This is a genomic window from Streptococcus sp. ZY171113, assembly GCF_057748235.1.
Window position 1 is genome coordinate 2,067,378 of the sequence record NZ_CM173243.1, and the last position, 52,623, is coordinate 2,120,000.

General features: G+C 48.2%; 50 protein-coding genes and 1 pseudogene (2 of these 51 running past the window's edge). 9 read left to right on the top strand and 42 right to left on the bottom strand.

Annotated features, from left to right (window positions below):
- From lacA to AC3ARB_RS09855, 10 genes are all read right to left on the bottom strand, one after another.
- Window positions 1-139: the 5' portion of a galactose-6-phosphate isomerase subunit LacA gene (gene lacA / locus AC3ARB_RS09810; protein WP_168549468.1), read on the bottom strand. Its footprint begins 290 nt before the window's first position; only the first 139 of its 429 coding nucleotides appear in the window; it begins with the start codon at window positions 137-139; its stop codon lies off the left edge, out of view.
- Window positions 140-332: 193 nt separating this feature from the next.
- The gene (locus tag AC3ARB_RS09815) at window positions 333-1,088 is read right to left on the bottom strand and encodes a DeoR/GlpR family DNA-binding transcription regulator (protein WP_488320376.1); all 756 of its coding nucleotides are present in this window, start codon (window positions 1,086-1,088) and stop codon (window positions 333-335) included.
- Between the two features lie 264 nt (window positions 1,089-1,352).
- On the bottom strand, window positions 1,353-2,705 hold the full coding sequence (gene rlmD / locus AC3ARB_RS09820; RefSeq protein ID WP_488320377.1) for a 23S rRNA (uracil(1939)-C(5))-methyltransferase RlmD: 1,353 nt from the start codon (window positions 2,703-2,705) through the stop codon (window positions 1,353-1,355).
- A gap of 160 nt (window positions 2,706-2,865) precedes the next feature.
- Complete coding sequence (gene rpsR, locus AC3ARB_RS09825; RefSeq protein ID WP_488320378.1) at window positions 2,866-3,111, bottom strand: 30S ribosomal protein S18; 246 nt, start codon at window positions 3,109-3,111, stop codon at window positions 2,866-2,868.
- A gap of 21 nt (window positions 3,112-3,132) precedes the next feature.
- Window positions 3,133-3,624 (bottom strand): single-stranded DNA-binding protein, encoded by a 492-nt coding sequence (locus tag AC3ARB_RS09830; protein WP_488320379.1) that lies wholly within the window; start codon window positions 3,622-3,624, stop codon window positions 3,133-3,135.
- Window positions 3,625-3,639: 15 nt separating this feature from the next.
- The gene (gene rpsF / locus AC3ARB_RS09835; RefSeq protein WP_488320380.1) at window positions 3,640-3,930 is read right to left on the bottom strand and encodes a 30S ribosomal protein S6; all 291 of its coding nucleotides are present in this window, start codon (window positions 3,928-3,930) and stop codon (window positions 3,640-3,642) included.
- Between the two features lie 199 nt (window positions 3,931-4,129).
- Window positions 4,130-5,269 carry an ABC transporter ATP-binding protein gene (locus AC3ARB_RS09840; RefSeq protein ID WP_488320381.1) on the bottom strand — a complete coding sequence of 380 codons (1,140 nt, stop codon included), beginning with the start codon at window positions 5,267-5,269 and terminating at the stop codon, window positions 4,130-4,132.
- Window positions 5,270-5,289: 20 nt separating this feature from the next.
- Complete coding sequence (locus tag AC3ARB_RS09845; protein WP_488320382.1) at window positions 5,290-6,126, bottom strand: sugar ABC transporter permease; 837 nt, start codon at window positions 6,124-6,126, stop codon at window positions 5,290-5,292.
- Complete coding sequence (locus tag AC3ARB_RS09850) at window positions 6,126-7,487, bottom strand: carbohydrate ABC transporter permease (protein ID WP_488320383.1); 1,362 nt, start codon at window positions 7,485-7,487, stop codon at window positions 6,126-6,128. The genes AC3ARB_RS09845 and AC3ARB_RS09850 overlap by 1 nt, the downstream gene beginning before the upstream one ends.
- A 191-nt stretch (window positions 7,488-7,678) precedes the next feature.
- The gene (locus tag AC3ARB_RS09855) at window positions 7,679-8,944 is read right to left on the bottom strand and encodes an extracellular solute-binding protein (RefSeq protein ID WP_488320384.1); all 1,266 of its coding nucleotides are present in this window, start codon (window positions 8,942-8,944) and stop codon (window positions 7,679-7,681) included.
- A gap of 232 nt (window positions 8,945-9,176) precedes the next feature.
- On the opposite strand from AC3ARB_RS09855, the gene AC3ARB_RS09860 reads away from it, so the two are divergent.
- The 5 genes from AC3ARB_RS09860 to mutY all read left to right on the top strand — a co-directional run bounded on the left by AC3ARB_RS09860 (window position 9,177) and on the right by mutY (window position 17,169).
- Window positions 9,177-10,790 (top strand): glycoside hydrolase family 13 protein, encoded by a 1,614-nt coding sequence (locus AC3ARB_RS09860; protein ID WP_488320385.1) that lies wholly within the window; start codon window positions 9,177-9,179, stop codon window positions 10,788-10,790.
- Between the two features lie 99 nt (window positions 10,791-10,889).
- Window positions 10,890-11,906 (top strand): LacI family DNA-binding transcriptional regulator, encoded by a 1,017-nt coding sequence (locus AC3ARB_RS09865; RefSeq protein WP_488320386.1) that lies wholly within the window; start codon window positions 10,890-10,892, stop codon window positions 11,904-11,906.
- Between the two features lie 238 nt (window positions 11,907-12,144).
- Window positions 12,145-13,653 (top strand): 4-alpha-glucanotransferase, encoded by a 1,509-nt coding sequence (malQ, locus tag AC3ARB_RS09870; protein ID WP_488320387.1) that lies wholly within the window; start codon window positions 12,145-12,147, stop codon window positions 13,651-13,653.
- Entirely contained in the window at window positions 13,646-15,904 is a 2,259-nt protein-coding gene (gene glgP, locus AC3ARB_RS09875; protein WP_488320388.1) for a glycogen/starch/alpha-glucan family phosphorylase, read from the top strand. Before malQ ends, glgP begins: the two co-directional genes overlap by 8 nt.
- Before the next feature lie 104 nt (window positions 15,905-16,008).
- Window positions 16,009-17,169 (top strand): A/G-specific adenine glycosylase, encoded by a 1,161-nt coding sequence (gene mutY / locus AC3ARB_RS09880; RefSeq protein ID WP_488320389.1) that lies wholly within the window; start codon window positions 16,009-16,011, stop codon window positions 17,167-17,169.
- A 28-nt stretch (window positions 17,170-17,197) separates the two neighbouring features.
- Here mutY and trxA read toward each other — a convergent pair whose 3' ends face one another.
- Both trxA and AC3ARB_RS09890 read right to left on the bottom strand, forming a co-directional pair.
- Entirely contained in the window at window positions 17,198-17,512 is a 315-nt protein-coding gene (gene trxA, locus AC3ARB_RS09885) for a thioredoxin (protein ID WP_488320390.1), read from the bottom strand.
- Window positions 17,513-17,586: 74 nt separating this feature from the next.
- Window positions 17,587-18,009: an Lrp/AsnC family transcriptional regulator gene (locus tag AC3ARB_RS09890; protein WP_488320391.1), complete on the bottom strand. Its 423-nt coding sequence runs from the start codon at window positions 18,007-18,009 to the stop codon at window positions 17,587-17,589.
- A 111-nt stretch (window positions 18,010-18,120) separates the two neighbouring features.
- Here AC3ARB_RS09890 and AC3ARB_RS09895 point away from each other — a divergent pair, with 111 nt between their 5' ends.
- Window positions 18,121-18,900 (top strand): MBL fold metallo-hydrolase, encoded by a 780-nt coding sequence (locus AC3ARB_RS09895; RefSeq protein ID WP_488320392.1) that lies wholly within the window; start codon window positions 18,121-18,123, stop codon window positions 18,898-18,900.
- Between the two features lie 80 nt (window positions 18,901-18,980).
- On the opposite strand, the gene AC3ARB_RS09900 is transcribed toward AC3ARB_RS09895, so the two are convergent.
- From AC3ARB_RS09900 to AC3ARB_RS09945, 10 genes are all read right to left on the bottom strand, one after another.
- Window positions 18,981-21,311, bottom strand: a complete 2,331-nt coding sequence (locus AC3ARB_RS09900; RefSeq protein ID WP_488320393.1) for an endonuclease MutS2 — start codon at window positions 21,309-21,311, stop codon at window positions 18,981-18,983.
- Window positions 21,312-21,985: 674 nt separating this feature from the next.
- On the bottom strand, window positions 21,986-22,531 hold the full coding sequence (locus tag AC3ARB_RS09905) for a CvpA family protein (RefSeq protein WP_488320394.1): 546 nt from the start codon (window positions 22,529-22,531) through the stop codon (window positions 21,986-21,988).
- A 1-nt stretch (window position 22,532) separates the two neighbouring features.
- On the bottom strand, window positions 22,533-22,838 hold the full coding sequence (locus AC3ARB_RS09910) for a hypothetical protein (RefSeq protein ID WP_488320395.1): 306 nt from the start codon (window positions 22,836-22,838) through the stop codon (window positions 22,533-22,535).
- A gap of 6 nt (window positions 22,839-22,844) precedes the next feature.
- Entirely contained in the window at window positions 22,845-24,122 is a 1,278-nt protein-coding gene (gene hisS / locus AC3ARB_RS09915; protein ID WP_488320396.1) for a histidine--tRNA ligase, read from the bottom strand.
- Between the two features lie 58 nt (window positions 24,123-24,180).
- Window positions 24,181-25,044 carry a hypothetical protein gene (locus tag AC3ARB_RS09920; protein ID WP_488320397.1) on the bottom strand — a complete coding sequence of 288 codons (864 nt, stop codon included), beginning with the start codon at window positions 25,042-25,044 and terminating at the stop codon, window positions 24,181-24,183.
- A 99-nt stretch (window positions 25,045-25,143) separates the two neighbouring features.
- On the bottom strand, window positions 25,144-26,241 hold the full coding sequence (locus AC3ARB_RS09925) for an iron-containing alcohol dehydrogenase family protein (protein WP_488320398.1): 1,098 nt from the start codon (window positions 26,239-26,241) through the stop codon (window positions 25,144-25,146).
- A gap of 168 nt (window positions 26,242-26,409) precedes the next feature.
- The gene (locus AC3ARB_RS09930; RefSeq protein ID WP_488320399.1) at window positions 26,410-27,105 is read right to left on the bottom strand and encodes a hypothetical protein; all 696 of its coding nucleotides are present in this window, start codon (window positions 27,103-27,105) and stop codon (window positions 26,410-26,412) included.
- A 101-nt stretch (window positions 27,106-27,206) separates the two neighbouring features.
- Window positions 27,207-28,493, bottom strand: a complete 1,287-nt coding sequence (locus AC3ARB_RS09935) for an adenylosuccinate synthase (protein WP_488320400.1) — start codon at window positions 28,491-28,493, stop codon at window positions 27,207-27,209.
- A 187-nt stretch (window positions 28,494-28,680) separates the two neighbouring features.
- Entirely contained in the window at window positions 28,681-29,592 is a 912-nt protein-coding gene (locus AC3ARB_RS09940; RefSeq protein WP_488320401.1) for a hypothetical protein, read from the bottom strand.
- Between the two features lie 16 nt (window positions 29,593-29,608).
- A complete protein-coding gene (locus tag AC3ARB_RS09945; protein ID WP_488320402.1) occupies window positions 29,609-30,406 on the bottom strand; it encodes a hypothetical protein in 798 nt (265 codons plus the stop codon).
- A gap of 96 nt (window positions 30,407-30,502) precedes the next feature.
- Between AC3ARB_RS09945 and AC3ARB_RS09950 the strand changes: the two genes are divergently transcribed.
- Genes AC3ARB_RS09950 through AC3ARB_RS09960 form a run of 3 tightly spaced genes read left to right on the top strand, consistent with a single transcriptional unit; the run spans window position 30,503 to window position 33,525 of the window.
- Entirely contained in the window at window positions 30,503-31,318 is an 816-nt protein-coding gene (locus AC3ARB_RS09950) for a hypothetical protein (protein WP_488320403.1), read from the top strand.
- Window positions 31,308-32,294: a hypothetical protein gene (locus AC3ARB_RS09955; RefSeq protein ID WP_488320404.1), complete on the top strand. Its 987-nt coding sequence runs from the start codon at window positions 31,308-31,310 to the stop codon at window positions 32,292-32,294. The genes AC3ARB_RS09950 and AC3ARB_RS09955 overlap by 11 nt, the downstream gene beginning before the upstream one ends.
- Entirely contained in the window at window positions 32,281-33,525 is a 1,245-nt protein-coding gene (locus AC3ARB_RS09960) for a toxic anion resistance protein (RefSeq protein ID WP_488320405.1), read from the top strand. Before AC3ARB_RS09955 ends, AC3ARB_RS09960 begins: the two co-directional genes overlap by 14 nt.
- A gap of 170 nt (window positions 33,526-33,695) precedes the next feature.
- On the opposite strand, the gene AC3ARB_RS09965 is transcribed toward AC3ARB_RS09960, so the two are convergent.
- The 20 genes and pseudogenes from AC3ARB_RS09965 to pnp all read right to left on the bottom strand — a co-directional run.
- Window positions 33,696-34,970 carry a S41 family peptidase gene (locus AC3ARB_RS09965; protein ID WP_488320406.1) on the bottom strand — a complete coding sequence of 425 codons (1,275 nt, stop codon included), beginning with the start codon at window positions 34,968-34,970 and terminating at the stop codon, window positions 33,696-33,698.
- Window positions 34,971-35,040: 70 nt separating this feature from the next.
- The gene (locus AC3ARB_RS09970; RefSeq protein ID WP_488320407.1) at window positions 35,041-35,886 is read right to left on the bottom strand and encodes an Rgg/GadR/MutR family transcriptional regulator; all 846 of its coding nucleotides are present in this window, start codon (window positions 35,884-35,886) and stop codon (window positions 35,041-35,043) included.
- Between the two features lie 52 nt (window positions 35,887-35,938).
- Window positions 35,939-37,600, bottom strand: coding sequence for a DAK2 domain-containing protein (locus AC3ARB_RS09975; protein ID WP_488320408.1), 1,662 nt, complete (start codon window positions 37,598-37,600; stop codon window positions 35,939-35,941).
- Entirely contained in the window at window positions 37,601-37,966 is a 366-nt protein-coding gene (locus AC3ARB_RS09980; RefSeq protein WP_488320409.1) for an Asp23/Gls24 family envelope stress response protein, read from the bottom strand. It abuts the gene before it with no gap.
- 153 nt (window positions 37,967-38,119) lie between these two features.
- Complete coding sequence (rpmB, locus tag AC3ARB_RS09985; protein ID WP_001140949.1) at window positions 38,120-38,308, bottom strand: 50S ribosomal protein L28; 189 nt, start codon at window positions 38,306-38,308, stop codon at window positions 38,120-38,122.
- A 94-nt stretch (window positions 38,309-38,402) separates the two neighbouring features.
- Window positions 38,403-38,522 (bottom strand): annotated as a pseudogene (locus tag AC3ARB_RS09990) (Mini-ribonuclease 3); the annotation flags it as partial.
- Window positions 38,523-38,556: 34 nt separating this feature from the next.
- A complete protein-coding gene (locus tag AC3ARB_RS09995; RefSeq protein WP_488320410.1) occupies window positions 38,557-40,440 on the bottom strand; it encodes a GmrSD restriction endonuclease domain-containing protein in 1,884 nt (627 codons plus the stop codon).
- A complete protein-coding gene (locus AC3ARB_RS10000) occupies window positions 40,433-41,731 on the bottom strand; it encodes a DUF262 domain-containing protein (RefSeq protein WP_488320411.1) in 1,299 nt (432 codons plus the stop codon). Before AC3ARB_RS10000 ends, AC3ARB_RS09995 begins: the two co-directional genes overlap by 8 nt.
- Before the next feature lie 24 nt (window positions 41,732-41,755).
- Complete coding sequence (locus tag AC3ARB_RS10005) at window positions 41,756-41,953, bottom strand: hypothetical protein (protein ID WP_488320412.1); 198 nt, start codon at window positions 41,951-41,953, stop codon at window positions 41,756-41,758.
- Window positions 41,954-42,024: 71 nt separating this feature from the next.
- The gene (locus AC3ARB_RS10010) at window positions 42,025-42,693 is read right to left on the bottom strand and encodes a 3'-5' exonuclease (RefSeq protein WP_488320413.1); all 669 of its coding nucleotides are present in this window, start codon (window positions 42,691-42,693) and stop codon (window positions 42,025-42,027) included.
- 63 nt (window positions 42,694-42,756) lie between these two features.
- Window positions 42,757-43,713: a helix-turn-helix transcriptional regulator gene (locus AC3ARB_RS10015; RefSeq protein WP_488320414.1), complete on the bottom strand. Its 957-nt coding sequence runs from the start codon at window positions 43,711-43,713 to the stop codon at window positions 42,757-42,759.
- 31 nt (window positions 43,714-43,744) lie between these two features.
- Window positions 43,745-45,622, bottom strand: a complete 1,878-nt coding sequence (locus AC3ARB_RS10020; RefSeq protein ID WP_488320415.1) for an AAA family ATPase — start codon at window positions 45,620-45,622, stop codon at window positions 43,745-43,747.
- Between the two features lie 145 nt (window positions 45,623-45,767).
- Window positions 45,768-46,172 (bottom strand): Mini-ribonuclease 3, encoded by a 405-nt coding sequence (locus AC3ARB_RS10025; RefSeq protein WP_488320416.1) that lies wholly within the window; start codon window positions 46,170-46,172, stop codon window positions 45,768-45,770.
- A 53-nt stretch (window positions 46,173-46,225) separates the two neighbouring features.
- Entirely contained in the window at window positions 46,226-47,569 is a 1,344-nt protein-coding gene (gene cysS, locus AC3ARB_RS10030) for a cysteine--tRNA ligase (protein ID WP_488320417.1), read from the bottom strand.
- A 36-nt stretch (window positions 47,570-47,605) separates the two neighbouring features.
- Complete coding sequence (locus AC3ARB_RS10035) at window positions 47,606-48,133, bottom strand: dihydrofolate reductase family protein (protein WP_488320418.1); 528 nt, start codon at window positions 48,131-48,133, stop codon at window positions 47,606-47,608.
- Window positions 48,134-48,172: 39 nt separating this feature from the next.
- The gene (locus tag AC3ARB_RS10040; protein ID WP_488320419.1) at window positions 48,173-48,340 is read right to left on the bottom strand and encodes a hypothetical protein; all 168 of its coding nucleotides are present in this window, start codon (window positions 48,338-48,340) and stop codon (window positions 48,173-48,175) included.
- Between the two features lie 17 nt (window positions 48,341-48,357).
- Complete coding sequence (locus tag AC3ARB_RS10045; RefSeq protein WP_488320420.1) at window positions 48,358-49,122, bottom strand: nucleoside phosphorylase; 765 nt, start codon at window positions 49,120-49,122, stop codon at window positions 48,358-48,360.
- Window positions 49,123-49,143: 21 nt separating this feature from the next.
- Complete coding sequence (gene cysE, locus AC3ARB_RS10050) at window positions 49,144-49,767, bottom strand: serine O-acetyltransferase (RefSeq protein ID WP_488320421.1); 624 nt, start codon at window positions 49,765-49,767, stop codon at window positions 49,144-49,146.
- Window positions 49,768-49,999: 232 nt separating this feature from the next.
- Entirely contained in the window at window positions 50,000-50,743 is a 744-nt protein-coding gene (locus AC3ARB_RS10055) for an SseB family protein (protein ID WP_488320422.1), read from the bottom strand.
- Between the two features lie 120 nt (window positions 50,744-50,863).
- Window positions 50,864-52,623, bottom strand: partial view of a polyribonucleotide nucleotidyltransferase gene (gene pnp, locus AC3ARB_RS10060; RefSeq protein WP_488320423.1) — the 3' portion only. Its footprint extends 364 nt past the window's final position; the window shows 1,760 of its 2,124 coding nt (coding positions 365-2,124); the start codon falls outside the window, past its right edge — the gene reads right to left on this strand; it ends in the stop codon at window positions 50,864-50,866.

Here is a 52,623-nt window from a genome sequence, read left to right on the forward strand (position 1 = left end):
CAGCAAGAGTCGTATCGACAAAATCTCTTACCTCGCCTTGACTAACATCAATAACCTCTAATTGATTTTCTTTAAGATAGTCAACAATAATATCTTTCAACTTTAGTCCAGCTTGATCTGCACCAATGACAATTGCCATAATGTACTCCTTATAGTTAATATGTAGAAAAACGGTTACAACCTTTTTACAACTATGATTATATACCAAAAAAAACATTTTGTCAACAATTTTTGTTCAAAAAATGTCTTAAAAATGTTATTTTTTTATTTTTTTGATTTTTTGAATCAAAAAAACCAACAATTTGTGAGGTTTTTGTTGGTTTTTTGTTATATTAAGAAATGACTTCTGTAAAATCTTGAATTTTTTGCAGTTGTTCTGGTCTCATACAATCTGTAATGACAGCCGTTAATTCTCCCAAATGACAAAACGTTGTAAAATCCTCTTTTCCAATCTTAGTTGTATCAACTAGTAAGTACTTTTCCAGAGAATTTTTTAGTGCTAGCTGTTGTGTAAAGGCTTCTGCAAAGGAAGAAGTCATCACGTCTCCTTCTTTCACACCATTACCACTGAAAAACATTTTACTGAATTTCATCTTTTCTAAAATGGTATTAGTAATCTCACCCACAAATGATTCCGTTACTTGTCGCATCTCGCCACCTAAGAGATAAACCTTAAAGGTTTCCGTCTTTTTCTCATAAAGGTGCTTGAAAACAGGGTAGCAATTGGTCACAACAGATAAGGCAGTGTTCTGAATCTCCGTTGCTAGCAATTCGACAGTTGTGCCTGGACCCAGAAAGATGGTATCCCCATCCTCGATCAAAGCCGCTGCTTTCTTTGCTATTTCAGACTTCTCTGCAATATTTATATCGTGTTTTTCCTGATGTGAACTCTCTTTCACTGCAAAAGCATTATTGCTACGAGCACCGCCATGTATTTTGGTCAACAGTCCTTGTTCTTCTAACTCAGACAAATCACGTCGAGCCGTCATATCTGTAATGTTGAATCGTTCAACTAACTCAGCTATCCTAACCGTTCCCTTTTCTTGCACAAGTTGCGCTATTTCTTCGTGTCTTCTATATTTTTTCATGTCAACTATCCTCAAATTTGTTACTAACATTATAACATTTTTCAAACATTTTTTGTTGCTTTTGCTAAAAAATATTCCATGACACAAAAGACAGTTCAATAGCGTCCAAGAAAAGGAAGCGTCAGCTTGATCCCTAAAAACTAGAGGGCAAAGGAACTACTTCCGCACCAACTTCACAACCGCTTCTGTCCTTGCCGTATGTGGGAGTGTCCCAGTCCAGTGGACTGGGACAGCCTGAGCCCTAGAAACTAAAAGGCGAAGGGACTACCTACGGACCAACTTCACAACCGCCTCGGTCCTTGCCGTATGCGGAAACATATCCACGCTCTGGATATAAACCACCTCGTAAACGTCCGTCAGTCTGACCAGATCCCGTGCCAGGGTGGACACGTTACATGAAACGTAGACCATTTTTTCAGGGGCGTAGCGGACAACGGTGTCCAGGAGCTTGTCGTCTAGGCCCGTGCGTGGTGGGTCCACCACCAGGGCCGTTGCCCGATAGCCGTCGGCGTACCAGCGGGGGATGATGTCCTCCGCCTTACCCGCTTCGTAGTGGGCATTGTCAAAGCCCATGGCCGCCGCGTTTTTCCTAGCGTCAGCGATGGCCTCTGGGATGATGTCCATGCCGCGAATCGAGCGGACCTTACCAGCAAAGGCAAAGCCAATGGTCCCCACGCCGCAGTAGGCGTCAATCAAGTCATCCTCACTGGTCACGTCCAGAGCCTTGACCGCCTCGCCATAGAGAACCGCCGTCTGTTTGGGGTTGAGCTGGTAGAAAGCTCTTGGGGAAAGGGCAAAGCTGTAATCCAGGACGCTCTCTGCAATCGTGTCCTGGCCCCAGATAATCTCCGTCTTGTCCCCGTAAATCTCGCTGGACTTGCTGGTGTTGAGGTTAACCGCCACCGTCTTAATCTGAGGAAAGGCCGCCGTCAGCTCCTTAACCACCCCAGCCAATCGCAGGTCACGACTGGTGATAAAGACCAGCTGGACCTGGTCGGAACCTTCCGCCTTTCGGACCATGACCGTTCGGACACCTGCAATCTTACGCTCGTTGTAGATGGGCACCTTGTGCTTATCGAGGAGTTTGACCGTGGCGTTGATGATTTGCTGGGTCAATTTATCCTGAACCAAGCAGTCCTGAATGTCCACCAGGCGGTGGGAATTTTCCGCAAAGAGGCCAGCCTTGACCGAACCACCAAAGGAGCGGGTCTGGAACTGCAACTTGGCCCGGTAGTGGACAGGTTCTTCCATGCCGATGGTCGGCCGAATCTCGTACCCCTCATAGCCAGCTGGCTGGAATTTTTTCAGGGCCTGCCGCAGCAAATCCGTCTTGAAATCCAACTGCTTATCGTACCGCAAATGCATGAGCTGGCAACCGCCACAGGCCTCGTAGATGGCACAGGCTGGGTCCACTCGGAACTTGCTAGGCTTGTTGATGTTGAGAATCCTAGCTTCGACAAAATTCCGCTGGACAGCCGTCACCTGGCAATAAACTTCTTCACCTTTTAAGGCTCCAGGCACAAAGACCAGGGTCTGCTTGTAAAAACCGATGCCCTCGCCGTTAATCCCCATCCGCTTGATTTTCAGAGGAATCCGTTGTTTGACCGTTAATCCCATATGTTCACCTCGCTGATTGTTTGGAACCATTATAACATATTTTGCTTTAAAGGTGCTCTAGCCTATCTGATATTTAGCAAAAGCTGAAACGACTGATTACCCTTCAAAAAAGTTTAGACACGAAGAAAAAAATCGGCCCAAGAGGACCGATTCTGACAAATTAATCTTCGTTTACGAATGGAAGCAAAGCCATTACACGAGCACGTTTGATCGCAGTTGTCACTTTACGTTGGTTTTTAGCTGAAGTTCCAGTCACACGACGTGGCAAGATTTTACCACGCTCAGAGATGAAACGGCTAAGAAGCTCAGTATCTTTGTAATCAACGTATTCAATCTTGTTAGCTGCGATGAAGTCAACTTTTTTACGGCGTTTGAATGAACCGCCGCGGCGTTGTGGTTGAGCCATGATGTTCTCCTTTATAAAATTCTAGAATGGTAGATCGTCATCTGAGATTTCCATCGGATTTGAATTCCCGAAGGGGCTCTCATCACGACCAAAGTTTGGTGTTTGAGGTTGAGCTGGCTCTTGGTAGGACGGGGCTGACCCGTAACCAGGATTATAAGATGGGGCATAACCGCCACCTTGGCCCTCTCGTGCCGTACGGCTTTCCAAGAGCTGGAAATTTTCTGCAATCACTTCGGTCACATAAACCCGCTGGCCTTGGGCATTATCATAGCTACGGGTCTGAATCCGACCTGTAACACCGATAAGGGCACCCTTTTTGGCCCAGTTAGCCAAGTTCTCCGCCTGCTGACGCCAGATGACACAGTTGATAAAATCTGCCTCACGCTCGCCAGCCTGGTTTTTGAAGTTACGATTGACAGCCAGGGTAAAACTCGCTGTCGCCACGTTGCTTGGGGTGTAACGAAGTTCTGCATCTCTGGTCATGCGACCAACAAGCACGACATTGTTAATCATACAAACACCTACCGATTAAGCGTCAAGCTTAACAATCATGTGACGAAGAATATCGCCGTTGATTTTTGACAGACGGTCAAACTCGTTAAGAGCATGAGCATCAGTTGCTTCAACGTTAACGATGTGGTACAAGCCTTCGCGGAAATCGTTGATTTCGTAGGCAAGACGACGTTTTTCCCATGCTTTTGACTCGGTGATTGTTGCACCATTGTCAGTCAGAATAGAGTCAAAACGTGCTACCAAAGCGTTTTTCGCTTCTTCATCAATGTTTGGACGAATGATATAAAGAATTTCGTATTTAGCCATTGATATGTTCCTCCTTTTGGTCTAATGACCCACAAGCCTCCCTGTGGGTAAGTGAGGGGTACTCACAAATAACTATTATAGGTTATTTCTTCTGATTTTGCAAGTAAAAAAGTCAACATTCGTAAGAAATTGTCTAACTAAAAAAGATTGAAGAGAATAAATCGACATTAACACTCTCTTCAATCTCAAGTTTCTTTTCTTAGCGCTTGCCAATTCGTTTTCCAGTCTCAGCGTCAAAGAAATGCCCCTTAGACACATTGATGGCCAAGTCAACCGTTGAACCTGGTGTCAGGTAATCTATTGCTGCTACACGAGCTGAGAACTCCTGACCTCCTAGCCTACAGTAGAGAACGGAATCACTACCCAATAGTTCTGAAATCACCACTTCTGCTCGAACTCGAGCATCTGGATAACTCTCCTGGCTAATCAAGTCTGATGAAATATCCTCCGGACGGATACCGAAGATCAAGTTCTTACCTTGGTAGCCCAGCTCATCCAGCTGCTTACGCTTGCCTTCTGGGATGACAATGTCAAAGCCCTTGCCATCTGTCAAGCGGTTTCCTTTCAGAGTAACATCGATAAAGTTCATGGCTGGACTACCAATGAAACCTGCAACAAACTTATTAGCTGGCTCATTGTAGAGTTCTTGTGGCGTACCAACTTGCTCAATCCGGCCGATGGTACCAGTACCAGCAGCATTCTTGGTAGCAGACATGATAACGATACGATCCGCCAGGGTCATGGCCTCGGTTTGGTCGTGGGTAACGTAGATGGTGGTTGCACCGATACGACGGTGAATTTTCGCAATCTCAGCCCTCATGGACACCCGAAGTTTGGCATCCAAGTTAGAGAGCGGTTCATCCATCAGGAAGACCTTGGCGTCACGAACGATGGCACGTCCCATGGCTACCCGCTGGCGTTGACCACCTGACAAGTCAGCTGGCTTGCGTTGCAAGAAGTCGGTCAAAGCCAAGATTTCAGCAGCCTCACGCACTCGACGATCGATGTCATCCTTGTCGTACTTACGCAACTTGAGGCCGAAAGCCATGTTGTCGTAAACCGTCATGTGCGGATAGAGGGCATAGTTCTGGAAGACCATGGCGATGTCACGGTCTTTTGGCTCGATGTCGTTCATGAGCTCGTCATCGATGTAAAACTCACCTTCTGTGATGTCTTCAAGACCTGCAATCATACGAAGCGTGGTTGACTTACCGCAACCTGAAGGGCCTACAAAGACGATGAATTCTTTGTCCTTAATATCAAGATTGAAATCCTCAACAGAATAGAAATCACTATTGGGATACTTCTTATAAAGGTTATTCAGTTTTAATGTTGTCATATCTTATCCTTCTTTCTAACCTACTTGACAGATCCGCCTGTGATGCCTTCGACATAATACTTCTGCATAAAAATGAAGAGAATGGTAATTGGCACGGCAATTAAGACAGAACCTGCTGCAAAGGAGAGGAACCAGTCGTTGATCACATCACGGTGAAGCATTGAGAACAGACCAATCGCCACCGTATGCTTGTCAACAGCATCTCCTAAAATGACCTGAGCAAAGATAAAGTCTACCCAAGGAGCCATAAAGGCCAGGAGAGCTGTATAGACGATAATTGGTTTTGACAACGGCAGGGTGATTTTGAAGAAGATATCTTTCTTACTTGCCCCATCAATCATAGCCGATTCATCCAAAGAGAAGGGAATGGTGTCAAAGAAGCCCTTGGCGATATAGAAGTTCAATGCCGCTCCAGACGAGTAAAGCAGAATCAAGGCTGTGTGCGTCTGGGTCAAGTTCATAGCTTTCAGAATGTAGTACACCGAAATCATGCTCATAAAGCCAGGGAACATGTTGAGCACCAAAGCCAGTTTGAGGAAATGATTTCTGAATTTGAACTTGAGACGGCTCAGCGAGTAGGCCATTGCCACCGTAATAAAGGTAGACAAGGCACAAGAAGCTGTCGCAACCCACAAGGTGTTAAGGAACCATTTCCCAAATGGAAAGCTTGGACTGGTAAAGAGCTTGGCATAGTTCGCTAGTGTGTAGCCCTTAGGTATAATATAGCTGACATAAGCTGTCCCTTCTCCACGAAGACTGGTCAATACAATCCAGACAATCGGGAAAAGCCAGATTACTGATAAAACAATCAAAAGAGCATAGGTCAACCCCAGATGAAGGCGTTTCTTGCTTTTCATTATTTGACCACTCCTTCCTTATAAGAACTACTGCGAGTGTAAGCCAAAAGGCTAAATACTGCTGACAAGGTGAAGATTAAGATACCGATAACAGAAGCCAAGTTATAGTCTGCCGCCGCCACCGTCAACTTGTAGAGCCAGGTAACCAAAAGGTCAGTCGATCCCGCTTGGTAGAAGTTAGAGTTGGCAGGACCACCACCCGTCAAAAGGTAAATCACGTTAAAGTTGTTGATGTTACCGATAAAGTGCTGAATCAAAGTGGGTGTCATAATGGTCAAAATCTGTGGGAAAGTGATATGACGGAAAATTTGGAACTTACTTGCCCCATCAATCTCTGCCGCCTCAACTTGCTCAGATGGAATATTCATGATAATCCCCGTCGCGATCAACATGGTATAAGGGATACCAACCCACATATTGACCAGGATGATGGAGAACTTAGCCCAGTTCGGGTCAGATAAAAACGGAATTGGTTGGCTAATCCAGCCCCAGTTCTGCAAAAGTGCATTTAGAGGACCAACATCATTCAAGAGGTTGCGCATAATCAGCAAGGAAATGAAAAGTGGCATGGCTATGGTGATCACAAAGACGGTCCGCCACATTTTCTTGAACTTCAGCCCCTTGGTATTGATGATAAGGGCCAAGATAACCCCAAAAATAAAGTTGGTTACCGTTGCAAACACTGCCCAAATCAAGGTCCATGACAAGACAGGGAAGAATGTACCAGCCATCCGCCCAGACAAGACGTCACCAAAATTGGCAAAACCGACCCAGTCAAACAGGGATTTCGGTGCCAGATGATTGTGGTCAAAGTTGGTAAAGGCCAGGGAAATCATATACACCAACGGCAAGACGGTGAAGAGCAAGACCCCAATCAAGGGAATGGTCATCAAGGTCATATGGAAGCGGCCATCCGTCAGCGTCGCCATATCTTCCTTGAAGCTTGGCAGAGGTTGTCCCGCTTGTTTTAGTTGGTAAACCGTCCGTGCACTCTTGAGGTTGCTCCAATAGATGTAAGCAAACACCAAGCAGAATATGACGGAAGCTAGTCCACCAATCAACATCAGCATGGAGTTATCCCCTTCGACAGCCACTTGGATTTTTACCCCATCAACTTCCTGGGTTGCCATCCCTTGCGTCTGTGTCCCCAAGGTCACAAGACCAATCAAACCTGGAACGATTTGATTGAAAAAGGCAATAAGGAACAAGAGTTGGCTGGTCAAGAAAAGACTACCTTTTAGGAATTGCTTATTAGCCAGGTTAGCAAAACCCATAATCAGGGCAGATAGCTTGATATCCCAAGAACCTGCTGCCAGAGCTTGCTTCACGGTTACAGTTGAAGTGTTAGGCCTAATTGCCATGACAAACTCCTTTCATAAGATACAATGGGCTTTAGAAAGCCAAAAGGAAACTGGACAGGTGCCCAGAAAACGAGGTTTCTATATAACTTGCATCAGTTTCTATTGGCCTTAGCCCGACGTCAATTTTATTCGAACAGTCGTGATAGAAGAAGTGAGGAGAAACCTCCCCTCACTTACTCTATAATCACAACTTATTTAGCGGCAGCAATATCTGCATCAAATTGTTTGAGGCGGCTGAGGTAGTCGCTTTCTGGCAATTTACCGTTGTAAGCATCACTCAAAATCGCAGCTGATTCTGTCCAGAAGACAGCCATTTGGCTAAGTTTTGGCATAACAACCGTGTAGTCGCTTGAGGAACCCATCTTGATAACAGCTTGTGCCAATTCGTTTGATTGAACAGCTTCAGAGGCTTGAACTTCTTTGTTAGATGGGGTAACGTTACGGTCAACAAACTGGCTAGCTTGTGTTTCTTTGTTGGTCAAGAGAGCTGCCAACTTGTAGCTTGCTGCGATGCGTTTCACATCGCCTTTAGCTGGTGCTTGGTTAACGGCATAGAGACGTACACCAAGGAAAGCTTTTTGTTGAACAGTCTTACCACCTATGTTGATTGTTGGGTAAGTCGCCACGCCAAGTTTGTCTGCGCCAACAGCTTCTTGTGCAGCTTGGTAATCCCAAGGACCTGCAGCGATAGCAGCAACTTTACCTTCACCAAATTGTGACATCACGTTGCTAGCGTCAAGGTTGACAAAACCTTTGTTGTTGTTTTGGTCAGCAATCCATTTCAAAACAGATACGCCAGCTTCGTTACCCCAGTTTGTACCAGCTGGATCTTCACCATTTTCACCAAACAAGGTATTTCCTACAGACATGAAGAGTGAACCTGTATAGTAAGCGTTAGCCTCTTTGAATGTACCACCGAAAGTTGCTTTTGACGTGATGGTTTCATATGATTTCACATCTTCTTCAGACAAGAGACCTTTGTTATAAAGAAGAACCAATGACTCAATACCGTAAGGGAAGGCGTAGGTTTTACCTTGGTATGAAGCACCAAGAATAGCCTGTTCAGTTTGTGTTGCAGCAATTTCTTTGCTGTACTCTTCAGGCAATTCTTGAATAATTCCTGATTCTACCAACTGACCAAGTTGGTCATGTGGCAAAGCAAACACGTCAGCTGCTGCGCTTGGGTCTTTCTTAACGTTTTCTTGTGCTTTAGAATGGTCGGCATCAAGAATCTCGACCTCATAGCCAGTATCTTTCGTGAACTGTTCAACGATGGGGGTGATAGACTCAATACCACCTGTTTGTACCCAAAGCTTAATCTTATCAGACGCCCCTGAGGTTGCTGCTGATGAAGATGATGCACTATTATCGGCCTTTTGACCGCCACAAGCTACCAAAAGGCTACCAGCCAAAACAAGACCTGCTGTTGATACTAGAAATTTTTTCCAGTTCTTCATGAATTGTTCCTCCTCGAACAAAATTTATTTTTCTTACACCTCTATTATGCAACCGGTTGCTCAAATTGTCAAGCATTTTTGAGCAAAAATAAAAAAAAATTTTAATTTCTCATCCTTCACTGTCGTTTATGAAACTACTTGCATGGTTTTCAAAAAAAGAGCACTTGCTAGACGCGCAACCGATTGCTTGATTTGTTAAAAAACGTTATAATAAAAAAAGGAGGCAAAAGCAATGACAGAACAGTGGTGGCACCGAGCAACGGTGTATCAAATCTACCCCAAAAGCTTTATGGATAGCAACGGCGATGGGATTGGTGACCTGAGAGGCATTATCAGCAAACTCGATTACCTAAAGGAATTAGGCATCACAGCCCTCTGGCTCTCGCCTGTTTATCAGAGTCCTATGGATGACAATGGCTACGACATTTCGGATTACGAAGCTATTGCTAGTGAATTCGGAAGTATGGCAGATATGGAGGAGCTCTTTGTAGAAGCTAAGGCACGGGATATTCGCATCATTATGGATTTGGTGGTGAACCACACGTCCGATGAGCACGCTTGGTTTGTGACCGCCAAGGAAGACTCAACCAGCCCTGAACGTGACTTTTACATCTGGAGTCAAGAGCCAAATGACCTCCAGTCCATTTTCGGTGGCTCCGCCTGGACCTACGATGAGACAGCCCAGGCCTACTACCTTCATTTTTTCAGCCAAAAGCAGCCTGACCTTAACTGGGAAAATGCAACTCTGCGTCAGAAGGTTTATCAGATGATGCGTTTCTGGATCGACAAAGGGATTTCTGGTTTTCGCATGGACGTGATTGACATGATTGGCAAGGTACCTGAACAAGGCATTAGTAACAACGGCCCCAAGCTCCACGATTACCTGCAAGAAATGCACCAAGCTTGCTTTTTGGGACAAGACCTCTTAACCGTTGGGGAAACTTGGGGAGCAACACCTGAGATTGCCAAACGTTACTCTCACCCTGATCGTCAAGAATTATCAATGGTTTTCCAATTTGAGCATATTAGCCTTCAACACGAAGATAATAGGGATAAATGGCATTACATCGAGTTAGATGTACCACGTTTAAAAACAATCTTATCAAAATGGCAAACCGAGCTCCCTTTAGGACAGGGATGGAATTCCCTCTTTTGGAACAACCATGATCTCCCACGGATTGTTTCCATTTGGGGGGATGATAATGATTATCGTGAACAATCAGCCAAAGCTTTTGCCATCTTACTTCATCTGATGAGAGGAACGCCCTATATCTATCAGGGAGAAGAAATCGGCATGACCAATTTTCCGTTTGAAGACTTCTCTCAACTAAATGACATCGAAAGCCTGAACTATATCAAGGCTTCGCAAGACAAGGGACAAGAGGATGACATCACTTTAGACCGAATTAAGAAAATCGGACGAGACAACGCCCGAACACCAATGCAGTGGACAGCTGAGCCTCAAGCTGGCTTTACCTCCGGACAAGCCTGGTTATCGGTCAATCCAAACTATCAGACCATCAATGTGACACAAGCTCTGGCAGACAAGGCTTCTGTTTTTTACACTTATCAAAACTTGATCCGATTACGCAAACAGGAAGATTGGCTGCTTTACGGTAGTTATGAACTGATTGACAGTGCAGAGAAGGTTTTTGCTTATAAGCGGCAATGGCAAGGGGACACTTACTTGGTCGTGGTTAATCTCTCCTCATCACCACAATCCTTTGCCTTTGATGGGGAAGTCCAAGAACCTCTCATCGCCAACTGCACAATCCCTGCCTCACTCCAATCGATTGAACTCGGTGCTTGGGACGCTTTCTGTGTCAAGCTTGCCCCCTCTAATTGATTAGTGGCTGACCGGATTGATACTCTGAAATTCCCGTATCAAATGATTGCATTATAGCCTTGGCATCAGGTAAAATGACTATTCAGGAGGTTTTATGCTATGGTAACGATTAAAGATGTTGCAAAAAAGGCAGGAGTCAATGCCTCGACGGTCAGTCGAGTGCTCAAGGACAGCTCTGCTATTTCCCAAAATACCAAGGAGCGAGTGCGTCAAGCCATGGAAGAGCTGGGGTATGTGCCTAATTTAGCAGCCCAAATGCTGGCTAGTGGTCTGACGCAATGTGTCGGCGTGGTTCTGCCGCCGTTGACAACACCCGATCGGGTCAGTGAGCCCTTTTTCATGGAAATCTTGACCGCTATTAACGACCAAGCTAAGCAGCAAGGTTTTACAGTCTCTATTGCGACCAGCAATTCCGTTAGCGATTTAGCTGAACAGGTTAAGTTAATGTATCGTCAAAAGAGGGCTGATGGCTTTCTGATTCTCTACTCCGAAAAAGACGACCCGGTCAAAAACTACTTAAATCAGCATCGCATTCCATTTGTGGTCATCGGAACACCGAGCGAGGATAGCCCCAATCTGATTTCTATTGACAATGACAACCAGTTGATGGGGGAGCAGGCTGTTCTTCATCTTCACCGCAAGGGGCATAAGAAAATCTTATTTGTAACCGACGATCTGACCAGTAAAGTCTGTTTAGAACGTTATCGTGGCTACCAAAGAGGTGTTCAGCAGCAAAAATTACTCGAATTTCCCTTGCTCCCCTTTGACCGTCGTAATCCATTAACTTTGGATCAGGTTATCGAATCTATCCAAAAAGAAAAGATTACGGGATTGATTGTTATCGGAGACTTACTGTCCGTTCGTGTCATCCAATTTCTTTCATATTATGGGTTACGAGTCCCGGACGACCTTTCCTTAATCTCTTTTAACAACTCCATCTTTTCAAAAATGCTCCACCCCTACCTAACCACCTTTGACATCAATGTTGCCCAATTAGGGCAAACCAGCCTGATGCAGCTGATCAGCATGATCAAAGGACAGCCACCTACAACTTCCGAGGTGATTGTTCCATTTACCCTAAAAGAGCGTGAGAGCGTTAGAGACCTCTACCGTTAGAAGCTTTACAACATTACCAAAAGGAGGACGGGATGCTAACCCACCTCCTCTTTCTATTTTGCCCGTTAAAAAATTTAACTCAAAGAGGATTATACCCCCCAATAGATGACTCTGAACCTCAGTTTTCTTCAATCTGCAAGATAAATCGCCAACTTTCTTAATATTTTTGAGAAAACACTTGACTTGTGCAACCGGTTGCGTTAAACTAGGCTTATCACCAATTAAAGGAGAATATTCGATGAACAAACGTGCAAGCGGTGTTTTAATGCACATCACCTCCTTGCCTAGTCCTTATGGCGTAGGGACTTTCGGGCAAGCTGCTTATGATTTTGTTGATTTTTTGGTTGAGACTAAGCAAACCTACTGGCAGATTTTGCCGCTGACAACAACGAGTTATGGCGACTCACCTTACCAATCTTTTTCTGCTATTGCAGGTAACACGCACCTGATTGATTTTGATTTGCTGTGTGAAGCTGGTTGGTTAAGCGCCAAAGACCTCAATGGAGTCAGCTTTGGTGATGACCCAGCCAAAGTTGACTACGCTCGTATTTTTGAGGCTCGTCGACCAATTTTGGAAAAGGCTGTCAAAGCCTTCTTGGCTGATGCCCAACACGCGGACAGCTATCAAGAGTTTCTCTCTGGCAATGCCAGTTGGTTGCCAGATTATGCTGAATTTATGGCACTTAAAGAACACTTTGGCAATCGTGCCTTACAAGAATGGGATGACCGCTCTGCCATTTTACGAGACGACCAGACCTTGAAGACCTACCGTGAGCAATTGGCCGAGGCCATCACTTACCATCAGGTGACTCAGTATTTCTTCTTTAGCCAATGGGCTAAATTGAAGGTCTACGCTAACAAACGGCACATCAGCATTATTGGTGATATGCCAATCTATGTCTCTGCTGATAGTGTTGAAGTTTGGACACAACCGGAGCTCTTCAAGCTTGATGCTAATCGCCGACCACTCTTTTTAGCTGGTTGTCCTGCCGATGACTTTAGTGCTGATGGCCAACTCTGGGGTAATCCGATTTATAACTGGCAAAAACATCAAGACACTGGCTTTGCTTGGTGGATTTATCGGATTAAAGAGAGTTTCAAGATTTACGACTACCTTCGCATCGACCACTTCAAAGGTTTCTCAGATTACTGGGAAATTGATGGTGATGGGGAGACAGCCAACGATGGCAAATGGCAGCCTGGTCCAAACTATGCCCTTTTTGAAGCTGTTGAAAAGGCTTTGGGAGACCTCCCAATCATTGCCGAGGACTTGGGTTACATTGATGATCGTGCCAAAAAACTCTTAGCTGACTGTGGTTTCCCGGGAATGAAAATCTTGCAATTTGGCTTTTTCGACACGACTGGACAAAGCATTGACAGCCCTCACCGTTGTGTGCCCCACAGCATTTCCTACACAGGAACTCATGATAACGAAGTCATCAATGGCTGGTACGCTAACCTAACCCAGAAACAAAAGGATTATGTCAACGCGTATACAAATCGCCACTCGGATGAGCCAATCACGCAAACCATGCTTCGGACCTTGTTTGCAACCGTCAGCCAGACAGCTATTGCCAGCATGCAAGATATTTTAGACCTGCCAGCTGAAAGCAGAATGAACCTGCCATCAACTGTGGGTGGCAACTGGGAATGGCGAATGCTGCCAGCAGAGTTGACCCAAGACCACAAAGACTTCTTAACACATATCACGACACTATATCAACGAGGTAATGACAAGAATGACTAATTTTACAAGCTACATCGAAACAACAACTAACCAAAAATTGCAAGACTTATCCAACAAGGACATCTACGTGGCTCTCTTGAACTACGTTAAGGAGCAGAGTGCCACCATGCCTAAAAACAATGGCAAACGCAAGGTTTACTACATTTCTGCCGAGTTCCTTATCGGTAAACTCCTCTCTAATAATCTGATTAACCTTGGTCTGTACAAGGCTGTTCAAGCTGAGTTGGCTCAAGCTGGCAAATCACTGAGCGACATCGAAGACGTCGAGCCAGAGCCATCTCTTGGTAACGGTGGTTTGGGACGTTTGGCGTCATGCTTTATCGACTCCATATCTAGCTTGGGCATCAACGGTGAAGGTGTCGGACTGAACTACCACTGCGGTCTCTTCCAGCAAGTCTTCAAGAACAACCAACAAGACGCTCAACCCAACTTCTGGATTGAGGACGACAGTTGGTTGTTGCCAACTGACGTCAGCTACGAGGTGCCTTTCCGCGACTTCACCCTGACCTCTTCTTTGAAACGCATGGCTGTTTTGGGCTACAAAAAATCCACTAAAAACTACCTTAACCTCTTTGACATTGACAGCATTGATAGCAGCCTCATCGAGGACGGTATCAGCTTTGACAAAACTGCTATCGCTAACAACCTGACCCTCTTCCTCTACCCTGATGATTCAGATAAGAACGGTGAGTTACTCCGCATTTACCAGCAGTATTTCATGGTGTCAAACGCTGCCCAGCTCTTGATTGACGAAGCGATTGAACGCGGCTCAAACTTGCACGACTTGGCAGACTACGCTTACGTGCAAATCAATGACACGCACCCATCTCTGGTTATCCCTGAGTTGATTCGTCTCTTGACAGACAAGCACAACTTCAGCACAGATGACGCCATCGCTATCGTGTCTGACATGGTCGGCTACACCAACCACACCATCTTGGCAGAAGCCTTGGAAAAATGGCCGCTCAGCTTCCTTGAAGAAGTTGTCCCACACTTGGTGCCAATCATCAAGGAACTGGACAAGCGTGTCAAAGCCGAGTACGCTGACCCAGCCCTCGCTATTATCGACGAGAGCGGACGTGTTCACATGGCTCACATGGACATCCACTACGCGACTTCTGTCAACGGTGTTGCCGCCTTGCACACTGAGATTTTGAAATCCAGCGAACTCAAAGTCTTCTATGACATCTACCCAGAAAAATTCAACAACAAAACCAACGGGATTACCTTCCGTCGCTGGTTGGAATTTGCTAACCAACCATTGGCTGCCTACATCAAGGAATTGATTGGCGACAGCTACCTGACTGATGCAACTCAGTTGGAGAAACTGGCTGCCTTTGCAGATGACGAAGCCGTCCAAAACCGTCTGGCTGATATCAAATTCCAGAACAAGCTTGCCCTCAAGGCTTACTTGAAAACCAATAAAGGCATCGACCTTGACGAGCATTCCATCATCGACACACAAATCAAACGATTCCACGAGTACAAGCGTCAGCAGATGAATGCCCTCTACGTCATCCATAAGTATCTGGACATCAAGGCTGGCAACCTGCCAAAACGCAAGTTGACCGTCATCTTCGGTGGTAAAGCGGCTCCCGCCTACACCATCGCTCAAGACATCATTCACTTGATTCTCTGCTTGTCTGAGTTGATTAACAATGACCCTGAAGTGAGCCCATACCTCAACGTTCACTTGGTTGAAAACTACAACGTTACCGTGGCGGAGAAATTGATTCCAGCCACTGACATCTCAGAGCAAATCTCTCTAGCGTCTAAAGAGGCATCAGGAACAGGTAACATGAAGTTCATGCTCAACGGTGCCCTCACCCTTGGTACCATGGACGGGGCTAACGTGGAAATTGCTGAGCTGGCTGGCATGGACAATATCTACACCTTTGGTCAGGACAGTGACACCATCATCAACCTTTATGCCAACGCAGGTTACTGTTCACGTGACTACTATGCTGACGAGCAGATTAAACCACTGGTAGACTTCATTGTTAGCGATGAGTTATTGACACTGGGAAGCCCAGACCGCCTCAACCGTCTCTACCAAGAATTGCTCAACAAAGACTGGTTCATGACCTTGATTGACCTCAAGGAATACATCGCCATCAAAGAACAAGTCCTTGTGGACTACGAAGACCGCACCGCTTGGCAGAAGAAAGTGATTCATAACATCGCCAAAGCAGGCTTCTTCTCATCAGACCGTACCATTCAACAGTACCACGACGAGATTTGGTCACGCTAAAACAAACAAAGAACTAGAGCAACAGGCTTCTAGTTCTTTTCTTTTGTCAATGCCGACCACAGCAAATCCTTAATGCCCAGAGGATTTTATGGTACAATATTGCTATGCTAAACTTAAACGACTACGGTATCCAGATGTGGGATGCTGATAAGATTGCTTCCTTCCGTCGCACCCTCCTGGCCTGGTACGACCAGAACAAGCGAGACTTGCCTTGGCGACGGACCAATGACCCCTACAAGATTTGGGTCTCTGAAATCATGCTCCAGCAGACCCAGGTAGTCACCGTCATTCCCTACTACGAACGCTTTTTAGACTGGTTCCCGACCGTGGCTGATTTGGCGGTTGCCCCAGAGGACAAGCTCCTCAAGGCCTGGGAGGGCCTGGGCTACTACTCCCGGGTCCGCAATATGCAGGCGGCAGCCCAGCAGGTCATGACTGACCACGGTGGGGTCTTTCCCAAGACCCACGAGGGCATCAGCTCCCTCAAGGGCATCGGCCCCTACACAGCGGGTGCCATCGCCAGCATCGCCTTTGGCCTGCCCGAGCCTGCTGTTGACGGCAATGTCATGCGGGTCCTGGCTCGGCTTTTCGAGGTCAACCACGACATCGGCGACCCCAAAAACCGCAAGATTTTCCAGACCATGATGGAAATCCTCATCGATCCTGACAGGCCTGGCGACTTCAACCAGGCCCTCATGGACCTGGGTACCGACATTGAGCACGCCAAGACCCCTCGCCCTGACGAGAGCCCCATCCGGGCCTTCAACGCCGCCTACCTCAACGGCACCTACGACCGCTACCCCATCAAACGCGCCCTCAAAAAGCCCCTCCCCCTGACCCTCCAAGCCTTTATCATCCAGGACGACCAGGGCCGCTTCCTCCTGGAGAAGAACACGGACACAGGGCTCCTTGCTGGCTTTTGGTCCTTTCCGCTTTTGGAGGCTTCGCCAATAGCCGAGCAGTTAGACCTCTTTGGCCAGCCCATCAGGACCAAGGCAGATAAACTGCCCCTCCAGTCCCAAGCAGGGCTCTTTGAACAAGTTTATGGCCTGACCATCAGCTGGTCCGAGGCTAGCTTTCCCCAGGTCAAACACGTCTTCAGCCACCGCAAATGGCAGGTGGAGCTGGTTTCAGGCTCTGTCAGCTCTGCCATTTCTCCCAAAGACAAAGAAACCGCCTGGGTCCACCCAGACGATTTCGATAACTACCCCTTTGCCACCCCGCAGAAGAAAATGTGGGCGGCCTACCAACAAGGAAAAAACTGACCTCAACAGGTCAGTTTTTTTCCTTGTCTTAGCCAATTTCAGCGATGATGGCCTTGATTTGGTCTTTGGTGTGGACACCAGCAACCTGTTTAACAACTTGACCGTCCTTCTTGAAGAGGAGGGTCGGGATGCTCATGATACCGAATTTTTGAGCTGTCTCAGGGTTTTGGTCCACGTCCATTTTAACGATTTTGAGCTCGTCTTCTGAGAGTTCCTCAGACAGCTGGTCCAGGATTGGGGCCTGCATCAAGCAAGGACCGCACCAGGTCGCCCAGAAATCCACCAAAACCAGACCTTGGCTGGTTTCTTGTTCAAAGGTTGCATCAGTAATGTTTTTTGCCATTGTTCTTTCTCCTATTTAGTGATAAACCTATTATAGCCTAAAGGAAAAAATTTTGCTAAGATTTGCTACGAAAGTCATTCTTTATCTATCGCGTTAATCACATGGGTTACTTGATAGGAGGCAAAAGCCTCCAAACCATCCAAAAAATCAGACAGAAGGGCATTATCTTCTACATAAAGTTCCACCAGATAACACCCTACCCCAGCGGTACGGTAATGATTGGTGATGTGATCAGAAAATTGTTTCATATAAGTTAAATAACGCTCATGTAGGGGCTCGATCAAGGTGACCGTCACCACCACATGGACGGATTGCCCTAACTGAGAGCGGTCAATATTTATCGTATAGGCTTGAATAATGCCATTGTCTTCCATTTTTTGAATACGACTAGCAACAGCTGGTGGTGTCAGATGAACAAGCTCACTCAACTCTTTCAAAGTCATGCGACTATTTTTTTCCAACAGCGTCAAAATATGCCTATCTGTCTTATCTAACATGGTAAATCTTTTCTTTCTAAAGTTTTTCCAGTGAAAGGCTTAACAAATCAACTGGCTTACACCTCGCTTTTAGTGTACCATAGAAACATCACTTTTGAAAGGATTTTTCTCATGCAATTTCAACACATCCGCCAATCAACAGCCCGCCTCAGCTATGCTGGCAAGACCTTCCTCATCGACCCCATGTTGGCACCTAAAGGAAGCTATCCAGCCTTTGAAGGAGCCATTACTGGCAACACCAACCCAAACCCCTTGGTAGATTTACCTATCGACCTGTCCCAACTCACGGCTGGCATTGATGCCATCATCGTCACCCACCTCCACATTGACCATTGGGACCCTGTCGCAGCCGAAGTTTTGGACAAGACCCTACCGATTTTTGTTCAAAATGACATTGATGCCACCATTATCACCGAATCTGGCTTTACAGACGTCCGTCTCCTGACCGAAAACACTACCTTTGAGAACATCACACTCCACAAAACCGATGGTGAACACGTCGAAAGCCTCAGCCAATTCCCTCAAGATATCCAAGATTTAGTTGGCTCTGTCTGTGGTGTCGTTTTTGAGTCAGAAAATGAGCAGACCCTCTACCTGGCAGGCGATACCCTCTGGAACGATGATGTCAAAGCCGCTATTGATGGCTACCAACCACAAGTCATCGTCCTCAATGCTGGCGGCAATGCCTTAGCCGGCCTTGGTCGGGTTGTTATGGATAAGACCGATATTCTAGCTGTCGTCCAATATTCCTCAGCTCAACTCATTGCCGTTCACATGGAAGCTGTCAATCACTGGGTATTGTCTAGGACTGACCTGCGTCAGTTTGCCCAAGAGCAGGCTTTCTCAGATCGACTTGCCATCCCAACAGATGGCGAAACACTTACCTTTTAACGACCAAAGGACACCCATCAATAACGAGTGTCCTTTTTCAATTCTTCAAAAACCTCCTCGGTTTTTATGACTATTATAACCTACCCCAACACCGCAATGGTACAGCCGCTGCCACCAGCGTTCTGCGGGGCATAGCCGAAGCTCTTGACGTGCTTGTTGCGGCGGAGGTACTTGGCGACACCCTCGCGGATAACCCCCGTCCCGATGCCGTGGACGATGTCCACCTGGGCCATGTTGTTGAGCAGGGCCTGGTCGATGAACTCGTCCAGCTCCTGCATGGCCTCCTCGTAGCGTTTGCCACGAAGGTCCAAGCGGGCCGACGGGTTGCGGCCGGCCACCTTCTTCATGACCGTCACCGGCTTCTTCTTAGGCTCGTCCTGAGCTTCCGCCCGCAGGAGGTTAAACTCGTCCTCCTTGAGGGTCATCTTGATCAGGCCGATTTGGGCTTCCCAACGCCCGTCCTTGAGCTGGGCCGTCAGGGTCCCCCGCTGGCCGTACTCACGAACCACGATGTCGTCGCCCACCCGAGCAGCCCGCGCCTTCTTGGCCTTTTTCAGGACCTTATTTTTTGATAAATCAATGGCTGGCGCTAACTTCTTGAGCTCACCCTTGGCTTCGATGACCTCGTGGGGTTTGAGTTGGCTGCGCTCGTGAAGGTTTTTCAGGATGGCGTCACTTTCCGCCAGGGCCAAATCCACAATCTCACGGGCCTCAGCATGGGCCTTGGCCACTTCCTTGTCCTTGGCGTGTGAAAATTCATTGTAGAGTTTCTTGACCGCTCGGTTGAATTTGAGGTTTTCCTGCTCCACTTCTCGGATGTGGTCCAGGCGTTTGCGGCTTTCCAGGGTCTGCCGCTCCAGTTCCTCGATGATGCGGTTGACATCGCTGTCCGTGTCGGTCATGCCCTCTGCCTGGCTAACGATAACCTCAGCCAAGCCCAATCGTCTGGCAATGTCAAAGGCGTTTGAGCGACCAGGCACCCCTTGGAGGAACTTGTAGGTAGGACTCAGGCTGTTGACATCAAACTCCATGCTGGCATTTTCGACAAACTCGGTCTCAATCCCGTAGGCCTTGAGTTCTGGGTAGTGGGTGGTGGCCATGACCTTGATTTGAGACAAACGCAGGTGCTCCAGGATGGCCATGGCCAAGCTGGCTCCCTCCTGCGGGTCAGTCCCCGCCCCCAACTCGTCAAAGAGGAGGAGACTATCCTGGTCAGCCGTTTTCAGAACCTCCACGATAGTCGTCATGTGGCTAGAGAAGGTTGACAGGCTCTGCTCAATGGACTGCTCGTCGCCGATATCTGCAAAAATCTGGGTAAATAGACCAACCCGACTGCCCTCTTCCGCCAAAATTGGCAGACCAGACTGGGCCATGAGCTGGGCCAGGCCCAGGGTCTTGAGCATGATGGTCTTACCACCCGTGTTGGGACCTGTGATGACGATGGCCGTCAGGTCATCTGGAAAATGCAGGTCATTGGCCACAGGATTGGCCAAGAGGGGGTGACGAACAGCCAACAACCGAATCGACTTGTCCTTAGACAGGCTAGGCAGGCTGGCCTTCTTATCCTTCATGTAGAGAGTCTTGGCCCGAATCAGGTCAATCCGACCAATCACCCAAGCATTGGTTGACAGGGCCCGTGTCTGGGGCCGAACCATGTCAGACAGGCCATGCAGGACCCGAGCCAATTCGTGCCGCTCATCGGCTCGCAACTGGGTCAACTCCTCGTTGAGCTGGACCACCGGCCGTGGCTCGATATAGACCGTGCTCCCTGAGCTGGAAATATCGTGGACCACACCAGCCACTCGGTTGCGGTAGGTGTTTTTGACTGGCAAAACCGCCCGGCCGTTTCGACTGGCAATCAGCTGTTCGCTGAGCATGTCGCCATTGCTCTTGAGCAAGTCCTGCAAGACCTGGCGGATCTTGCCCTCGTTCTCGGTCAGCTGACGGCGGATTTTGGCCAATTCTGGGCTGGCAAAACTTTCGATAAAACCTGCATCGTTGATGGCCTGCAAGCTCCCTTGAAGGCTTGGAAACTGCTCCAGCTTGTCAAAAATGGCTGCCAGGGCCTCAAGCTTAACCGTGTCCACATCAGCGTAAAACCGTCCTAATTCAGCAGATAACTGCAAAATCCGTTTGAGCTGGATAAACTCGTCCACGTTGAGGTCTGCCCCCAACTCCAAGCGTTTCAGGCTCTGAGCGATGTCTTTGGCCGACCCTAGGGTCACTGGTTGGCCATGGTCAAAGAGCTCTGCCATTTCACCAACCTCAGCAAAAGCCCGCTCAATCTTGTCTGGGCGGGTCATGGGTGCCAACTGGTCCAGCTGGTCCCTGCCCTGCTCGGTCTGAAGGTAGGGGGCAAATCCCGCCAATACCTTGTCAAATTCTAACTGTTCGATAATCTTGGTTTGCATGCCTCTATTATACCACAAGTTGCCTTTCAAACGGTTTTTACTCTGTTTAAGTTATTTTTAAGCTAAGATGATTATAATTGATTTATTCTTTTTCATAAATCTCCTAAGACCAAGCTCGGCGACAGCCGGGCTTGGTTTTTTTGTCCTTAATACCGAAGCAACCAAGACAAGAGCCTGTCTGAGACACTTGTTTTCTGGGCACTAAACTTCAATTGAACGGCAAGCAGGGTATCCAACTGCGTCCTAAAATAGCTGGCTAACACGGTCAACTCTATCCCACGATAGTGGCAACAGGTATCAAACCGATCTAGCCCTAGCTTTAAAACCTGCCAATCTTGGTCCTGGGGCAACTGAGCCCTCGACAAATTCGCCTGCAACTGGCCCAATACTGCGAGCAAGTCCCTTTCGTCTGGCCAATGACTGGCCAGGCAATCAGCCAACTGGTTTAAGTAGTCTATCGCCTGTTCGACTGCCGCCTGCCTATCTTTTTTTCTCATATGATAACCTCCGCTTCATTTTTATCGCCTCTCTTGTTCAAGACAAGTTCAGTTTACTAAAAGCGGGGATAAAACGGGGCAAAAAATCTTAACTGGTAGCTATCAGGTCGCCAACTGTCATTTTCCCTTTTTCAAAACTAAAAACCACCTGAGCTAAGTTCAGGTGGTTGCTTTCACTCACAAAACCTTCGTCACCCAGAGTTGGTGGAGGAGTTGAGACAGCAAGGGTAGATTGATAAGGCTCTTGAGAAAAATATTAGCCTCCAGAACCCTTTGAACCTGGTCAAAGGGCAGGGTCGCCAAGAGCTTGGCTGTTGTCCCCCAAAACACCACGGTCACTAAAAGCGACAAGCCACCACTGACGGCATTCAATCCAGGTCGATCCAATTTTTCCAGAGGAAAAAGGTGAAGCAAGAGCGACAAGAGACGCAAGACCAAATAGCTTCCTAGAAAAATGAAGAGGAAAGCCACTCCTGCATAAAAGACTTTATCCATCTCGAAAATCGAGACCTCAGCAAAGTAAGGCAGATTTTTTTCTTCAACAGCCTGAGTATATGGGACCCAGAGCGTTAACTTGTTTGCCACACCCAGATAATTGAGTTGTGCCAAAACAAAGGAGACCACCAAGGCAAAGACCAGGTAAACCTGTTTGGCCAGCCCTCGGCTGTAGCCCAGGTAAAATTGCCAGGCCAAGGCCAGAGCCATAACTAGCGATAACACCATATTACTCGTCCTCAAACAGGCTGGTCTGATCCATACGGATTTCAGGTGCTTGACTGGCCTTCAGTTCAGCCAATTCCCGCTCTAGCTCAGCAAAGGCCTTTTCCCGCTCCAGCTGAACGGTCAGGCTGTTGATGGCTAAGACAATGGCCAGGGTCTCAGTGTCGGCCTGGGGCAGTTTTTGCTTGAGGGCTTCGTACTTGCTCTTGGCCAAACGCTCCACTTCTTCCATGAGCAGGTTGTCTTTGGCCAGGGTCAAGGTAAAGGCCTTATCTCCGAAGGTAAATTTGTAACGGTTTTTTGTCATCATATCCTCCTAGTGCAATCGCTCTAAAATCCCTGCGAAATCCGTCCGCAGCTGGTCAAAGCTGACGGTCTCCTCGGCACGGGTTTGGTTGTTCTTGATGGTGACTTGACCAGCCTCAACCTCGCTCTCACCCAGGGTGATAAGGAGCTTGGCTCCCAGCACGTCGGCTGACTTGAACTGGGCCTTGAGCTTGCGGTCAAGGACATCGCGTTCGGCCTTGAAGCCCTGTTTGCGGACAGCTTGAACCAGCTCCAGCGCTCGGCTATTGGCGTCAGCCCCCAAAACCGCCACGTAAAGGTCCAGCTCCGGGGTCAATGGCTGCGCAAGGCCTTGTTTTTCCAAGATGAGAAGCAGGCGTTCCATGCCCAAACCGAAACCAAAGGCAGGGGTGGCAGGGCCACCGAAATACTCAACCAGACCGTCGTAGCGGCCACCCGCACAGATGGTCAGTTCGGTCTTGTCCACCGTGGTGATGAACTCGAAAATGGTGTGGTTGTAGTAGTCCAGACCCCGCACCATGCGGTGGTCAATCACATAAGGAATGTCCAGCTCTTCCAGCATGGCCCGAACCTGGTCAAAGTGAGCCTGGCTGGCCTCATCCAGATAGTCCAAAATGGACGGGGCATTCTCAACCGCAACCTTATCAGCAGCATCCTTGCTGTCCAGAACCCGCAGAGGGTTCTCGTTGAGGCGGCGTTGGCTGTCCTTAGACAGGGTCTCCGCCAGCGGGGTCAGGTAGTCAATCAGGGCCTGGCGATAGGCCGCCCGGCTCTCTGGACTGCCTAGACTGTTGAGGTGGAGGGTCACGCCCTCAACCCCCAGACGGCTAAAAAGGTCATAGGCCATGGCCATGGTTTCCACATCAGTCGCTGGGTTTGCAGAGCCAAAGCACTCCACCCCAATCTGGTGGAACTGACGGAGCCGCCCAGCCTGGGGCCGCTCGTAGCGGAACATGGGGCCCATGTAGTAGAGCTTGACAGGCTTTTGCACCTCAGGGGCAAAGAGCTTGTTCTCCACGTATGAGCGGACAACTGGTGCCGTCCCTTCTGGCCGCAGGGTGATGTGGCGGTCGCCCTTGTCGTAGAAATCGTACATCTCCTTGGTCACAATGTCGGTGGTATCGCCCACCGACCGGCTGATGACCTCGTAGTGCTCAAACATGGGCGTTCTGATTTCAGCGTAGTTGTAGCTGGCAAAGGTCTCACGGGCCAGGGCCTCCAAGGCCTGCCACTGCTGGCTGGCACCCGGCAGAATGTCCTGGGTCCCCTTAGGTTTTTGTAGGGTCATGGGTCTCTCTTTTCTATGCGTTTCCTTTTATTTTACCATAATCTTGAAAAATTGGGGGCTAATTTGTCACCAAGGCAGAGTCCGTTCGGACTACTTTTCCATCTTTGACCGTCACATACAGCATATCTTGTATGGAACCTCGCCAACCACTCTTACTATGCCAATCAAAGCCTAGCAGATAAGTCCCATCCCAAAACCCACTGTAATCATAGTTGCGAACCATCTCAAAAAAGGCCTGACGGACAGCTTCCTCCTCATGATTTTCTAAATCATAATAGTCGCCATCCAGCTGAAACTTAAAATCCACACGAATTTTTAAGGTATTTTGAGCCATATACTTAGCCACATCCAAGGAATAATAACCATTGATGGCCCCACCATTTGCCTGATTTTGACTAACGTCGGCGAGCAGGGCTTCACGACTAGCACGCCCACCCCCCTCATCGCTAAACAGAACTCCAGCCATAATCTCTCCGTTAATCTCTGCAAAGACAAAATCCCCCTGATGGTGGCGGAAAAACTCTGCCATTTGGTCTAATTTTTTCTCCACATACGGCTGGTGCCACATGGCCGTTTGCTTGATTTTATCATCCAGTCCGCCACTAAAATCAGTCGCGTCAAATCGTTGAGCAAGTCCTTCTTTTCCCAAAGAATGATCTTCATCCGAATACTCCACAAAACGCTTAAAGACCAATTCTCGACCGTCAACTTCTTCCTTATAGGCAAAGGTAAAAAACTGCCCAGATGCTATGTCATGGCCAGATTTGATGATGCTGACTTGGCCGTCATAGCCCTGCTCTCTAAAGACCTGCTGCAAGTTTTTTTGAATCTCATTTTTTTCGGAAACACTAAAGGCTGGTGCACAGGCTGTCGCCATCAGAAGAAAGAGATTTAACCCTAGCACTACTAACCATTTTTTCATCTTAAACCTCTTTTCTTTGCTTTCATTATAGCATATGTCGGCATCGAAAGAAACCTCTCTGAGGCTTCAGAGAGGTGATTAACACGCTGATAAACTTCCCTAGACCTCTTTCAATCCCTGGCCAAATTGGTCAGCGGTCAGGATGGCCTGACGGAAGGCTGGTCCTTCAAAAGGGGTGTGGCGGTATTCGTTGGTGGTCAGGGCGACAGCCACAATGGTGTCCAAGTCAGCCTCAGCCAGACCCATCTCAGCCAGGGTGACTGGCAGACCTAAGCTTTTGTTGAAGCGAGCCACGGTTTCCAGCTCGGCCATTTCCCCATAGTAGGCGTGGAGGACCATAACCCCGAAGGCCACTACCGCTCCATGAAGGTACTCTCCCTCTCGCTTGATGGCAGTCGTGCCGTTATAAAAGGCGTGGGCATGGGCGGAGTTGAAGTAAAAATCAGGCTGGTTGACCAAGTTGGAGGCGTAGGCGGTGGAGACCAGGATGCTGAGGGCAATCTCATCGACAGCTGGGCTGGTGCGATTGGCCGCCACATCCGCGAGGGCCTCTTCCCCGTAGCGGTAGAAAGCCTCCTTGGAGGAGAGGGCAATGGCTCGGCCAAGAACGGCGGTGTGGGGCAGAACCATGCCTTTTTCCTCAGCATGACGGCTGGCTCGGTCCACCTCAGGAGCCTTGGAAATGCCGTCTGCAATGCCTGCCCAGAAGTACTGGTCGGGTGCCTGGGCTAAAACGCGGGTGTTGATGAAGAGGTGCAGGGGGGCATCAGGGTAGCCGTAATGGGAAAAGCTATGGTCGTCCTTGTAGATAACCGTGATGGCTGTGCCTGCGGCACAGGTCGAGCAGATGGTCGGGAAGGCAAACATGGGTTTCTTGAGGGCATGGGCCACCATCTTGACCGTGTCCAAGGCCCGACCACCGCCAAAGCCAAAAATCATATCAGCCTCAGCGATACCCTCAAGGGCAACCAGCCGGTCGATATTGGCTTGGGTGGCTTCTTGGCCATAGACAAAGTGACCAGTAACCTCATAACCCTGTTCCGTCAGAATGGCCTCAACCTCATGGGCACAAGAGGCTAGGGCCTGCTGGCCACCAACCAGGGCAATGGTCTTGACCTGGTACTGGCTGAGGACCTGAGGCAGGTCTTGGAAGCAATCTTCCCCATAACTGTAGTTGGACATGATGGTTGTTGGCATGGCAGTTCTCCTTTAATGTTTTCTGAATTGTTTTATATTAAACAATTTTCAGACAATTGTCAAGGGAAAAATAAAAAAATCACAATTCTGCGAACGATACTCTATGTTTTCAGAAAAATTTCTGCAAAACATCTCGAACAAAAAGCCCTGATGGGCAGGGCGATTATCCTATTTCTTCTCATCCACGTTGATAAACTCAAGGTCATCGACCGTAAGCTCAACCTCTAGCTTTTCTTCACTGCTGAGATTAAGCAGATTTTCCAAGGACTGGCTGGCAAACTCAGCCACCTTTTCCTGGCGGTCTTGGTCGTCGAGGACTTTTTCAGAGGTTTTGTAGAGAGCTTCTTGGCTCTTTTCTGCCAAAAATTCTTGAGCTTTTTTACCTGAGGTAAAAAGGTCGGCTGCCTTGTCAATCAGGCCACTACCACTCTCTTTAATCTTGGGCACATCAACTGGCTGGGAATCCACATGGACCTTGAGGGGTTTCTTAAAGGTTAGGGTATTGCCCGAAATGCTCACATCATCCTTGGTCAAGCCTTCCAGCTGCAACTTGAACTCGGTCTGAACAGGAATGTCCACCACCAAATCACGACCGACCAATACCTTGGTAAAGGTCTGGGTCCAGTCTGGCCAATCCTTAAAATTGTTATTGGTGAAAACCTGGGTACTGGTTGTTTTGACATCAGCACCTGCCACCACCAGCTGGCTCTCCCGCTCAAAGCGAGTAATGACAAACTCGTACTTTGAGGTCAAGCTGCCACCGAACAACTTGTGACGGAACCAAAATAGCCCACCAGCTAGAATTAAACCAAGCACAATCAAACCTGCAATCTTCTTTGCAACAAATTTTCCAATCAGTTTCATCAGGTACTCCTCTCTTACTTTCTTCCATTTTATCATATTTGGGAAAAGGATGTGCTTCTAAAGCAAAATCAGCCTAGCAAGAGCTAGGCTGACAGGGGCTATTAAGCCCAAACATCTGATAAAATATTGGTCTGGTCACGGTCTGGACCAACAGAGAAGGTCAGAATGTCCACCCCAACCAATTCAGCCACACGGGCCACGTAGTTGCGGGCATTTTCTGGCAGCTCGTCCAAGCTGCGAACACCTGTGATATCTTCTGACCAGCCTGGCAATTCTTCAAAAATCGGCTTGCAACGCTTGAGTTTTTCAAGGCTGGCTGGGTAGTAATCAATCCGCTCGCCGTCCAAATCATAGGCCACACAGATTTTCACCGTGTCAAGGCCTGACAGGACGTCGATGGAGTTAAGGCAGAGGTTGGTGATGCCAGACACCCGGCGGCTGTGACGCATAACCACGCTGTCGAACCAGCCCACACGGCGAGGACGACCAGTTGTGGTGCCGTATTCCTTACCGATTTCACGGATGCGGTCACCAATCTCATCAAAGAGCTCCGTCGGGAATGGGCCATCGCCAACTCGGCTGGTGTAGGCCTTGCAGACCCCGACAACCTTGGTAATCTTGCTTGGGCCAACCCCTGAACCGATGGTTACCCCACCCGCAACAGGGTTCGATGAGGTCACAAACGGATAGGTTCCCTGGTCAATGTCCAACATGACGCCCTGAGCTCCCTCAAAGAGAACCTTCTTACCAGCATCCAAGGCATCGTTCAAAATCACCGACGTGTCGGTCACATACTGCTTGATTTCCTGACCGTAGTTGTAGTATTCCTCGAAGATTTCGTCGTAGTTTAATGGCTGAGCGTCGTACATTTTCGTAAAGACGCGGTTTTTCTCCTCCAGGTTAATCCGCAGACGCTCCGCAAAAACCTCACGGTCAAGGAGGTCAGCAATCCGAATACCAACACGAGAAGCCTTGTCCATGTAGGCAGGACCAATTCCCTTGATGGTCGTGCCAATCTTGTTGTCGCCCTTGGCCTCTTCTTGCAAACGGTCCAGCTCGATGTGGTAAGGCAAAATCACGTGGGCCCGATCAGAAATCCGCAGGTTATCTGTCGTCACGCCCTCACCGTGCAGGTAGGCCAACTCACGCACCAGGGATTTGGGGTTAACCACCATGCCGTTACCAATCACCGAAATCTTCTCAGGGAAGAAAATCCCTGACGGAATCAGGTGGAGCTTGAACTTCTTACCGTCAATCACAATGGTGTGGCCCGCATTGTCCCCACCCTGGTAGCGGGCAATTACTTCCGCGCCAGCTGACAGGAAGTCTGTGATCTTCCCTTTTCCTTCGTCCCCCCACTGGGTACCAACAACAACTACTGATGTCATGCTATTCACCTTTCTCATGTCCAAGAGCCCGTGGCTCGTCATACCCTTTCATTATACCACTTTCCTTGGCCTTTTTTCAAGGGGAAATAGCAGAGCAGTTCGGATTTTCTTTCAAGAAAATCATTTCATTTTCTGAAAATCTGTTATTATTTATTATCAGAGCAATTATAACTCTTTTCGTTCGGATTTAATCCCATTTGGCCAGCAGATAAGTCCCATCTTCCTGACGCTTGAACCAGAGGTAAATCTCATCAAGGTCCGCATAAACCAGGACAAAGGTCTGGGAATCATTCCAAAAGCCATAAGCTGTCGGCAACCCCAGCAAGTCCAAGGCTTCCTCCAAGCTCGCTCCCCCCTGACCATTATCCGCCAGGCCAACCGCCAAGGGCTTGACCAAATCCCGTAAATAGCCCTTTTGATTGGTCCCCTCAATCATGCGGCTCTTAAAAGGTGTTCCCTCTACCAAGGTTTTCAGCTCATCAGTCGCCATATAATTCATGTCCTTCTCTTGTAGCACCCAGACCCCATTTTCCTCCTTGAAAGCCAAGCTCACCCTCTGGTCATACTCGCGCCATAAATAAAGCTGGTCGGTAAAGGTCCCCGTGTAGAACACATAAAGCCAGCCCTTATCGTAGTCAAGTAAGTTTGGCTTGCCCCGCTGGGCCACCACCTCATCCAGAGAAATCGGTTGTCGCTTGTCATCCCACTCCAGACTGTAGCGATCCGTCAAAGCCTCAAAACTGGCCACGTCCCAGGTGAAAACATACTCAGCCCGACTAGCTTGATAGGCTTGATTCAAATCGGCCTTTAGCTCTGCCTCGGCCACTTGGGAAGCATTCATGGATGAGGGATCCGAACTAGGCTCAACTGATGGCCTTGAAACTGACTCATGAACCACTTCTCCAAACTGCTCACGTTGACGAGAAGCGGTCGATAGACCCTGATGAATGAGAATTCCCAAACCAAGCACTCCCAATAAGACAATCGCTGAGAGCGTCAAGATGGACTGACGACCTGCCGCTGCAACCACTTCTTTCTCATGGACAGCCTGAATGCTCTGGTTAATCTGCTGCCAGTCGGACCTTGTTTTCTTAGCCATAACCCCTCCTTAACACCTAATCCGTGTCCTTGCTAGACAAGTAGAAGTCGCCATTTTCCCTGGCCTGAAAGGTCAGATTAACCCAATCATAAGGGGCCTCTTCTGGTTGCCGATAACTTAAAAACAAGGTTCTCTCCAAACCACTTTTACTGCTGTAAATGCTAGGAGCCTGCTCAGATAAACTCGATACCACTTCCGTAGGCTGGCCATAGAGCGTCAACACCTCCGTTAAAGAGAGGCCTCCTTCGCCTGTCTCACTATCTCCGACACGAAGTTCCTTAATGTCAGCGTCGTTAAAAGCTCTAGCATAGACACCCTGCCCTAACGGGCTTACAAGGGAGTTTTTCAAGTCGTAAGCGAACTTACTCACCAATTTGGATGGAACAGCTTCTGTCGAAAAGCTAAGGCTAACCTGCTGAATTTTAAAGGTCACTGGATCTTGAATCTCATAAATTAGAACAAAGGACTGACTACTTGGGTAATCCTCACGCTTATGGGCTGGACCATAGGCGTCTAGGACCTCCTCTTCTGTCATCCCCAACTCAAGGGCGATAAAATCCTCCTCTGTCCAACTAAACAGCCGAGGTTGCTCTTGACGCACTTGGTCAGCGAGACGCGAATTTTCCCTATGATTGGCCGCTAGTAAATACCAACCCCAAACTAGGGCAATCAGGACGGCCAGGAGGCCCACAACTGTCGCATAAGGCCAGTTAGGGCTTGGCTCGACCGCCTCTAACTCTTGAACAAGCGAGTTGAGATTATGGGACGATGTAGAGGTGGTGGCTTTCTTAGGTTGTTTTACTCTTTTACTCATAGGACTACTCTACCATATTTTCAGGATAAAATACAGGTAAAATATTGTGACAAACTGGCTTTTACGGTAAAATAGTTACTAAAGAGAGGTAAACGAATGGGAAAGAAATACAAGAAACACAAGTCAGCTGAAGAACAGATTATCGGTATCATTGTCCTAATCATGATTTTAGGCGGTGCCATAGCCACTATCCTACCTCTGGCCCTGGTTGGTTTGGTGGGTTACGGGGGCTATCGTTTGATTAAACGGCAGCTGACTCTCAGCCAAGCCCAGACTGCCCAACGCATCCAGAACCTCAAGGACACCATCAAAGTGACCGACCAGAAGCTCCAGTTGCTGGATCAGCACCTAAAAAACAAGGCTTACGAGGACTATCAAGACTTGTCGCGCCAGCTATTGCCCCAACTGAGTAGCATCCAAACAGAAGCCACCAATCTGCGGGCCAAGATGGGCGAGCAGGTGTACGGGCGGATTTCCAGCAAGGTGACCCAGGTGACGGGGGACATCACTAGCACCTTGGATGAGTTGAGCGGGCTTTTGGCTGTCAGCAAGGAGGAGCGGCAGATCGAGCAGCTAGCACCAGAAATCCTGGCCAGCTACCGCAACATCAAGAGGGATGACGAGCTGATTCGGGAGAAAATCAAGCAGGCGGACAATCGGGCCGAACTGTCGGCCCTCCATGCCGCCAACATGAATCGGTTCGAGGATATCTTGGAGGGCTACCTGAAAATCAAGCGGTCGCCCAAGGATTTTTATAATGCAGACGAGCGATTGGCCCTAGCCAAGACGGCTCTTGAGCAGTTTGATGTCCAGTTGGACAAGACCCTGCAAGAACTCAACGAAACCGATTTGGCGGATTTCGAGATTAGCCTGCGGCTGATGAACCAGAAGGAGGTAGACAATGGCCTTTAACAAACGCTTTTGGAAATTTGCCCTGGTGACCAGTCTGCTCTTTTTTGGGGGACTTCGTGGGGCGGCCTTCCTAGTGCTTTCTGGTATTAGCTTGATGAGTTTTTGGGCAGTTCACCCTCTCATCAAACGGTGGGCTAACAGCCAAAACTACCTGCCCTATACAGGCTTTTTACTGGCCATTACTGCTCTCATTCCCCTGGCCGTTATTCGAGACTATTTTGGAGCTCTCATCGGGTTCACCAGTATTCTCTGGGGAGGTTATGCGGTGACCAGCCACCTGCCTGGCAAGGAACAACCCAAATTGACCGGCAAAAAGCCCAAGGCCTTAGGAGCAGTTCAAGACCTGAAACATCGGGTCAAGGACCTCAACCAGGCCTTGGAGACCTTGGCCCAACATCGGCCCCGTCTGGATTGGGCCAGTTACAGGGAAAAGGCCGTTGACCTCCTCCAAGCTCTAGACCAGCTCAAGACCGACCTGACCAAGCAACGGCGGCGATTAAGCACCACCACTTATAAACGGTTGATGGCTCGGATTGAGACCGAGGAGAACCAGCTCAAAGAGACTCTGACGGCTGAACAAGCTCCCGCTCAACCAGCCAAGGAACCGAATTTGGCTGATCTGCCCTTGGACATCAGGGAGACGGTGCTAGCCATCTATGCGGACAACCAGACCATTATTGAACAGGTTAAGGCTAGCACCAGCGGTAACCAGGCCGAACTCTTGCAGCTCCACCAGACCAACATGGACCGCTTCCAAAGCATTCTGACTGGCTATTTGGCCATCCAAAAGAGCCCTAGCCACTACTTTGACGCCCAAAATCGACTGAACACGGCCAAAACCAGCATGGAAGCCTTTGCCCATTCCCTCAAAGAACAACTCCGCCAGCTCAATGAAAACGACATGCGGGAGTTTGAGGTCAACCTGAGGTTGCTCAACGCCACAACAAAACAAGGAGATAGCTATGAGCCAATTTAATTTCGACATCGACAGTATTGCCAACAACGCCATCCAAAAGACCGATAAGACCACCGAAATCATCCAGTCTAGCACGACCACAGGGACGGGACAGATTGCTTTTTTGGAAAAGCTGACGCTGGACCAACAGACGGCCATCAGGGCTCGGGTTCCTCAGTTGGTTGATGGCTTTATCAGCGACCAAAACAGCCTCTTGGACTTTGGCCAAGCAGCTGTCGAAGAGGTCAACAAGACCGTCAACCACATCCTGTCTGAGCAGAAAAAACTGGACATTCCCCAGGTCGATGAGCTGCTGATGAACACCAACCGCGAACTCAACGGCTTTATCGCCAAGTACAAGGACGTCAAACCGGTCGAATTGGAGGCCAAACCCAACTTCTTCCAAAAATGGTTCAAGCAGGGCAAAAACACCCTGCAAGAGTTCTACTTTGATGCCCAGAACATTGAGCAGAAAATGGACGGCATGGCCGCCCAGGTGGTCAAACAGGAAGACAGCCTGGCCAGAAACATCGTGTCAGCTGAGCTATTGATTGAAGAAAACACCAAGTCCATCGAAAACTTGGTTGGGGTCATCGCCTTTGTGGAAGCCAGCCAAGAAGAGGCTTCCCAACGGGCCAACCAACTCCAGACCCAGGTTGCAGCCCTGGACCTCCAATCGCCTGACTACCACATCAAGTCTGAGGAATTGGCCCGCCTGACCGAGGTGGTTAACACTTTGGAACAACAGCATACCGAGTACATCAGCCGCCTCTATGTGGCCTGGGCCACCACCCCGCAGATGCGAAACCTGGTCAAGGTCTCGTCTGACATGCGGCAAAAATTGGGCATGCTCCGTCGCAACACCATTCCGACCATGAAACTGTCCATCGCCCAGCTGGGCATCCTCCAACAGTCGGTCAAGTCTGGTGCCACCGCAGACGCCATCGTCCGAGCCAACAACGCTGCTCTGCAAATGCTGGCTGAAACCAGCAAGGAAGCCATTCCAGCCCTGGAAGCGACCGCCCAGACCCCAACCCTGAGCCTGGAATCGGTCACCGCCATCGCTGAAAGCCTAGTTGCCCAGAACAATGGTATCATCGCTGCCATCGACCGTGGCCGCCAACAGCGGGCCCAGTTGGAAACAGCCATCATCAAGTCGGCCGAAACCATCAACGACTCCGTCAAAATTCGTGACCAGAAAATCGTCCAAGCCCTGCTCAACGAGGGCAAAACCAGCCAAGACCAACTCTAAGAAAATGCCCCAGCAAGAGAACTTGCCGGGGCTATTTTATCATCAGTGAAGTTCAACAATTAACGAGGCAATGGGCAAGAGACCGTCCCAACACTCAAGGGGACTGTTAAAGGAGAGCCTAGAAAGAAGAAAGCGAGCTAGGAACATCAGGTCTTTATTGTCGAAGGGGATCACTGATTACTCGCCGCCAAAAAAGCCAGGGCCTGCTCCAAATCCACATCCCGTTCGAGGTGTTCTGGCGTCCAAGGAATGTGAACATCAGGCAAGATACCGATGTCAGTCATTCCCTTACCAGTATCAATCCCCAGGTACCGTGACGTTGGAAAAACCAAACGAAACTGCTCAAAATCCGCCCAGCAACAGTTGGCATAATCCAAAATCCCCATAGTGGGTCGCCCCATGACCGTCACCTTGTCAAAGAGACTGGTCAGCCAGACAAAGTTATCCCCCGACGACCCGCAGGTCACATCTGCTAAAACAATGACCCGCTCTGGTCCATCGGTTCGCCCAACCAACTGGTCTGCTCCGCTATTGTCCGAATCCTCATAAGCAACAAAGCCCTGACCACGCTTGGCCAACAAATCTTCCCGAAACGCTTCTAGAAAGGCACGCTCCTCTGGCAAAAGACCCGAATCAGCCAAATCTTCCTCAAACATGACCAGCCGCAGGTCGACGTTTCGCTCGGTATAAAGAATCTCCATGCCGTCATCAGATCCCGCCATCACCTCCGCCAAGGACTGGCCCGCCCCCAACAAGTAGGGCAAAAGCGGGTAATAAAGCCCGTCACTGCCCCCATGATTGACCCGCACATCAATGATAAGGTTTTTATTTTGGGCCATAGCAGAGCTGGCTTTCTCGTAGAGGTCTGCGATTCCTTGATTGTCCGAAAAATTTTCCATCTTCAGGTAAACCGTATCAGGATTCAGCTGCTCAAAAACAAACGGTTTAGGCTCAGGCAAGTCCTCCTGACTGACCCGCCCAATCTTCACGTCCATCACCTGACCAGATCGCTCAAGCCTGACCACATTTGCTTCAGCCAGATAAGCCACCCATTCGTGCCCCTGCCGTTCAGGTGTTTTGGACACAAAGTAGTCTGGGTGTACCTTGGCAAAGGCATCCACGCTCAAACCGTCCAAATGTGTGACCTTGTCACCCACCAAAAGACCAGTCTTTGCCACCGCCTTGGTCACATAGAGGCCTCCCTCATGGTAACGCACCTTGAACCCGTAAACCGCTTGTTCATCCCGATTCCGAAAACTGAGATGGTGCAGGCAGTTAAAACTGGTCAAATACCGCTGAACCAGAGCAACAAAGTCTCGGTCACTCATGTCCTCCCTAATCTGCTCACGGTAAGGGGTTGGGTCTGCTCCAGTATAGTCTTTCTTGGTCGCTGAATCCTCACGCACCAACTCAACCACCTGGTCAAAAATCTCTTGTTTGGTCATCGTCATTCCTCCTTAAAACCAGTATAGCAAAAAAAGGCCTGACGGCCTAAGGTTTTTGCATATTTGCAACTTATTTTTTTAGTCTATCCAGCAAGGGCTGATAGTAGTCCTTGGCAAAGCCCATGTCCAGCTGGTCAAAGATGGATAGGATGGTTTGGATTTTTGTCAGCCCAGCCTCATCTCCCTGCAGGTAATCCCGATAGCCCTGGGCAATCCGATAAACCATCCGCAGGTAGGCATCCCTATCCCTGTCAAAGTGCTTCGAAATGGTCTGGTCAAACCAGTCCGCTAGGGCAAATTCACCCTCTTCTACGGCCAGGAAAAAGCCGTTGAGCAAGATGGCCTGCATGGTGCGACGGTTGCGAGGATAGGTGCCCAGCTCTGCTATTTTCCCCATCATCTCCTGGCTGTAAGCCTGATAAAGGCGAGCGGGAAAGAGAGGGCTGGTGTGCTGAAAGAGGAGGAGCTCGTAGGCCCCCCAGACCTGGGCGGAAAAGAGGTAATCGTGGAGGAAGTCCTGCTCCGCCTGAGAAACAGGGGTCTGCGGGTCCCGCTGAGCTATGACCACTGAAATCATGAGCCGATTGAGGCGGTGGTAGGTGGTCTTGCCGTCTTGCCGCTCCAAGTCCTGTTCACACTTTAAGAGTTGCTGTAGCCCTGCCAGGTCCGCCTCATGCACCTGCTCCAAGAGGTTTTCCAACTCCAGCTGAACCGAGCCAGACAGGAGCAGACCAAACTCACCGGGATCTAGCGAGAGGTTCTTGAGGGCTGTGAAGAGCTTGTCTGCGGCGAGACTGGTCTCCCCTCGCTCAAACCGTGAAAGCACGGAGGCTGAAAACGCTCCACCTGTGACCTCCTTCAAACTCAGGCCTCTGCTCTGCCGAATCGCCTGAAACACCTGTCCTAACTCTGCCATCGCTTTCCTTTCCAAAAAACCAGCCACAGAGGGCTGGTTTCATCACTTTATCTTATTCCACGCTGAAGAGGTATGGGTAAACTGGTTGGTCACCTTGGTGGATTTCCACTTCCAGGTCCTCATACTTGTCTTCCAAGTAGGCTGCCAAGTCTTCAGCCACGTCTTGGTCACCGTCTTCACCCACGTAAATCATGGCGATTTCGCTGTCCTCGTCCACCATCTTGTCGAAGGTGGCACGCAGGGCCTCAACCATGTCTGGGGTTGACACCAAAATCTTGCCATCAACCATGCCCAGAATATCATTCTCACGAATTTCCAGACCATCAATGGTAGTGTCACGCACCGCCAGGGTCACGCTACCGCTGACCACGTCAGACAGACTAGCTGTCATGGCTGCATGGTTGTCTTCCAAACTGGCTTCTGGGTTGAAGGCCAAGAGGCTAGTAAAGCCTTGAGATACCGTCCGAGTTTCAACCACAAGAGCAGGCACCTCAGCCACTTCTGCTGCTGATTGAGCCGCCATGAAGATGTTCTTGTTGTTTGGCAGGATGATGACCTGCTTGGCGTTAACCGCCTCGATAGCGGTCAAGATGTCCTCAGTTGACGGGTTCATGGTCTGACCACCTGAAATCACGTAGTCAACACCTTGTGAGGTGAAGATATCAGACAGACCCTGACCAGCCACCACGGCAATGAGACCGAAGTCTTTCTGAGGTGCAGCTGGCTTGGCCGTATCTTTTTGCAATTCAGCCGAGTGTTGCTCTCGCATGTTGTCCACTTTGACCTTGACCAGCATGCCGTACTTGAGGCCTTCCTGCATAACCAAACCTGGGTCTTCGGTGTGAACGTGAACCTTAACGATTTCGTCGTCATTGACCACAAGAAGGGAGTCACCAAGCGTGCTCAAATAACCTTGGAATTCCTCATAGTTAAAGTCTTTGACAGCTGTCGGACCTTGACCCAAAGCCACCATGATTTCCGTGCAGTAGCCAAAGGTGATGTCCTCAGTCGCCACATGACCAGCAACTGACTTGTGGTGCTCGGCGTTGATCATCTCACCCATGTTAGCTGGAGTTGGCTTGAAGTCTTCTGAGGCGATGTACTCGCCTGTCAGGGCCGCCAAAAAGCCTTCGTAGATGTAAACCAGACCTTGACCACCTGAGTCCACCACGCCAACTTCTTTGAGAACTGGCAAGAGGTCTGGGGTCTTGGCCAGGGCACGTTTGGCCCCCTCAAGAGTGGCTGTCATGACCTCAACCGCATCATCTGTCTGCTCGGCTTTTTTCAAAGCAGCCGTCGCCGCTCCACGAGAAACGGTCAAGATGGTGCCTTCAACCGGCTTCATGACCGCCTTGTAGGCCACTTCAACCCCGTTTTGGAAGGCCGCTGCCAAATCCTTACCGTCCAGCTCAACCTTGTCCTTGATGGACTGGCCAAAACCACGGAAAAGCTGAGACGTGATAACCCCTGAGTTACCACGAGCACCCATGAGGAGACCTTTAGAAAGGATTTGACCAACTTCGCCAACGGTTGTTGCTGGCTTGTCAGCCACTTCCTTGGCCCCATTATCCATAGTCATGCCCATGTTGGTTCCTGTGTCACCATCTGGCACCGGGAAGACATTGAGGGAGTTAACGTACTCCACCTGCTTGCCCAGACGGGTTGCTGCCGCCTGAACCATTTCCTGCAATAAACTGGTTGTAATCTTAGTCACTTAGTTTTCTCCTGCTACCTTGATGTTCTGCACAAAGACGTTAACCGCCTCAACAGTGATGCCCAACTGGCTCTCTAGGCTAAACTGAACACGGTCTTGGATGTTTTTAGCCACTTCACTAATCTTCACCCCATAACTCAGCACCGTGTACACGTCAACAGCAATGCCAGCGTCAGTCGCCTTAACCACGACACCCTTAGCATAGTTATCCCGACGCAAGAGTGCCTGAACGTTGTCCTTAAAAGCAGCTCGACTAGCCATGCCGACAACGCCGAAAATCTCAGTGGTCGCCCCGCCAACAACGGTAGCGATCACCTCATCTGACAACTCGATTTGACCATCTTTAGTATTGATTTTTACAGTCATAAGTCTTCCTCTTTTTCTTTTGAACAATAGCAAAGCTTCTAAACAGCAGAAGCCTATCATCTTATTTTACCATATCTTTCTAGTCTTGTAAAAACATAGGAAGTCGCTCTACCATTTTCCCAAAGAAAAAACAGCCCAAGGGCTGCCTTTCGATTAAACGCGTTCTACTTTACCAGATTTCAACGCACGAGCTGAAACCCAAACTTTTTTAGGTTTACCGTCGATAAGAACAGTAACTTTTTGCAGGTTTGGTTTTACAGTACGCTTAGTTTGGTTCATGGCGTGTGAACGGTTGTTGCCTGATACAGTCTTACGACCTGTAAAGTAACATACTTTAGCCATTGTATTTTCCTCCTAGGTAGAATATGTTTGGATGTGCTAGCACCACATACCTAACCATTCTAGCATAAGATACAGCCTTTGGCAAGAGGAAAAGCTACTTTTTTTGCTCATCCACATAAACGATGCACCAATCCACCAGCTCCTCCAAGCGTTCGATTTGCTCGGTCATGTGGAGGTAGCCAATGATGGCCTCAAAACCGGTCGAGATCTTGTAGGGTGTTTTTGACAAGTTACGCCAATGTCCTCCTTTAAGACCGCTGCTCCAAAAATACTCGAACGTACGACAGGATTTCTTCCTCACAGCGTTTGATGTCAACGCTATTCCAAGTTCCCTTCGCTGTCACCATTGCCATCCATTGCAGTTTCAAACTTTGCCTCTCAAACAGTCCTTTTTTAGACCACTGCTCATACTTTGCCGTCGGCGTCAAATTGCCAAACTTAGAGTTCTGACTATTGGTAACTAAACAGAGATTACCAAAAGAGTGGAGATAACAGTCATCGAGACTATCCAGGGCTTGCCGATCAGGATGCTGTGGGTACCAATGTTCAACCGAACTCCGATAGGCAAAACGAAAACGACTTGCAGCATAAACATATCCTTGCAAAGCTTGACGATTTTTCCACAAAGCATAATCTGTTACATTAAAAGCCAATACAGACAAATCACCATAGGCTTTCAGTTGCTGATCCTCGTTGAAAAACGACTGCCTTCTTTGAACTTCTTGGCGAATCAAATCTTCTAAGAAAAGTACAAACTGCTCTCCAAAGTTATGATGGTGCAACCACTCACGATTGGTAAATAAGAACGACAAGGTATCATATAACCAACGACTATCCTGATGCGATGTAAAAGTCACCACAAACATAGACTGAATCATAAGAATCGTGTCTTGAATAACCTTGTTAGAAAATGTATTTTCTTCCCTTAGATAAACATATTTCCAAGTCTTACCGCCGTTATTTTCATCTTTCCTAACAGCTTTTTTTAGCACCCAGTTGGTTTCTTGTTCCCCGCTATCAGACTGGTCATTGCGGACAATAAAATTATCAAAAATAAATTTGACCGTCAGTAAATTTTCACTAAACCTCTCTACCCATTCACTATCCTTTTGAACCTCTTCAAAAGATTGCAAGAGTTTTTTATCATCAAATTGAATAGCCTGAGCTGGAGTCGTTAAGTATAAAACACAATAGAGCAAGGTATTAAAATTGGTAACCGCCTGATACTTAGGTAAATCTTCTTGATTATCCTCCAATGATGAGACAATCACATTTCCATCAATAGCTTGAAGCAAACTGATTGTTTGCTCTGTTTTAGTTGTCAGTTTAGCATAAACATCTCTTAAGTGATAGTTGTTGTAATCCTCGTGCAGATGCTGATTCCTAGAAAAAATCTTCTCTCGTTCCTCTGCCCCATGATTAGGCCTGGACTTCTTCTTGAAAAATGTTATCACTGGCCTATCAATCTCAGCACAAGCATCCCATATCTTACTAAATGCCCTTGCTTTTTCCTCATCATCTTTAACGAGAATCCCCATCATCTGAGCCTTAATAATCTCATGTGCTTCCAACTGCTCCCCACGAGAATTAAATCGTTCAAAGTAAAGATTCAAATCTAAATCCGTCGGCAGTTCATTTTTAAACAAGATAACCCTATGAAAGAAGTAGTCAGAGAAATCTTCCTTTTCTGCTACTGATAAGTCCTTAAAGACCTCCCTCAAAGCACGACAGGTTACCTGATAACCTCTGGCTAATTCACCCTCTGACTGCTCCGAAAGACCTCCCTCATCCAATAACACCTTCAAGGTCTCATTGGACCTTGTCCGTGCTTGAAAGATCAGGTTGATTGCTTGCAACCCATTGACGTGATGCTCATTTCTCAAGGCCAAGGCCAACAAGGTCAGGGCTGTCGTTCGCTGCTGCCCATCAATAAGATGATAGCCCCCATCTTTTTTATGGACCACCAAGGTACCAATATAATAATTATCACGCACCTGATAAACATCCAAAATATCTCTAATCAGTTGCTCAATTTCAACACCTGTCCAGGAAAAATTACGCTGATACAGCGGAACAATATAGGTCTCGTCATTCAATAATTCCGAGACGGTCAAAACAGTTCGATCATTCATTAACCTTCTCCACAACTTTCTCTAACGTCCAATTGTCAAACTTATCCTGGTCTATCTGTTGTAAAAAATCTGTTGGGCTGCTACTATTAACCAGCACCTGTAACAATTTTTGGACAGCATCCTTTTGATTTTGGAAACGCCCACCCGCAGCATAATTTGCCAACGTCGCATCAAAGAGCCGAGACTGTTTCAAAGGATAATGTGACCAAACCAATAGTGCTTCAACCACATCGCGAGTCAGCTGGTCCGATCCAAATCTATCCACAAACAAGGCCAACAAATTCTGAAATAAATTCCTAGGCCGCTTCAATCGTTCTTTAGGCTTAAACAGTATCTGCTCAAGCTCATTAGATAACAAGCCTCGATTTTCTAAATACCGATACGACAAGACATTACTCACTTCTTGATGGGCATAAGCAATGTATTCAAAAAAGGATTCTCCATTGATAATTGGCATGGTCAGTGATTTTGGCAAGGAGATTCCGCACTGCTGTAACTCCTTGTAGAGTTGAAGATAAGGAAAGCTTGCCTCTTCTCCTGTCCCTAGAGCAACACCCTTAAAATCATCTATATAAGCCTCTGTAAATCTCAGGTAAGAACCATAACGTTTTCTCGTTAGAGCAGTTTCCCCCTGCGACCACCGCCGCATTCTAAACAAATACTGGTCAAATAAGACTTTTAGCGTCAGGGCCTCGTCATCAACAATCCTCTCCCACTCGGAAATCAGTTGTTCAGTTGGCTTGTCAATATGCCTCAAATGATAAGCTTTAAGCAAATCATGAGGCTCCAAAGACTTGCCACGATTATTCTGAGAGTCAAAAAGTTGAAAGGCCTCCCCAAGCCTGTCCTCTGGCATGGTAATAACAGACACCTGACAGCGATTCAGTAAAAAATCACAGATTTGAATCGCATACTCCTTATTAAGAGCAATAAGTCGCTGCCATTCCAAGCTGTTTTCTCTGGCATTTTTGCAAGAAGTCTCTCCAAACTCCTGATGCAATAAGTTTGTCGCACCAGCATATTGTTCTAGTCTCCCCAAAGCATGAAGAAAGAGGGAAATAGAAATCAAGCGTTGCTGCCCATCCACAATATCAAGACCTTGCCCTCGTTCATGCAAAATGATGGCGCCAATCTGATAAGTGGCCTTTGTCATCGCCTCCTTGACATCGTAGAAAAGATTGCGAATCTGTTTTCTTTCCCACTTATACGGCCGCTGGTAGCCTGGAACATGAAGAGTGGCTTGGCTCAACAGCTCCCCTATCGTCTGATGAGTGAGGGTAATCTCTGACATATATGCTCCTTTATATTTAGATATCTAGTTAATCCCTAAAATCCGCTTGATGATTTGAATAGCATCCTCTAGGCTGTGGCAATAGCTAACACTTTGTCTGATCTGATTAATCTGAAAATCAGAGACAAACAGCGACGTTGACACACTTTGGGTATCCCAATCATTAGAAACCGTAAACATATAATCTCCGTTCCACTCTGTTTTAATCGCTAATGAAATCATTTCCTTCTTACTTGAACAATGGTCAGTAAATAAACACCTGTTCTGATGTCTATCCCCTAGTTAAAATCTCTTCATTGTTTTTTCAACCAATCCCTAACAGCTTCTGCTGTCGCTATCCCCTTTGCCTCTTGCAGATCCCGACAGATTGTCTCAAAAATCGCCTTGATACGTTCTGGGTAACTGAGAGCCCTGATATCCAACTGGTAATGCTTGGCAATGCCTTGCGAACTCGATAGGTTCCTCCCTTGTGGATAGAGTCGCCTGGTGATTTCTTGCGTGTCAAGATAAGGTTCTTTTAAAGAAGCCAGGCCACATTTTTTCAACTGTTCAGACAACAGCCCTAAAACATAGGTCTGATTATGGCAAACCAAAACGGTTTCCTGACAAAAACTCAAGAGCCCTTGTAGTGCTTCTGCTAGACTAACAGCCTGCTCCAAGTCCGTCTCTGTCACTCCTGTTAGTTGTTTGGTAAACTCTGACAGGGGTTGACTCGGTTTGATAAATGCCTCATAAGCTTCAAGCGTTTCGGATAGGGTAAATGTCACCGCAGAAATTTTTATGACATCTCGTTCACTTGGCCATGTAACGACCGAAGGGCGCTTAGGCTCATTCTCCCTAGAACCGCAACGCCTTGTCTCTCCAAAATGGCTAGAAACCTCTTCGGTATCCGTAAGATAATGATGCTGGTCTTCAACAGTTACGACTGTAAAGAGTGCTTCTTGTAAAAGTGTTTTTGGCATAACTAACCTCTTTTCTTCTTGATAAGGCTAGCATACCAAAGCTGGTAGACTGTTATTGTCCACCTAGTCATCTGAATACTGTTTTTGCATCTTTTTAATGATTTCTTTTAATTCATCTACCAAAGATTGCGGCGATAAAACCTTAAGGACATCTCCCTGACTGAGCAACCAGCGTTTAAGACCTGGAGTATTCTGACTCATTATCTGAATCGTTGCCCTGCCATTTTCTGAAGACAAGATTCTCGCCTCAGGAAACTGGTCAAGTACAATAGTCGAATCAGCACTAAATGTCAATTTCACCCTGATGCTACTCCCAAGATAGGCATCAACATGATGGTTACGAACATCACCGTCACGGAACTTTTTACCGTAGGAAAGAACCGGCTTTTTCTCCGAGGATAGCGACCAGCAACGAATACGGTCAAGCTTGAAAGTTGTGTAAGTCCGATGGTAGAGATGATAGGCTACTAGGTAAAAATAGTGACTATCGTAATAGAGCGACACAGGAAAAATCGTGTGCTCCTTGCTCGTCTCTCGGTAAGGAGATTGGTAGTCAATGGTCATCACCTGCTCCTTGTAAATAGCTTGTGCCCATGCCCAGACCTTATCAATCCGATTCTGCGTATCGCTCAAGGGAGTATAATTCAACCGTTCGCTAGCAATAATGGCCTGAACCTCCTGACGTTCCTCCTTAGAAATCAAGGCTAACAAACTATCCAGTAAGGCTTTATTTTCTTCCTTGTTAAGGGCTCGATTTTCTAGTAAAATTTTGGCGATAATGAGGATATCCTTCTTGTTAAACAAAGATTTTCCCTTGAGGTAGCGAGTATGGTGCTTGGCATCATAGGATAGCTCACCTGCTATCATCGGTTGGGTATCTATAAAGTCACTCAACCGAGAAAAATCTCTCTGAATCGTTTTTGGATCGACTTCAAACTCATCTGCCAATTGCGATTTTGTCAAATGAGCCCCAGACTGTAATCGGAGAAAAATACTCAATAGCCGCTCTTGATCGTTCATTTTACACTCCTTTCTATCATTATAGCACATCCTAATTTCTGATTGTAAAACCGATAGGTCGATTTACAGGTATTTTTTGATTCAAATCTGCGATACTCGCCTGAATATCTTGCTCACTTAATTCTAAAAGTGAGTCTAGATTACATTGTTCCAATTGATCAGCTGCAACTAGTCGCTTCGCTTGATGGTAGATTGCTCCTTCAAAAATCTGACGAACATAACGGCCATTCCCAAGATTTTCTTGCCCGACCAACGAAGAAAAATGGTTCAATAAAAAGTCCAAACAAATGGCTGAACAGCTGTATTGCTGCCTACTTAAATAACATTCAAAAATCGCAAGTAGCTCCTCTGGGTTATAATCCTCAAACATAATTTCTCGGGAAATTCGTGATTTTAATCCTGGATTAGTATCAATAAACTCTCTCATCAGCTCTGGGTAACCTGCAAAAATAACCAGAACCCTGTCTCTACGATTTTCCATCTCCTGAATTAATGCAGGAATAGCCTCAGTCGCAAAGTCTCGCTCACTCTGAGGAATCAAACTATAAGCTTCATCAATAAATAAAACACCTCCTTCAGCTTCATCAAAAATACGCTTAATTTTAGGAGCTGTCTGCCCGACATATTCACCAACCAGGTCTGCCCTACCTGCTTCGACTAGCTTATTTTGAGAAATCAGCTGATAATCGTAGAGTATCTTAGCATACAACCTTGCTACTTCAGTCTTTCCTGTACCAGGAGAACCTGAAAAAATAAGATGACCAAGTTGTTCCTGGACAGGCAATTGGCGTCGCTTTCTAAGCTGTTCCAATCGTTGATAGGCTAACACCCCCTGAAGCTGCGATTTAACCTTTTCCAAACCAATCATTTGATTCAAGGTTTCTAGTGCTTCAGACGATTTGTCTGCCGTTCGTGTCAGTTCTTGGTTTTCTTCAAATAATTCACTAATTCTCAGCAGTGCCAGCTGCTTTTCTTTCCTAGCAGTATCAGCAACTAAAGCTATCACTTTCTCAACAAATTGCCTGATATCCCAACTATTTTTCAGACCCGCACATCCAACAACATAGTCCAGCAAATCCCCCTTATCAACTCGCAATCCTTGTTTTTCTAATAAGTAAAGAGCAATCTTTCCTAATTCTTCTCTGGAGTATTGAGGAAAATGAACAACTTGAACCTGATAGAACACCTGGGACAATTCCTGGCGTAATTGCTCCGCTTCTTGACTGGTGCTAGCAAAAAAGATGGATAAATTAATACCAGTCCCAGATAGCAATGCCTCTAAGATATCTTTCTTTTTAAAAATTCTTCCTTCCTGGTAATGTAACGTCACCGCGAATTCATTTGATTTTAACTTAGTATCCCCAAATCCAGTAGCGTTAATCCAAACCGCTTTTTTCTCAAATAATGCCTCAACAATAGCCACACCATATTTCCTTCCTGTTCCTCTAGTCCCAGTAAAAATATAGCAGATTGGAGTAGGAATAATTCCTTGTTTATTAGCATAATCATGATAGGCAACCAAGTTCTTAATACACTCTTTAAATTCATTTAAACCAATTATACTAGATAATTTTTCTAAATATTCATGATGCGGTATCAAAATATTCTGCTTTGGCGAGAGCTTATCGCTTAATAAAAAATAACCAATTTGTCCAATCTTTTCTTTCCCTACTTGTTGAATAAAACTAGACTGTGGAAAAGCCTCATACCTAACAAGTTCCATATCCTCGCCAAATAAGAACTGCACTTTTTTTGACAGTGCCTGACGACTATGTTCCTCAGGAAGGACGAAAAAATACTCTTTTTCTCCACATGCTAAATAAAGCCAGCCCTTATCTTCTACGAATTGATCATCCAACAAATACTTAGGAGGCTGGCTTTTGAGCACATCTACCCTATAAAAATACATCTATCTTCTCCTACTTATACGCTGTTATATCCTAACTATACTCCAAAGGGAGGACAACTATAGTCCACTTCATTACAAATTGAACAAAATATCCATAATTTTTTACAAAGCATGTCATGTAATCAAAAACAGTAGCTCCTACGAGCTACTGTTTTTGATTATCCACATAAACGATGCACCAATCCACCAACTCCTCCAGACGCTCGATTTGCTCGGTCATGTGGAGGTAGCCGATAATGGCCTCAAACCCCGTCGAGATCTTGTAGGTCACCACGTCCGTGTTCTTAGCCTTGGTCTGGCTGTTGGCATTGCGGCCCCGCTTGTAGATGTCGATTTCTTTTTCGGTCAATAGCTGCGCATCCAAGAGGGCTTGGACCAGCATGGCTTGTGCCTTAGCCGACACATAGTGGGTGGCCAGGCGGTGCAGTTGATTGGGTTTAGTCTGGCCAGTCATGATGAGGTGACGGCGGACATACATAGAGTAAACCGCATCCCCCTCAAAGGCCAGGGCAATCCCGTTAATCAGGTTAACGTCAATGGTTTTTGTCACAAGAAACCCTTCTTTTCTTTCATCATAGGCCGTTAACTAGGGTATTCCTAGATTTAATCACGGGTCCACCGAACCCCATCCTTGGTGTCTAGGAGCTTGATGCCCTGGGCAGCCAGCTCGTCACGGATACGGTCAGCGGTGGCAAAGTCACGGTTGGCACGGGCAGCCTGACGTTCGGCAATCAAAGCTTCGATGTCGCTATCCAGCACTTCTTCCTCAAAGACAATACCAAAAACCTCCAAGAGCTGGCCAAAGGTTTCCTTGACTGCCGCCGTGTAGTTGCCTGAGTTAATCCACTTGGCCAGGTCAAAGATGACGGTGATGCCATTGGCGGCATTGATGTCATCGTCCATGGCGGCGGTGAACTGGGCCACAAAATCAGCCAGAACAGCCTCATCAGCCCTTTCGGTCAGGGGCTGGGTGTAGGCATTTTTCAGATACTTGAGGTTGACCTCAGCATCGTAGATGGCTTTTTCAGTAAAGTTGACTGGCTTACGGTAGTGCTGGGTGGCCAAAAAGAACCGCAAAACCTGACCGTCAACGGTCTTGAGCATGTCATGGACGGTGACAAAGTTGCCCAGGGACTTGGACATTTTCTCGTTGTCCACATTGACAAAGCCGTTGTGGAGCCAGTAGTTGGCAAAGGTCTTGCCGGTCTTGCATTCGGACTGGGCGATTTCGTTGGTGTGGTGGGGAAATTCCAGATCAGCCCCGCCACCGTGGATGTCGATGGTGTCACCCAGAATCTCCGTTGCCATGACCGAGCACTCGATGTGCCAGCCTGGGCGACCTGGCCCCCATGGGCTGTCCCAAGAAATCTCGCCTGGCTTGGCGGCTTTCCAGAGGGCGAAGTCCAGCGGGTTTTCTTTGCGGGCTGTTTCCTCGTCCACACGGCCACTAGCCCCGACTTCCAGGTCGGCCAGAGTTTTATTGGCTAATTTGGCGTAGTTTTCTGCCTTGTCGACTCGGAAATAGACATCCCCATCCGCCTCATAAGCGCAGCCATTTTCCAAAAGAGCGACAATAAAGGCCAGAATCTGGTCCATGTAGTCCATGACGCGCGGGTTGTCGGTCGCAGGCTTGACAAAGAGCTGGGTGGTGTCGGCCTTGAAGGCGGCGATGAAACGGTCGGCCAGCTCCTTGGGCGTCTCGCCCGTCTCGGCAGCGGCCTTGATAATTTTGTCGTCCACATCAGTGAAGTTGCTGACGTAGGTGACGGCGTAACCCCGGTACTCCAAGTAGCGGCGAATGGTGTCAAAAGCCACCGTGGAGCGGGCATTGCCGATGTGAATGTAGTTGTAAACCGTCGGCCCGCAAACGTACATCTTAACCTTGCCCTCTTCAAGAGGCACAAAGTCACGCAGGCTGCGGGTCATGGTGTCGTAAAATTTTAGCATCGTTTTACCTCGTTTTTAGGGTAATGGCAGAGCAGATTAGGATGGTTTTCGGCTGAAGCGCAACTCCGCAAAGTTGCCAAACTGGGTCACGCCATCCAGCTGGTAGAAGCGGGTAAAGACAGGCTGGGTGAACACGGGTACCCCCTCACCTAAAATCACGGGGGCAATCTGGATAATCAGATGGTCAAACAAGTCCGCCTCAAGGAGCGGGGCAATCAGACTATTGCCCCCAACAACAAAGACATTTTTCTCAGCAGGAATGGACCTGACCAGCTCGACCACATCCAGGGCTACTGGCTGGTAATTGGCCACACCCAGCTCCGTCGCGTGGGTCAGGACATAATTGGTCGTCTGAGCGTAAAAATCCTCAGCCCCCTCCATCTGAGCAATGTGGTCAAAGGTTCGCTTGCCCATGATGGTCACATCCATCTGGGCATAAAAGTCAGGATAGGTACTCTCCGCCTCGTCCAGCCCCTGAGCCAGCTGGTCCAGCCAGTCAATCCGATGCTGGCTATCTGCCAGGTAACCGTCCATGGTCACACAACCGTAAAAATAAATAGTCATTTGATCTCCTTTTTAGGGCAATAGCAAAGCAGAGTCAGTCTAGTTTTTCTTATAAAGTCGACAGAGATAGGCTGACAGGCACAGACTGGCCAGCCCTGTCACTCCAGCGGCGGTCAGGTTCCCCTCCCAGAGGGTGGCACCGCAGACCAGAATCAGAAAGAGGGTCACTAGGCAAATGAATTTGTGTCGCTCATAAAAATCAAACATGGTTTTCTCCAAAAAGATTAAGCAGTCAACGCCCTCGCTATCACCAAAACCACCTCAAAGAGGGCCATGTGATCAGTCTGGTCTCGGCCTTGGAACTTGTCCCAGACCCGCTGGTCAGGGTCCAAAAAGTCGGTGGTGTAGAAAAACTGGTAGACAGGCACCTGGCGGAACTGGCTCCAAGCCATGAGGGCGGTCGCCTCCATGTCCACCACCTGAGCCCCTGCGGCCAGGCGTTTCTTGACCTTGGCTGGTGTCTCTCGGTAGAAGGCGTCCGTGGTCCAGGTCTTGACCCGCTGGCAGCTGAGGCCTGCGGCCGTCAGGGCTTTTTCCATAGTCAATAGCAAAGCTGGGTCATAGCCAATTTCATCGCTAGCAGGAGCATAGTGGTAGCTGGTCCCCTCGTCCCGTAGGCCAGAGGCTGGTAGCAAAATCGCTGACCTGTCCAAGTCCTTGTCCAGAACCCCACACGAGCCCAGAACGATAACTCGTTCAAAGCCCACCGCATGAAGTTCTTCCAGTTGACCGACTGCCATGGCGGCCCCAATTGGCAGGAGAAAGAGGCCCAATTTCAGGCCATCTTTTTCCCAAATGTACCAAGGGTAATCACCATTGAGGCTGGTCAAATGGCCTGCTGGAGCTAGGTTTTCACGAGCAACCAGGTCACGAATCAGGTTGCCATTGAAAGAGGCTAAGAGGACTGAACAAGTCTCTCCTGCTGTCACATCATAGACCTCAGTCGGCTCGATGACTGCTCGGCTATTGTCAAAATCAGTTAAAAGCATAGGGTTTCCTCCATCTAGGGGCTAAAGTTCTGACGAGTTGTGGCTGGTCTCCCGCAGCTGGTCCAGCTTGGAGGTGTAGTAGCGGTTGTCCCGCTCCTGCTCCAGCTGGTCGATGGCGGTCTCGTCCTTTTGACCATGAACCCGAACCACTCGGGCAGGCACGCCCACCACGGTCACGTCAGCAGGCACGTCGGCCAGGACCACCGAGGCCGCACCCACCTTGGCTTTTTCGCCGATCTCGATGGGGCCAATCAGCTGGGAATGAGCCGAAATCAGGGCCCCACGGCGGATGGTCGGATGGCGTTTGCCCGTGTCCTTACCCGTTCCGCCCAGAGTCACACCGTGATAGAGCATAACCCCTTCCTCGATGATGGCGGTCTCTCCAATCACCAGGCCAGACCCGTGGTCGATGAAGACCCCAGGGGCAATCTGGGCCCCAGGGTGAATCTCAATCTGGGTCCAGAACCGCCAGAACTGGCTGTGCATGCGGGCCAGGAGCTTTAGGTCATGTTGCCAGAGCCAATGGGAGACCCGATGGGCAGCCAGGGCCTTGACCCCAGGGTAGGTCAGCAGGACTTCCGCTGTCGTCCGAGCTGCCGGATCCAATTCTTTTACAATGTCAATGGTTTGTCGCCACCAGCCCATGCTGATCTCCTTTCCTGGGTCTTCTCTGTATTTTTTTGGAAAATCTTCTAAAACAAGTCAAAGTATGTGCCGTTTTTCAGAAAAAATTCTGAAAAATTATTCAGTCAAGCCTACCAGATGTCTTGTATTTCCAAGTGATTTCTGAAAACCTGCTGTTCCAGCTTAAATCCAAGTCTCATCCATCATTTTTCAGAAATCTTTCTGAAAAATGCCAATCCTATCCCTGCCAATCTTACTCTGGCAAGCTCTCCCAGTCAAAAAGCGCCATGGTCTCGTCAAATGGGTTAATGGCAATGCCTGTTGTTTCTTCTAAGATGTTCTTGCCTGATGGCGGAGTTTGGAAGTGGTCCAAATTCCAGACCAAAACCAGACCAGACAGCTCGCGGAACTTGCCACCAAATCCTTTATCATTGTACCATTTGGCAAAGCTGACCAGGTTGGAGAAGACCGGCACGTAGTGCTTGCCTTCTGGATTGGTCATCATGGCAAAAATCCGAACTTGATTGCCTTCCTCATCCTTGCGGTGGTAGGCTGGAACCAGGTAATTTTTCTGACCCAGACTGGCTTTTTGATTATCGGCACCCAAAACCAGGTTAAGAACCTGAGTGTGGTGGTTAATAAAGTTAATCAAATCGCTGGTTAAAATCAGGGTTGAATTCCCATCGTCCCCTCTTTGTTTCAGGTTAAAAGCTAGGGCAGACAGTTTCTGCTCGATAGCTTCCCGCAAGACCTCCAAAACAGAGCGGTCTACCCAAGTCTGATAAGCACTGCCTGGTTGTGTCAAACGAAACTGTTCCAAATCAGCAGAGTCAGTAAAGACTGGCACAACCTGCTTACCGTCAACCTCGATGGCATAAGGCTTGCTGCTAGCCTTAACGGTTTGGCCGTGAAAGGCATTGACCAGACCCAAAGCATCCAAAAAGTTGGTCGGATCAGCGATGAAAGCCCGCAGGCGTTTGTCCAATTCCAGAGTCATCGTACTCTCCATTTCTTGTTTTTATAGGGGAAAAGGCAGAGCAACTCTGCCATTTTTCCATATCCATGCCAACGACCCAGCCCATCAGGCTTTTTCAGGCGAATGGGCTGTCGCTAGTCATTAGTCTGCCTTCTTCTCAGCCTTTGGTGGGCGAGGGAGCAGAGCCTTCATAGAAGCATCCACACGGCCTTTCTCGTCGATTTTGATAACCTTAACAGTCACGGTATCGCCAATCTCCACCAGGTCCTCAACACGGTTGACCCGGTTCCAGGCCATTTCAGAAATGTGAACCAAGGCGTCCGTCTTGTCAAAGAGGTTGACGAAGGCACCAAATTTCTCAATGCGGACAACCTTGGCCTCGTAAACCTCGTCAACCTTGGCTTCACGCACTAAGCCAGCGATAATCTCCTTAGCTCGGTTGATGGCATCTTGGTCGCTAGAGAAGATGGACACCAGACCGTCTTCTTCGATGTCAATCTTAACACCAGTTTCCGCAATAATCTTGTCGATGGTTTCGCCACCCTTACCGATAACAATCTTAATCTTGTCAATAGGGATTTGGATGGTGTCAATCTTGGGTGCAGTCGGTGCCAATTCAGGGCGAACCGCAGGAATAGCCTCATGCAGGACATCTAAAATCTCGAAACGAGCCTTCTTGGCCTGAGCCAGAGCCTCTTCCAAGATTTGAGCGGTGATGCCCTCAATCTTGATGTCCATTTGCAGGGCGGTAATCCCCTCACGGGTACCAGCTACCTTGAAGTCCATATCGCCGAAGTGGTCTTCAAGCCCCTGAATGTCGGTCAAGATGGTGTAGTTGCTGCCGTCTGAAATCAGACCCATGGCAATACCCGCAACAGGCGCCTTAATCGGCACACCGCCAGCCATGAGGGCCAGAGTGCCCGCACAGATAGAGGCCTGTGATGAGGAACCGTTAGATTCCAAGACTTCAGCAACCAGACGGATAGCGTAAGGGAACTCTTCCAAGCTCGGCAGAACCTGCTCCAGAGCCCGTTCACCCAGGGCACCGTGACCAATTTCACGACGGCCAGGAGCCCCGTAACGGCCAGTGGAACCAACAGAGTATTGCGGGAAGTTGTAGTGGTGCAAGAACCGTTTCTTGTACTCGTCTTCCAAACCATCGATGATTTGGGTCTCACCCATCGGAGCCAGGGTCAGAACAGACAGGGCCTGGGTCTGACCACGAGTAAAGAGACCTGAACCGTGCACCTGCGGCAGGAAGTCCACTTCCGCATCCAGCTGACGAATCTCGTCCACCTTACGGCCGTCAGGACGAACCTTGTCCTCGGTAATCAGACGACGGACTTCAGCATGCTCCATGAGCTCCAAGATTTCTGCCACGTCACGCATGATGCGGTCAAATTCGTCGTGACCCTCAAACTTGGCTTGGTAGTCCGCAATCACTCGCTCGCGAACGGCGTTTGTCGCATCTTCACGGGCCAGTTTTTCTTCCACTTGGACTGCCGTCTGGAGGTCGGCATTGTAGGCAGCCACGATTTCCGCCTGCAGCTCAGGGTCAACCTGGAGCAACTCCACGTCAGCCTTTTCCTTGCCAACTGCTGCCACGATTTGCTCTTGGAAGGCGATCAGTTCTTGGATGGCTTGGTGGCCCAATAGCAGAGCTTCCAGCATGATTTCTTCTGACAACTCTTTGGCGCCAGATTCCACCATGTTGATGGCTTCCTTTGTACCAGCCACCGTCAGATCAAGCAGAGAGTTGGCCTGCTCTTCCTTGGTCGGGTTGATGATGAACTGGCCATCCACATAGCCGACTTGCACACCAGCAATCGGTCCGTTGAAAGGAATGTCCGAAATGGACAGGGCCAAGGAGCTACCAAACATAGCCGCCATCGGAGCGCTAG

Excerpts from the sequence above, each read along its gene's own strand:
- AC3ARB_RS10040 (WP_488320419.1), bottom strand. The coding sequence starts at position 48,340 with ATGTTTGATTTTTATGAGCGACACAAATTCATTTGCCTAGTGACCCTC.
- AC3ARB_RS09900 (WP_488320393.1), bottom strand. The coding sequence starts at position 21,311 with ATGCAAACCAAGATTATCGAACAGTTAGAATTTGACAAGGTATTGGCG.
- AC3ARB_RS09955 (WP_488320404.1), top strand. The coding sequence starts at position 31,308 with ATGGCCTTTAACAAACGCTTTTGGAAATTTGCCCTGGTGACCAGTCTG.
- AC3ARB_RS10005 (WP_488320412.1), bottom strand. The coding sequence starts at position 41,953 with ATGATTTCATTAGCGATTAAAACAGAGTGGAACGGAGATTATATGTTT.
- AC3ARB_RS09850 (WP_488320383.1), bottom strand. The coding sequence starts at position 7,487 with ATGGCAATTAGGCCTAACACTTCAACTGTAACCGTGAAGCAAGCTCTG.
- mutY (WP_488320389.1), top strand. The coding sequence starts at position 16,009 with ATGCTAAACTTAAACGACTACGGTATCCAGATGTGGGATGCTGATAAG.
- rpsR (WP_488320378.1), bottom strand. The coding sequence starts at position 3,111 with ATGGCTCAACCACAACGCCGCGGCGGTTCATTCAAACGCCGTAAAAAA.
- AC3ARB_RS10035 (WP_488320418.1), bottom strand. The coding sequence starts at position 48,133 with ATGACTATTTATTTTTACGGTTGTGTGACCATGGACGGTTACCTGGCA.
- AC3ARB_RS09890 (WP_488320391.1), bottom strand. The coding sequence starts at position 18,009 with ATGTTAGATAAGACAGATAGGCATATTTTGACGCTGTTGGAAAAAAAT.
- AC3ARB_RS10055 (WP_488320422.1), bottom strand. The coding sequence starts at position 50,743 with ATGACTCTGGAATTGGACAAACGCCTGCGGGCTTTCATCGCTGATCCG.
- AC3ARB_RS09935 (WP_488320400.1), bottom strand. The coding sequence starts at position 28,493 with ATGACATCAGTAGTTGTTGTTGGTACCCAGTGGGGGGACGAAGGAAAA.
- AC3ARB_RS09930 (WP_488320399.1), bottom strand. The coding sequence starts at position 27,105 with ATGAAACTGATTGGAAAATTTGTTGCAAAGAAGATTGCAGGTTTGATT.
- AC3ARB_RS10015 (WP_488320414.1), bottom strand. The coding sequence starts at position 43,713 with ATGAACGATCAAGAGCGGCTATTGAGTATTTTTCTCCGATTACAGTCT.
- cysE (WP_488320421.1), bottom strand. The coding sequence starts at position 49,767 with ATGGGCTGGTGGCGACAAACCATTGACATTGTAAAAGAATTGGATCCG.
- AC3ARB_RS10010 (WP_488320413.1), bottom strand. The coding sequence starts at position 42,693 with ATGCCAAAAACACTTTTACAAGAAGCACTCTTTACAGTCGTAACTGTT.
- AC3ARB_RS09940 (WP_488320401.1), bottom strand. The coding sequence starts at position 29,592 with ATGGCTAAGAAAACAAGGTCCGACTGGCAGCAGATTAACCAGAGCATT.
- AC3ARB_RS09860 (WP_488320385.1), top strand. The coding sequence starts at position 9,177 with ATGACAGAACAGTGGTGGCACCGAGCAACGGTGTATCAAATCTACCCC.
- AC3ARB_RS09845 (WP_488320382.1), bottom strand. The coding sequence starts at position 6,126 with ATGAAAAGCAAGAAACGCCTTCATCTGGGGTTGACCTATGCTCTTTTG.
- AC3ARB_RS09970 (WP_488320407.1), bottom strand. The coding sequence starts at position 35,886 with ATGGCAGAGTTAGGACAGGTGTTTCAGGCGATTCGGCAGAGCAGAGGC.
- AC3ARB_RS10045 (WP_488320420.1), bottom strand. The coding sequence starts at position 49,122 with ATGCTTTTAACTGATTTTGACAATAGCCGAGCAGTCATCGAGCCGACT.
- AC3ARB_RS09980 (WP_488320409.1), bottom strand. The coding sequence starts at position 37,966 with ATGACTGTAAAAATCAATACTAAAGATGGTCAAATCGAGTTGTCAGAT.
- AC3ARB_RS09960 (WP_488320405.1), top strand. The coding sequence starts at position 32,281 with ATGAGCCAATTTAATTTCGACATCGACAGTATTGCCAACAACGCCATC.
- cysS (WP_488320417.1), bottom strand. The coding sequence starts at position 47,569 with ATGCTAAAATTTTACGACACCATGACCCGCAGCCTGCGTGACTTTGTG.
- AC3ARB_RS10000 (WP_488320411.1), bottom strand. The coding sequence starts at position 41,731 with ATGTCAGAGATTACCCTCACTCATCAGACGATAGGGGAGCTGTTGAGC.
- malQ (WP_488320387.1), top strand. The coding sequence starts at position 12,145 with ATGAACAAACGTGCAAGCGGTGTTTTAATGCACATCACCTCCTTGCCT.
- trxA (WP_488320390.1), bottom strand. The coding sequence starts at position 17,512 with ATGGCAAAAAACATTACTGATGCAACCTTTGAACAAGAAACCAGCCAA.
- AC3ARB_RS09925 (WP_488320398.1), bottom strand. The coding sequence starts at position 26,241 with ATGCCAACAACCATCATGTCCAACTACAGTTATGGGGAAGATTGCTTC.
- AC3ARB_RS09815 (WP_488320376.1), bottom strand. The coding sequence starts at position 1,088 with ATGAAAAAATATAGAAGACACGAAGAAATAGCGCAACTTGTGCAAGAA.
- glgP (WP_488320388.1), top strand. The coding sequence starts at position 13,646 with ATGACTAATTTTACAAGCTACATCGAAACAACAACTAACCAAAAATTG.
- AC3ARB_RS09830 (WP_488320379.1), bottom strand. The coding sequence starts at position 3,624 with ATGATTAACAATGTCGTGCTTGTTGGTCGCATGACCAGAGATGCAGAA.
- rpsF (WP_488320380.1), bottom strand. The coding sequence starts at position 3,930 with ATGGCTAAATACGAAATTCTTTATATCATTCGTCCAAACATTGATGAA.
- AC3ARB_RS09855 (WP_488320384.1), bottom strand. The coding sequence starts at position 8,944 with ATGAAGAACTGGAAAAAATTTCTAGTATCAACAGCAGGTCTTGTTTTG.
- AC3ARB_RS09920 (WP_488320397.1), bottom strand. The coding sequence starts at position 25,044 with ATGAAAAAATGGTTAGTAGTGCTAGGGTTAAATCTCTTTCTTCTGATG.
- AC3ARB_RS09840 (WP_488320381.1), bottom strand. The coding sequence starts at position 5,269 with ATGACAACATTAAAACTGAATAACCTTTATAAGAAGTATCCCAATAGT.
- rlmD (WP_488320377.1), bottom strand. The coding sequence starts at position 2,705 with ATGGGATTAACGGTCAAACAACGGATTCCTCTGAAAATCAAGCGGATG.
- rpmB (WP_001140949.1), bottom strand. The coding sequence starts at position 38,308 with ATGGCTAAAGTATGTTACTTTACAGGTCGTAAGACTGTATCAGGCAAC.
- AC3ARB_RS09945 (WP_488320402.1), bottom strand. The coding sequence starts at position 30,406 with ATGAGTAAAAGAGTAAAACAACCTAAGAAAGCCACCACCTCTACATCG.
- AC3ARB_RS09865 (WP_488320386.1), top strand. The coding sequence starts at position 10,890 with ATGGTAACGATTAAAGATGTTGCAAAAAAGGCAGGAGTCAATGCCTCG.
- AC3ARB_RS09905 (WP_488320394.1), bottom strand. The coding sequence starts at position 22,531 with ATGGTGTTATCGCTAGTTATGGCTCTGGCCTTGGCCTGGCAATTTTAC.
- hisS (WP_488320396.1), bottom strand. The coding sequence starts at position 24,122 with ATGACCCTACAAAAACCTAAGGGGACCCAGGACATTCTGCCGGGTGCC.
- AC3ARB_RS10020 (WP_488320415.1), bottom strand. The coding sequence starts at position 45,622 with ATGTATTTTTATAGGGTAGATGTGCTCAAAAGCCAGCCTCCTAAGTAT.
- AC3ARB_RS09995 (WP_488320410.1), bottom strand. The coding sequence starts at position 40,440 with ATGAATGATCGAACTGTTTTGACCGTCTCGGAATTATTGAATGACGAG.
- AC3ARB_RS09910 (WP_488320395.1), bottom strand. The coding sequence starts at position 22,838 with ATGATGACAAAAAACCGTTACAAATTTACCTTCGGAGATAAGGCCTTT.
- AC3ARB_RS09950 (WP_488320403.1), top strand. The coding sequence starts at position 30,503 with ATGGGAAAGAAATACAAGAAACACAAGTCAGCTGAAGAACAGATTATC.
- AC3ARB_RS09895 (WP_488320392.1), top strand. The coding sequence starts at position 18,121 with ATGCAATTTCAACACATCCGCCAATCAACAGCCCGCCTCAGCTATGCT.
- AC3ARB_RS09965 (WP_488320406.1), bottom strand. The coding sequence starts at position 34,970 with ATGACCAAACAAGAGATTTTTGACCAGGTGGTTGAGTTGGTGCGTGAG.